47 protein-coding genes, 1 tRNA gene and 1 pseudogene are annotated in these 49,570 nt (G+C 41.4%); 20 read left to right on the forward strand and 29 right to left on the reverse strand.

Translation table 11 applies throughout. From position 1 onward, the window contains the following. The first annotated feature begins 296 nt into the window (after positions 1 to 296). Both PR675_RS16745 and PR675_RS16750 read left to right on the forward strand, forming a co-directional pair. Positions 297 to 761, forward strand: a complete 465-nt coding sequence (locus PR675_RS16745; protein ID WP_272582809.1) for a hypothetical protein — start codon at positions 297 to 299, stop codon at positions 759 to 761. Positions 762 to 776: 15 nt separating this feature from the next. Continuing rightward, positions 777 to 989 carry a hypothetical protein gene (locus PR675_RS16750; RefSeq protein WP_272582810.1) on the forward strand — a complete coding sequence of 71 codons (213 nt, stop codon included), beginning with the start codon at positions 777 to 779 and terminating at the stop codon, positions 987 to 989. 103 nt (positions 990 to 1,092) lie between these two features. Here PR675_RS16750 and PR675_RS16755 read toward each other — a convergent pair whose 3' ends face one another. The 8 genes from PR675_RS16755 to dicD form a co-directional block, all read right to left on the reverse strand. Further along, a complete protein-coding gene (locus tag PR675_RS16755) occupies positions 1,093 to 1,569 on the reverse strand; it encodes a hypothetical protein (protein ID WP_272582811.1) in 477 nt (158 codons plus the stop codon). A gap of 75 nt (positions 1,570 to 1,644) precedes the next feature. Continuing rightward, the gene (locus PR675_RS16760; protein WP_272582812.1) at positions 1,645 to 2,247 is read right to left on the reverse strand and encodes a hypothetical protein; all 603 of its coding nucleotides are present in this window, start codon (positions 2,245 to 2,247) and stop codon (positions 1,645 to 1,647) included. Positions 2,248 to 2,269: 22 nt separating this feature from the next. Then, the gene (locus PR675_RS16765; RefSeq protein WP_272582813.1) at positions 2,270 to 2,611 is read right to left on the reverse strand and encodes a hypothetical protein; all 342 of its coding nucleotides are present in this window, start codon (positions 2,609 to 2,611) and stop codon (positions 2,270 to 2,272) included. After that, positions 2,611 to 3,177: a recombinase family protein gene (locus tag PR675_RS16770; protein ID WP_272582814.1), complete on the reverse strand. Its 567-nt coding sequence runs from the start codon at positions 3,175 to 3,177 to the stop codon at positions 2,611 to 2,613. Before PR675_RS16770 ends, PR675_RS16765 begins: the two co-directional genes overlap by 1 nt. A gap of 699 nt (positions 3,178 to 3,876) precedes the next feature. After that, positions 3,877 to 4,932, reverse strand: coding sequence for a DUF559 domain-containing protein (locus PR675_RS16775; protein ID WP_272582815.1), 1,056 nt, complete (start codon positions 4,930 to 4,932; stop codon positions 3,877 to 3,879). A 63-nt stretch (positions 4,933 to 4,995) separates the two neighbouring features. Beyond that, complete coding sequence (locus tag PR675_RS16780) at positions 4,996 to 6,666, reverse strand: site-specific integrase (protein WP_272582816.1); 1,671 nt, start codon at positions 6,664 to 6,666, stop codon at positions 4,996 to 4,998. A gap of 130 nt (positions 6,667 to 6,796) precedes the next feature. Continuing rightward, positions 6,797 to 6,872: transfer RNA gene (locus tag PR675_RS16785), tRNA-Phe, on the reverse strand. 126 nt (positions 6,873 to 6,998) lie between these two features. Beyond that, the gene (gene dicD / locus PR675_RS16790) at positions 6,999 to 7,577 is read right to left on the reverse strand and encodes a division control transcriptional repressor DicD (protein ID WP_036942948.1); all 579 of its coding nucleotides are present in this window, start codon (positions 7,575 to 7,577) and stop codon (positions 6,999 to 7,001) included. Positions 7,578 to 7,780: 203 nt separating this feature from the next. On the opposite strand from dicD, the gene PR675_RS16795 reads away from it, so the two are divergent. Then, a complete protein-coding gene (locus PR675_RS16795) occupies positions 7,781 to 8,920 on the forward strand; it encodes a glycerate kinase (RefSeq protein ID WP_060560755.1) in 1,140 nt (379 codons plus the stop codon). A 253-nt stretch (positions 8,921 to 9,173) separates the two neighbouring features. Here PR675_RS16795 and PR675_RS16800 read toward each other — a convergent pair whose 3' ends face one another. Continuing rightward, a complete protein-coding gene (locus tag PR675_RS16800; protein WP_004925858.1) occupies positions 9,174 to 10,496 on the reverse strand; it encodes an anaerobic C4-dicarboxylate transporter in 1,323 nt (440 codons plus the stop codon). 145 nt (positions 10,497 to 10,641) lie between these two features. Further along, a complete protein-coding gene (gene aspA, locus PR675_RS16805) occupies positions 10,642 to 12,066 on the reverse strand; it encodes an aspartate ammonia-lyase (protein ID WP_060560754.1) in 1,425 nt (474 codons plus the stop codon). Between the two features lie 507 nt (positions 12,067 to 12,573). Between aspA and PR675_RS16810 the strand changes: the two genes are divergently transcribed. From PR675_RS16810 to PR675_RS16825, 4 genes are all read left to right on the forward strand, one after another. Then, positions 12,574 to 13,086: an FxsA family protein gene (locus PR675_RS16810; protein ID WP_004925855.1), complete on the forward strand. Its 513-nt coding sequence runs from the start codon at positions 12,574 to 12,576 to the stop codon at positions 13,084 to 13,086. A 164-nt stretch (positions 13,087 to 13,250) separates the two neighbouring features. After that, a complete protein-coding gene (locus PR675_RS16815) occupies positions 13,251 to 13,544 on the forward strand; it encodes a co-chaperone GroES (RefSeq protein WP_008914587.1) in 294 nt (97 codons plus the stop codon). A gap of 51 nt (positions 13,545 to 13,595) precedes the next feature. Further along, complete coding sequence (groL, locus tag PR675_RS16820) at positions 13,596 to 15,239, forward strand: chaperonin GroEL (RefSeq protein WP_004925846.1); 1,644 nt, start codon at positions 13,596 to 13,598, stop codon at positions 15,237 to 15,239. 638 nt (positions 15,240 to 15,877) lie between these two features. Further along, a complete protein-coding gene (locus PR675_RS16825) occupies positions 15,878 to 16,222 on the forward strand; it encodes a DUF4156 domain-containing protein (protein ID WP_014657509.1) in 345 nt (114 codons plus the stop codon). 47 nt (positions 16,223 to 16,269) lie between these two features. Here the strand turns inward: PR675_RS16825 and epmB are convergent, their stop codons facing one another. Next, positions 16,270 to 17,298 (reverse strand): EF-P beta-lysylation protein EpmB, encoded by a 1,029-nt coding sequence (gene epmB / locus PR675_RS16830; protein ID WP_004925842.1) that lies wholly within the window; start codon positions 17,296 to 17,298, stop codon positions 16,270 to 16,272. Between the two features lie 43 nt (positions 17,299 to 17,341). Between epmB and efp the strand changes: the two genes are divergently transcribed. Next, a complete protein-coding gene (gene efp / locus PR675_RS16835) occupies positions 17,342 to 17,908 on the forward strand; it encodes an elongation factor P (protein ID WP_004925840.1) in 567 nt (188 codons plus the stop codon). Positions 17,909 to 17,986: 78 nt separating this feature from the next. On the opposite strand, the gene PR675_RS16840 is transcribed toward efp, so the two are convergent. From PR675_RS16840 to PR675_RS16850, 3 genes are all read right to left on the reverse strand, one after another. Then, positions 17,987 to 18,184 carry a YbdD/YjiX family protein gene (locus PR675_RS16840; RefSeq protein WP_060560753.1) on the reverse strand — a complete coding sequence of 66 codons (198 nt, stop codon included), beginning with the start codon at positions 18,182 to 18,184 and terminating at the stop codon, positions 17,987 to 17,989. A 125-nt stretch (positions 18,185 to 18,309) separates the two neighbouring features. Beyond that, the gene (gene cstA / locus PR675_RS16845) at positions 18,310 to 20,403 is read right to left on the reverse strand and encodes a pyruvate/proton symporter CstA (RefSeq protein ID WP_014657510.1); all 2,094 of its coding nucleotides are present in this window, start codon (positions 20,401 to 20,403) and stop codon (positions 18,310 to 18,312) included. A 328-nt stretch (positions 20,404 to 20,731) separates the two neighbouring features. Then, on the reverse strand, positions 20,732 to 21,640 hold the full coding sequence (locus tag PR675_RS16850; RefSeq protein ID WP_053109823.1) for an EamA family transporter: 909 nt from the start codon (positions 21,638 to 21,640) through the stop codon (positions 20,732 to 20,734). A gap of 357 nt (positions 21,641 to 21,997) precedes the next feature. Here PR675_RS16850 and sugE point away from each other — a divergent pair, with 357 nt between their 5' ends. Next, a complete protein-coding gene (gene sugE / locus PR675_RS16855) occupies positions 21,998 to 22,312 on the forward strand; it encodes a quaternary ammonium compound efflux SMR transporter SugE (protein ID WP_014657512.1) in 315 nt (104 codons plus the stop codon). Positions 22,313 to 22,597: 285 nt separating this feature from the next. Here sugE and PR675_RS16860 read toward each other — a convergent pair whose 3' ends face one another. Continuing rightward, positions 22,598 to 23,329, reverse strand: coding sequence for a GntR family transcriptional regulator (locus tag PR675_RS16860; RefSeq protein ID WP_004925825.1), 732 nt, complete (start codon positions 23,327 to 23,329; stop codon positions 22,598 to 22,600). 241 nt (positions 23,330 to 23,570) lie between these two features. On the opposite strand from PR675_RS16860, the gene PR675_RS16865 reads away from it, so the two are divergent. The 3 genes from PR675_RS16865 (at position 23,571) to PR675_RS16875 (ending at position 26,457) form a co-directional block, all read left to right on the forward strand. Further along, entirely contained in the window at positions 23,571 to 24,731 is a 1,161-nt protein-coding gene (locus PR675_RS16865; protein ID WP_060560752.1) for a mandelate racemase/muconate lactonizing enzyme family protein, read from the forward strand. Between the two features lie 70 nt (positions 24,732 to 24,801). After that, complete coding sequence (locus PR675_RS16870) at positions 24,802 to 26,100, forward strand: MFS transporter (RefSeq protein ID WP_014657513.1); 1,299 nt, start codon at positions 24,802 to 24,804, stop codon at positions 26,098 to 26,100. Between the two features lie 30 nt (positions 26,101 to 26,130). After that, positions 26,131 to 26,457, forward strand: a complete 327-nt coding sequence (locus PR675_RS16875; RefSeq protein WP_060560751.1) for a cupin domain-containing protein — start codon at positions 26,131 to 26,133, stop codon at positions 26,455 to 26,457. Between the two features lie 790 nt (positions 26,458 to 27,247). On the opposite strand, the gene frdD is transcribed toward PR675_RS16875, so the two are convergent. The 4 genes from frdD to frdA are packed head-to-tail and all read right to left on the reverse strand — an operon-like array spanning position 27,248 to position 30,550. Next, positions 27,248 to 27,601 carry a fumarate reductase subunit FrdD gene (gene frdD / locus PR675_RS16880; RefSeq protein ID WP_004925804.1) on the reverse strand — a complete coding sequence of 118 codons (354 nt, stop codon included), beginning with the start codon at positions 27,599 to 27,601 and terminating at the stop codon, positions 27,248 to 27,250. Between the two features lie 15 nt (positions 27,602 to 27,616). Then, entirely contained in the window at positions 27,617 to 28,012 is a 396-nt protein-coding gene (gene frdC / locus PR675_RS16885; protein ID WP_004925800.1) for a fumarate reductase subunit FrdC, read from the reverse strand. Between the two features lie 14 nt (positions 28,013 to 28,026). Next, a complete protein-coding gene (locus PR675_RS16890) occupies positions 28,027 to 28,761 on the reverse strand; it encodes a succinate dehydrogenase/fumarate reductase iron-sulfur subunit (RefSeq protein ID WP_004925796.1) in 735 nt (244 codons plus the stop codon). Then, the gene (gene frdA, locus PR675_RS16895; RefSeq protein ID WP_004925792.1) at positions 28,754 to 30,550 is read right to left on the reverse strand and encodes a fumarate reductase (quinol) flavoprotein subunit; all 1,797 of its coding nucleotides are present in this window, start codon (positions 30,548 to 30,550) and stop codon (positions 28,754 to 28,756) included. Before frdA ends, PR675_RS16890 begins: the two co-directional genes overlap by 8 nt. An 802-nt stretch (positions 30,551 to 31,352) precedes the next feature. Here frdA and epmA point away from each other — a divergent pair. Beyond that, positions 31,353 to 32,330, forward strand: a complete 978-nt coding sequence (epmA, locus tag PR675_RS16900; protein WP_004925785.1) for an elongation factor P--(R)-beta-lysine ligase — start codon at positions 31,353 to 31,355, stop codon at positions 32,328 to 32,330. Positions 32,331 to 32,374: 44 nt separating this feature from the next. Here the strand turns inward: epmA and glpQ are convergent, their stop codons facing one another. Both glpQ and glpT read right to left on the reverse strand, forming a co-directional pair. Further along, positions 32,375 to 33,451, reverse strand: a complete 1,077-nt coding sequence (gene glpQ, locus PR675_RS16905) for a glycerophosphodiester phosphodiesterase (RefSeq protein WP_014657516.1) — start codon at positions 33,449 to 33,451, stop codon at positions 32,375 to 32,377. A 99-nt stretch (positions 33,452 to 33,550) separates the two neighbouring features. Next, on the reverse strand, positions 33,551 to 34,900 hold the full coding sequence (gene glpT / locus PR675_RS16910) for a glycerol-3-phosphate transporter (RefSeq protein ID WP_004925781.1): 1,350 nt from the start codon (positions 34,898 to 34,900) through the stop codon (positions 33,551 to 33,553). A gap of 428 nt (positions 34,901 to 35,328) precedes the next feature. Here glpT and glpA point away from each other — a divergent pair, with 428 nt between their 5' ends. The 4 genes from glpA (at position 35,329) to PR675_RS16930 (ending at position 40,111) form a co-directional block, all read left to right on the forward strand. Further along, positions 35,329 to 36,984: an anaerobic glycerol-3-phosphate dehydrogenase subunit A gene (gene glpA / locus PR675_RS16915; RefSeq protein WP_060560750.1), complete on the forward strand. Its 1,656-nt coding sequence runs from the start codon at positions 35,329 to 35,331 to the stop codon at positions 36,982 to 36,984. Then, positions 36,974 to 38,269, forward strand: a complete 1,296-nt coding sequence (gene glpB / locus PR675_RS16920) for a glycerol-3-phosphate dehydrogenase subunit GlpB (RefSeq protein ID WP_004925777.1) — start codon at positions 36,974 to 36,976, stop codon at positions 38,267 to 38,269. Before glpA ends, glpB begins: the two co-directional genes overlap by 11 nt. Then, positions 38,266 to 39,459: an anaerobic glycerol-3-phosphate dehydrogenase subunit GlpC gene (gene glpC, locus PR675_RS16925; RefSeq protein ID WP_014657520.1), complete on the forward strand. Its 1,194-nt coding sequence runs from the start codon at positions 38,266 to 38,268 to the stop codon at positions 39,457 to 39,459. Before glpB ends, glpC begins: the two co-directional genes overlap by 4 nt. 133 nt (positions 39,460 to 39,592) lie before the next feature. Then, positions 39,593 to 40,111 carry a GNAT family N-acetyltransferase gene (locus PR675_RS16930; RefSeq protein ID WP_040132468.1) on the forward strand — a complete coding sequence of 173 codons (519 nt, stop codon included), beginning with the start codon at positions 39,593 to 39,595 and terminating at the stop codon, positions 40,109 to 40,111. A 45-nt stretch (positions 40,112 to 40,156) separates the two neighbouring features. Here PR675_RS16930 and dhaL read toward each other — a convergent pair whose 3' ends face one another. The 3 genes from dhaL to PR675_RS16945 all read right to left on the reverse strand — a co-directional run bounded on the left by dhaL (position 40,157) and on the right by PR675_RS16945 (position 42,798). Beyond that, positions 40,157 to 40,777 (reverse strand): dihydroxyacetone kinase subunit DhaL, encoded by a 621-nt coding sequence (gene dhaL, locus PR675_RS16935; RefSeq protein WP_060560749.1) that lies wholly within the window; start codon positions 40,775 to 40,777, stop codon positions 40,157 to 40,159. Between the two features lie 63 nt (positions 40,778 to 40,840). After that, entirely contained in the window at positions 40,841 to 41,911 is a 1,071-nt protein-coding gene (dhaK, locus tag PR675_RS16940; protein WP_004925762.1) for a dihydroxyacetone kinase subunit DhaK, read from the reverse strand. Between the two features lie 218 nt (positions 41,912 to 42,129). Next, positions 42,130 to 42,798 (reverse strand): 7-cyano-7-deazaguanine/7-aminomethyl-7-deazaguanine transporter, encoded by a 669-nt coding sequence (locus PR675_RS16945; RefSeq protein ID WP_004925758.1) that lies wholly within the window; start codon positions 42,796 to 42,798, stop codon positions 42,130 to 42,132. Between the two features lie 168 nt (positions 42,799 to 42,966). Between PR675_RS16945 and tusA the strand changes: the two genes are divergently transcribed. Then, on the forward strand, positions 42,967 to 43,221 hold the full coding sequence (gene tusA / locus PR675_RS16950) for a sulfurtransferase TusA (protein WP_004925753.1): 255 nt from the start codon (positions 42,967 to 42,969) through the stop codon (positions 43,219 to 43,221). 68 nt (positions 43,222 to 43,289) lie between these two features. Here the strand turns inward: tusA and PR675_RS16955 are convergent, their stop codons facing one another. From PR675_RS16955 to PR675_RS16965, 3 genes are all read right to left on the reverse strand, one after another. Next, positions 43,290 to 44,255, reverse strand: a complete 966-nt coding sequence (locus tag PR675_RS16955) for an Rpn family recombination-promoting nuclease/putative transposase (RefSeq protein WP_014657525.1) — start codon at positions 44,253 to 44,255, stop codon at positions 43,290 to 43,292. Positions 44,256 to 44,519: 264 nt separating this feature from the next. Then, on the reverse strand, positions 44,520 to 46,919 hold the full coding sequence (locus PR675_RS16960) for a zinc/cadmium/mercury/lead-transporting ATPase (RefSeq protein ID WP_060560748.1): 2,400 nt from the start codon (positions 46,917 to 46,919) through the stop codon (positions 44,520 to 44,522). A 142-nt stretch (positions 46,920 to 47,061) separates the two neighbouring features. Continuing rightward, positions 47,062 to 47,691 carry a lysoplasmalogenase gene (locus PR675_RS16965; RefSeq protein ID WP_004925743.1) on the reverse strand — a complete coding sequence of 210 codons (630 nt, stop codon included), beginning with the start codon at positions 47,689 to 47,691 and terminating at the stop codon, positions 47,062 to 47,064. 106 nt (positions 47,692 to 47,797) lie between these two features. Between PR675_RS16965 and PR675_RS16970 the strand changes: the two genes are divergently transcribed. Beyond that, the gene (locus tag PR675_RS16970) at positions 47,798 to 48,151 is read left to right on the forward strand and encodes a DUF2500 domain-containing protein (protein WP_169342329.1); all 354 of its coding nucleotides are present in this window, start codon (positions 47,798 to 47,800) and stop codon (positions 48,149 to 48,151) included. A 5-nt stretch (positions 48,152 to 48,156) separates the two neighbouring features. Here the strand turns inward: PR675_RS16970 and PR675_RS16975 are convergent, their stop codons facing one another. Beyond that, a complete protein-coding gene (locus tag PR675_RS16975; RefSeq protein WP_004925735.1) occupies positions 48,157 to 48,441 on the reverse strand; it encodes a DUF1145 family protein in 285 nt (94 codons plus the stop codon). Then, on the reverse strand, positions 48,431 to 49,033 hold the full coding sequence (gene rsmD, locus PR675_RS16980) for a 16S rRNA (guanine(966)-N(2))-methyltransferase (protein ID WP_169342330.1): 603 nt from the start codon (positions 49,031 to 49,033) through the stop codon (positions 48,431 to 48,433). Before rsmD ends, PR675_RS16975 begins: the two co-directional genes overlap by 11 nt. A 217-nt stretch (positions 49,034 to 49,250) precedes the next feature. Here rsmD and PR675_RS16985 point away from each other — a divergent pair. Next, positions 49,251 to 49,570 (forward strand): annotated as a pseudogene (locus tag PR675_RS16985) (signal recognition particle-docking protein FtsY); the annotation flags it as partial.

Here is a 49,570-nt window from a genome sequence, read left to right on the forward strand (position 1 = left end):
TACGCGTTCTATACCAACTTTTTATTGATTAACAGTCGGTTACGTTTTCGCTTCGAGGAGCAATGTACCACTGTTTTGTACCGTTTTTCAAGCTTTTTATGACCAGCTAGACATTATAATCTAGCTGGTGAATGAACACTAATCTGATAGGTAGCTTAAAGCCATAAAACTGGTGTGGCATCCCTCCATTTTTGCAAGCTTGAATAAATATTCTCTAAATGCCTAGCCAAACCAAATAATTTAGTATAAGGTTAATCTTGGTTTGCTGGTTCGTTATTTGCAAACTGGAGAAAGTGATGAATAAATATTTTATTGAAGTTGAATGTGGAGTCTATGTGGCAACGAGTGAGTTACAAGACTATCTAAAAGACGAAAAATTGCGTCTTAACTTGACATGGAAAGCGTTTAGTGAACGTATTGGGGGTATTTCCCCTGAATTTTTAGGCTCTATTGCTAGGGGAACCAGTAGTAACCGTTTTAGTGAAGAAACTAAAGCATCTTTGGTTTCTTACATTAACTCTTCTAGAGAGCGAAATGAAGTTATACCTAATTTGTCGGCTATTCCGACAGAAGCTTTGATTACGGAAATAAAACAGCGTTTGACGTCGAAAAATACTATCAAGTTGCCACATCGATGTCCTCGTTGTGGTCGAATAGCTTCGTCTTTTGAGGAGATTGATGATGTATTCGGCTTCAGAAATAGTCAGGGGCTTTTTTCTAGCCAGTCATGGTGCCGAGATTGTAGGCGCATTCAAAAATAATTTAATGGAGTCAGTATGGCGATAACATCTTCAGGTTCAATTACATTACCTCATACATGCCCTTGTACTCTCTATAATTGTAATGCAACAGCCGAAACTTATAAAGAGCTTGATTCTCGTTTTGGTTTTAGAACGATTAAAGGACCTAATGGAAAAATAATCCGTTCTCAAAGTTGGTGCCGTGTTTGTAGAAGCAGGGCTAGTAAAGAAAATAAGAAGATGGATTAATTAACTCTATTTCTTGAGTTTGATTTGTTCTTTTTTCATAAAAAACGCAGATTGTCAGGCTTCATTTTTTATCTTCGAAGCCTGACAATCTGAGTCAATACAACTAAATTACCTTTTTGATATTGGTGATATCATCATCGGTCAGTATTCCCTTTTGCTTTAATGGTGCTAACTCAGCTAGAAACTCTAGCGAGTCCATTTTCAGCGTGGTAAGTGAGATTTCATAGATTAGTTCTTTCTTTTTGCTGTCCAGCTCTTCTTGAGTAATCATATCGGCATCAAATAATGCCGATAGCTTTTTAAACTGGCTGACTACGATTGAAACGTCAACAGTATTTTTGCTATTTTCAGTCTCAATAAATTGCTGATTAAGCAGTTTGGCTGTATTGAAAGCGTCAAAGATAGAGAATATCCATGGAATAAACGCTAATGGGAAGAATATGAAAATGCAGATCACTGCTGCTATAAATAAGCCTAAACCTTTTGCAATCTCGCCATTATATAGTTGTCCTGCCCCGGTAATTATAAATGAAAATACACCAGCTAATGCCGGATCATGTGATGTTGTTGTTTTTTCCATGTAATACTCTCTTTAATTAACAGTTGAATTTTCTAAAGTCACTTTGTTTGTGCTATTTTGTATAGTCCAAATGAGCTAATTAGAATTCAGCTTATGATGTCTTTTTATTGAATGATATGAAGATGCTACGGAACCAGCTATAGAGGCTATAATTACAATGAAGCCAGCGTGTTTATTATATACGAACATATAGCCATCTATTCTGGCTTCTGTAATGAATTGATAGCCAAGCATCAATGAGATTAAGAGTAACAAAAAGACACTAAACCCATTACCAATAGCTTTTATTTCGGTTAAGATTGGCGTTAAGCCTAGGTTTAAGAGAATTGGCGTTATACATGAGGCCAACAACAAATAGTAGGTATCATTGTTGTATGCCATATAGTAGGTTGGTACAAGCAAGGCGATTATAATCAGTAATAGTTGCAATAGTAGTGAATTGTGTTTTTTGATTGCCTCAAATAGAGCGATGAAGGCACTGTAAGAGAGAACGAATACACCAATAAACAAGATAGTTCTTACAATTATCACTGTTTCAATATCTATCCCCCCTCTTGTATAGAAGTATGTAGCGGTAATCTTTACTTGTATCCTCCAAACATCTATAACAAGCCACATAAAGCCAGTAGAAAGAAATAGTCCTAGGATTACGAATAATTTTGATAGATGATTTTTCATGTTAGTATTTAAACCTATGAGCTTACAGTGTGGTAACTTTAGTTGATGTGCAGGGAATCCAGCTATCATTGAAAAGTAAAAACATTTCTGACCTTCCTTTTTGGTCATAAATTTTTATTAATGTTTTGATGTAGTATTGTTTGTTTGAAAATATGGCAATTGGGTTATCGGTTGTTCCTTCATAATGGCTGAATGGTAGAAAAGGGGTGCCTTCCATCGAAAGAGACGATTGTTTAGGGTTATCCGGCACGATCATATCTAACCGAATACCATTTGTGCATACTAGCTTTATATTGACAGTGCTGGCATAGCCAGCAGAGGTATACAATAAAGCCAGTGCTAGGATAATTTTTAAGTACTTCATTACTTTTTTTCCAGTAAGTCAGGGCGGTTTTCCCTGATGATTCGATAAATGCTAGTAATGCCAATGCCGAGTTGACGCGATATGTCCGGCTTACTGAGTCCATGCTCAACCAATTTAATGATTTCTTGTGATTTCTCCCTCGCTGTTGCTTTGCGGCCTATGTATTTACCTTGCTGCTTAGCCAAGGCGATACCCTCAGCTTGACGCTCTAGCATGATTTCACGTTCAAACGTGGCGATGGCTCCAATCATGGTGAGCATTAGCTTGCCCGTAGGCGTGCCTGTATCAATGCCGATGTTCATAATGAGCAGTCGGACTTGTTTTGCTTCTAAGTGGTCTGAAATCTCCAGCAGATGCTTTGTGTTGCGTGCTAGGCGGTCGAGCTTGGTGACTTTCACCGTGTCGCCTTCACGAACGTAATCAAGCAATGCCATGAGTTCGGGGCGGTTGTCTTTTGCACCGCTGATGATCTCCTTGAACACTTTGTCGCAGTCTTGTAATGCATTGAGTTGTGCATCTAAGCTTTGGCCTCGTGTGGATACACGGGCGTAGCCAACAATAGCCATTATTTCCTCCAGACCCTGCCAATAGAGCATGCTAAGATGTGTAAACATGCCAAAACCGCAAACAAGGGTTTTGGCAGGCCTGTAAGCCTTGTTACACTGTTCATTCGGTGGAGTGCCGTTGAGGCATGCTTATTGGTAGGGCAACAATATTTGAGTTAAGACTAAGCGTATCTCTTCGATACGAGAGCGAGAATATTTATAGTTAAGGTGATTAAGCCTTTGAGCAGTGTTGCTATCAGTAATTTTTTCATAGGGGATTGCCTTTTTGTTGATACGGGCTGTATCTCTATGCTTATACCTGGTCTCAGGGCTATAGTTGAATTCGTGATGTAAAGGTACTAAGTGAGGGGGTGCCGTTAGAACTACTTATGTGGAATTCATCGCTAGCATCTATGAAATGTATTGTTATCTCTCTTGGAAGAAGGGGGTTTTTATTAAGATGCATGTTCTAGGAAATACTAGGCTATGACTGAACAAATAAAGAAAAAATCCCCCTTAAAAGGAGGAATTGATATAGATATATATAGATAGCAATTTCTATATAGTGTGTATATTTATGGACGATAAAAATGTATTTACGTTAACCTAATGATTTCAAATGCTTTATTCCTTTTTGGGACGTTAGGGCACGTTAAAGGTGTAATTATCTATAACCCGTTGATAACAGCTCATAAATAGCCATTAAAAAACGATAAGGTACTACTGGTAGTTGCATCGACTGTTTAATGTACTTCTGGACAGAACTATATAATCGCCTTTTTGTGGCTGTTTATATGGAATTTTTAGCCTGTCATCGAGTAATTGCCTAACGCTTTTTAAGGGTTGTCCTTTGAGTTTTAGTAGTAAGGCCAAATGAGGCTCCCGTTCTATCGCTTCTTTTAGTGAACTCGCAGTGACTTTTACCTTTCCATGTTGATTAGCTATATTGGCAGATAAAAGTAATGATTTCACAAATTGCTCATAACTTTGGAGTGTCTTGGTTTGGCTAATGAGATCTAACCAGATATCTTGCTCATCTTTGCGTACTCGGATGAGCGTATACTGAGGCTGTGAGCGAAAAAAGGCATTGCGTTTTCTATCATTTACTCTATAGGATGCTTTTTGTTGATGTGCTTCTTCATCAAACTCAATAACGGCTGTTTTTTCCTTGAGTTTAACAACAAAATCCACTCGAAAATTTCCTATCCTTCGTTGAGTCTCTAGCTTGATGTTAGTAGAGAAATGCAGTTGTAATACCTTTTTGAGTTTTGCTCCGAACACTGGTTCATGCCTTGATTTCCTCCTATCAGCATGAGTAGGAAGGGGAGTATTAGGTATCATTGAACGAATTTCATCAATAACTCCTTGATATAGTTCACGATGTGGGTGGCTAGATAAAAGCAGTATTGCATTACTAGGGGTCAAGAAAATACGCTTTGACCACTGATGTTTTTCAATGCCTAAATTTCGCAGTTGCTCTCCGGATAAATGCTTTCTGGCAATATTTAACCAGCTATTGATTTCATCAGGCTCAATATCAATCATTTTACAGATGCTTAGAAGGCTGATTGTTAGAGTAGGGTATTCAACAATAAGGCCGCCATAAGTTACTCGATAGCTTCTAGCCAATTTAGGGCTTTTTAAAGCGTAACCATCTAGATTTAAGGAGCTAGCTGGTACTCTTGGCCTTATACGACTCAGCATAAATTCTGGCGAATCATATTTACCCAATTTAAATGCAGTTTGTCCGGGTTTAAAAAGTTGAGTGTATTCCATGATGTTTGCCTCATCATTTTATTCGGTGATGATGTAAGGGATCACTTGTGTTCTATACCTTACTTAACTTTCTGAATTCCAAAGATTTAGCACGGGAAGTTCTAACCGAGGTATCGTTTGAATCAGCTCTTTCTTGGCTTCAATAGGGTATGAGCCATACCCACCGCTAACGTCTTCTTGAGCATGACCTGTAATGTCATTTTGGATATCTTTTCTGGCGTTGATGCTTCGGCAATGTGTGATAAATGTATGCCTAAAGCTATGAGTCGGTTTGATCTCTTTACGGGTGATGCCGTGGCTTCGGATGTACCCGCCCCACCAGCGAAGGAAATTATAAGACGATTTTCCCGAGGGGTTTTTTCGTTCAGTAAATAGATAGTGCCCACGGCTTTTAACGTATTCAAGGAAGCCTAAATCAATGATGTGGCTGTGAAGCGGTACAACACGAGATAACCCTGTTTTCGTTGATTGTTCGTCAGTCGATTCGATTTGAATGCAATAAATGCCGCTATCCCTGATGATATTTTCAGTATAGAGCTGAGTAATTTCTTCCACTCTGGCACCTGTATAATACAGAATGATTGGCACCCAGTAGGCCATTGCACCATGAGGCGTTTCTTCACCGTGGAAGAGTGGAGTATTAAAGATAAGGGCGATTTCATCACGAGTGAAATCAAGTTCTTTAGCAGTTTGGCGTTGCCGTTTGCGTTTAGGCATTAAGCTAACAGGATTTTCTGAGATAAGCTCATCCTCGGTGGCTAAGCGAAAAATAGACGACAAGGCCATGAGTTGGTTTCTGACCGTTTGAGGGCTGATTTTTTCGCCGCTGAGTTCTGCTTGCTCTTTTAACGGTAGCTTTTTAACGGCTTTAGAAGGGCGGCATGGCAGCCGTTCAAGGAGTTGCCTAAAATCAGCCATATCTTGCTTTGTAATCGCTTCTATTGGTTTACTACCAATAAATTCCACAAAGCGAGTGACGGCTGTCTCGTAGGCTTTAATTCGCTTTTCTGCTTCACGAGGCTCTGCATAGCGGACATGCTCTTTATAGCGTTCAAACATTAGGCTAAAGCTGATTGTGGGCTTAGTGGCTTTTTCTTGGGCGGTGGCAGAATATCTAGGCAAAATGTCAAGTATGTGCATTTCAGCAGCTTGCATTCTATAGTCAGCTAAACGCCATGCTAACGTTACTTTCCATGTTGGCGTAAGTTCAACAGGCGTTAGTTCAAGTGACTCCTTTAATTCATGCCTGAGCAATTGGAGCAGCTCGATATCACGTTGCTGATAATCATCAGGGACGTTGATAGCTGGAGAATTAAATAAATCATCGGCTGGCATAGCAGAGTAGTTAGGGTAATCGTCATTTTTTTCGAGATAACAATGAATTATCCTACTTTCAGGCGACAGGTCTAAACCATAGAGGGAATCGACTAAATAGCGTTCTTTAATAAGTTCAGGTTGTGGAAGAATAAAAGTTAACCAGCTTGAGGCTATGCGTTCAATATCATCTTTGGTAATAGCTTGCTCAGCGTGCAGAGTTCTTCTTGCCGCGTCAATTTCAGCTTGCATTAAGGCAATGACGGCTGGAGCTTTACGTTTTGCTTCTGCGAGGTCTTTAGTTTGCAGTGAACGTTTAAGCTCACCTTTTCCGAGGGTGTTTTTAAGGTCGGCAGGCACTGCCATTCTGAGGTTATAAACCCCGTGTTTGTTCTTAGTTGGCTGTATCATCGTGCTCATGAATGTACCACCATTCTGTACCACCGTGAAGCAGATTCGGTGATGAGTGAAAGATGAAATTCACTGATAAACCAATAAGTTAATGATATAGAAAGCAAAAACCCCCGCCGAAGCGAGGGTTATAAATGCGTGGTGCCCGGACTCGGAATCGAACCAAGGACACGGGGATTTTCAATCCCCTGCTCTACCGACTGAGCTATCCGGGCAACGGGGCGCATTAAACCGTATTAGGTGGTTGGCGTCAACGAATTTTTGCTAAAAAAACGCAGTTTTTAACTGAGTGTTTTCTTTTTCAGCAAAAATTGTTGGTTTAACGCGCGATTACTGTTTTATTAACTTAAAGCTCCTTTTTTACGGCATAACGCAATAGTTAAAATATCCTCTGAGAGATGCTGAGCAATTTCGACATCTTTAATATCTCTTTGAATCAGTAAACGATTCAAACAGCCCTCTAAAACTAATTCCATTTGATTTGCCACGAGCACGGGGTCTTCAATATCTAATTCATCTAATAACTCTTTGGTATATAGAAAAGAGTTATCTTTTTGTATTCGGCTTAGTTGGTGGATAGGGTGCTGTGGATCAGGATAGTGATTACAGGCTGAGACAAATAAACATCCAGGGAAACGCCCTTCGCTAACACGTTGGTACAGCTGTTGGTAGCGTGCGGAAAGTTTTTGTTGGGGGCTTAACGACTCATCTAACCGTGTTTGACGTTGCCAAATTTCAATCTGTTGCCCATGATAACGCAGGCAATCGTACACTAAGGCCTCATCATCAGGCCAAAATTGGCGGATCATGTTGAAATCAGGGGCTATCTCATGGAGAAGATGCTCGGTAGAGGCAGAGAGGCCTTGTTTTTCTAACTGGTTTAGAGCATGGCTTAAAATTTGTTCGCGCTGTACTGACATTGTTAGCTCCATCACAATATTGTTCTCATCTTCCCATCATAACAATGATCATTATTGATTTATAGCAGTTTGCTTTGTGAGCAATATTGTTGATGACAAAAATAGGTAAGGTGTGATCAGGGTAACTGTCAGACAATTTGCAGTATGAGAGCTATCAACATGATACGATTAAATAATTATCGTGTTTTTCATAGGTACTCATCATGAAAATTATTATAGCTCCAGATTCATTCAAAGAGAGCATGAGTGCAGAATCTGCTGCCGATGCCGTGAAACAAGGCTTCCAAGCGGTATTTCCTGATGCAACGTTTTTAAGTCTACCCATAGCAGATGGTGGGGAAGGTACGGTTGATGCGCTGATTGCCGCTGCGAGCGGAGAAAGAGTATCTGTTGAGGTATTTGATCCACTCAATAAACCTATAACAGCAGCTTATGGTTTGCTTCATCAAGGAACGACAGCAGCGATTGAAATGGCTGCTGCAAGTGGATTGATGTTAGTTCCGCCAAAAGAGCGTAACCCGATGCTAACCAGCAGTTATGGCACAGGTCAATTAATTAAAAATGCCTTAGATAAAGGCGTACAGCAGATTATTTTAGGTATTGGTGGCAGTGCAACGGTTGATGGTGGCGTTGGTATGCTGCAAGCCTTAGGGGCTGTTTTTTATGATGAGCAGCAACAACGGCTAGGCCAAGGGGGGGAAGTACTCAATAAGATCGCCAGTATTGATATTTCAGGTCTCGACCCTCGTTTAAAAGATTGTGACATTGATGTGGCGTGTGATGTGGACAACCCTCTTGTTGGTGAGCGTGGTGCCGCTACAGTATTTGGTCCTCAAAAAGGGGCAACACCTGAAATGGTTGCCATGTTAGAACGTGGGCTGAATCAACTGGCAAATGTAATAAAAAGCACAACAGGTATAGATTACCGTCACTTAGCAGGAGGTGGTGCGGCTGGAGGAATATCTGTCGCCGCAGCCGCCTTTTTGGGAGCACAACTAAAACCGGGCATCGATATTGTGATTCAAGCGGTCGATTTAGAAAAAGAGATGATGGATGCTGATTTAGTGATCGTTGGTGAAGGGAGTATGGACGAGCAAACCGCAGGGGGGAAAGCACCGATTGGTGTTGCCAAAGTGGCGGCAAAATACCATGTTCCAGTGATAGCATTAAGTGGTGTGTTAGGGAAAGGTGTGGACGCTTTACATCAAGAAGGCATTGATGCTTTCTTTAGCATATTGCCTCGCTTGTGCGCGCTCGACGAAGCATTAAATGAAGGCGCCATTAATTTACAGCAGACTGCTTATAATGTGGCGAAGGTGTTAAAAATAGGGCAGAAGCTTTAATCGCGCGACGATAGGTTAATTCATCACGGATAGCTGTTTTGATGACTTAATTGCTTTTATGAGGTGAATGATAGCGGTTTATGGCTTGATGACTGCACATTCAAATCTAAACATGCCCTGCTATCTGTGCAATGGCGTATGAATAAATCTGCTAGTAGGATACGGTCTGGGTTATCCGTGCAACGCTATTTAGTTTTTTAAAAGAAAACCCGCAAAATATTGCGGGTTTTTGTATGGGTAGAATATCCAATAACTACAGGATCATACCGCCGAATAGGAAACCGAAGGTAACAGCTAAGATCACGGCAATAGTGCCCGGAATAAAGAATGGATGGTTAAAGACAAAACGGCCAATGCGTGTGGTTCCGGTATCATCCATTTGTACAGCAGCAACCAGTGTTGGGTATGTTGGTAGAATAAACAGACCAGATACTGCTGAGAATGATGCGATAGCTGTCAGTGGGCTAACATGAAGCGCGAGTGCCATAGGCATCAACGCTTTTGCTGTTGCAGCTTGTGAGTACAGTAGAGCTGAACAGAAGAAGAAGATCACGGCTAGCATCCATGAATGTTCATGGATCAGGTCACCCGCTGTTGCTTTAATCCAATCAATATTATGTTGTACGAATGTATCACCTAACCATGCAACACCTAAAATACAGATACATGCGCTCATACCGGCTTTAAAGGTACTTGAGTTAAGGATCGCGTCTGTATTGACTCGGCATAAAATAGTGATGAGGGTCGCTACACTCAGCATAATGATTAAGATAGCATTAGTGGTGTTCATCAATGGTGTTTTGACTATTTCTAAGCTTGGGCTGTTGATAATAGCGTAGACAACAACACCGACAACGCCTAGCAAGAACAAAAATACAGATGATTTTGCACCAGGTTTGATAGCTTTAACTTGGCTACCACGCAGTTCAACTAAGCCTTCTGCTAAACGTTTTTGGTAAACAGGATCATCAGACAGTTTCGAGTTAAACGTCCAAGAGATGATGAATGACATCAAAATGATAGCAAGGAAAGTGGATGGCAGTAAAATAGCGAGCAACGTAATATAGCTAACAGTGTTACCTGCACCGACCATGGCGGAGTTTTCCATCACAGAGGCCATATACACAACTGCCGCTGAGATTGGGGACGCTGTAATACCAATTTGAGCCGCAACAACCGCAGTTGAAAGTGGGCGGCAAGGTTTGACGCCTTGTTCTTTTGCCACTTCTGCAATGACGGGTAAAGTTGCTAAAGAGATATTCCCTGTACCAGCAAATAAGGTTAGGAAATAGGTCACGATTGGTGCAAGGATGGTGATGTATTTAGGATTACGACGCAGTAGTTTTTCTGTCTGATCGACTAAGTAATCAAGTCCACCTGCAATTTGCATTGCAGAAATGGCAGCGATCACAGCCATAATAATAGAGATAACGTCAAATGGTATAGTACCTGGTTTTACGCCAATAGCAGCGAGTACCAGTACACCTAGGCCACCGGCAAAGCCGATACCTATCCCACCGAGACGGGCCCCCAAAAATATGGCCAGCAGAACAATGATAAATTCTACGGCTAACATAGTGTTTACTCCTCGACAAATTTAAAATTAAAAATATGAAACTGTAGTGTTAATTTTTTGTGTGTGCATAAAACTAAAAAGGCACGCTTTCCGAAGGAGAGGCGTGCCTTGATTTTTAAGAGTTATTTATGGTTAGCATAAACGATTAGTCATCAAATCTTTTCGCTTTATAAGCTGGGTGTTTTAGGTTCTCAACAGAGAAAATATCATCCAGCTGCTCTTCGGTCAGTAGGCCGCGCTCCAGAACGACTTCACGGACACTCTTGCCTGTTTCAGCACAGATCTTACCTACGATATCACCATTATGGTGACCAATGAATGGGTTCAGGTAAGTAACAATACCGATAGAGTTAAAAACAAACGCTTCACAGATTTCTTTGTTCACTGTGATACCGTTAATGCATTTTTCAACTAAGTTACGGCACGCATTGTTCATCAGAGAAATGGATTCAAACATCGCTTGACCGATAGCTGGCTCCATTACGTTCAACTGTAGCTGACCCGCTTCAGCTGCCATTGTAACACAAACATCGTTACCGATAACTTTGAAACAAGCTTGGTTAACCACTTCAGGAATAACTGGGTTAACTTTTGCTGGCATAATTGAAGAACCTGCTTGTAATTCAGGCAGATTGATCTCTTTGAGGCCTGCACGTGGGCCAGAAGACAGTAAGCGCAAGTCATTACAAATTTTAGATAGCTTAACGGCAAGGCGTTTTAGGCCAGCGTGAACGGTGATGTATGCACCACAGTCAGATGTCGCTTCAATCAGGTCTTCTGCCGGTACACAAGGTAAGCCAGTCACTTCTGCTAATTTCTCAACAGCCAATTTTTGGTAGCCCGGCGCAGTATTCAAACCTGTACCGATTGCCGTTGCACCTAAGTTCACTTCTAACAGTAATTCAATACTACGTTTTAGGTTTTTCTCTTCTTCTTTTAAGAGCGTTGCAAAGGCATGGAATTCTTGACCAACGGTCATTGGTACAGCATCCTGCAATTGGGTACGGCCCATTTTCAGAATGTCTTTGTATTCTTCTGCTTTTTTCTCAAAACCTTTTTTCAGGTATTCAACAGATTCAATCAGTTTTACAACGGAGTTGTATACGGCGATACGGAAACCTGTCGGATAGGCATCGTTGGTTGACTGACTTTTATTTAAGTGGTCATTAGGATTTAGGTATTCATATTCACCTTTTTTATGACCCATCAGTTCAAGACCAATGTTTGCAAGGACTTCGTTGGTATTCATGTTTAGTGATGTACCTGCACCACCTTGGAATACGTCAACAGGGAACTGGTCCATGCATTTACCGGTATCCAGTACAACATCACATGCTTTGATAATGGTATCTGCAATGTTACGTGGAATAGTGTGAAGTTCTTTGTTCGCCATTGCTGCCGCTTTTTTAACCATTACCATGCCGCGAATAAATTCGGGCACGTCGTTAATGGTGCGGTCGCTGATATAAAAGTTTTCAATCGCACGCAGAGTATGAACACCGTAATAGGCATCAGATGGGACTTTTTTCTGACCTAACAGGTCTTCTTCGATACGAGTATTGTTTGACATGAGAACCTTCTTAATTAGATTACAGTTACTGTCTATTATGCGCTTTTAAAAAATATATACCGTAAAACAAAACATTCTAGGTGTTAAACACCTGTTACTCCATTATCAGCATGATGATCTACTGATTTATGAGTAGATGATATGCGGTTCTTTAATCATTACCTTGAACCTAGATCACTATATAGTTTGATTTATGAAACAGATTTCAAAATATGTGAACATACTCACAGATGAAACCAAAAAAATTAGAAATCTCCATGAGTTGAAAAGCGTTATAGTGACCTCCATCATTATGTCTATACTATGTGAAAAAGCGAATGTTGTTGTTTGTCTCTTAGATACAGTTCACAAAGGTTTTCCAAGAGGCGAGAACTAACCTATATCCAACGAACTTCTGGGTGTGAATAGGTGGCAAACTCTCTGAGAACATGACTCGAATAGAGAGTGGTCGATACTTGAGCAATAAGAAGAACGAAGGAGATAGCTGATTGAAATAAAGGAGAACTTGTGCGCTGGTTACCGCTAATATTGATATGCCTTCTCATTTATATTGAGTCCGTCATATTCGTTCGTGTTGCTTCAGAAATTGGGGTATTGGCAACACTCATACTGGTTGTGTTGACATCTTGTTTGGGAATTTCTCTGGTCAAAAATCAGGGAATGAAAAATGTCATGCAGATCCAGCAAAAAATGGCAGCAGGTGAAAGCCCCGCAGCAGAAATGATTAAAAGCGTTGCGTTGGTACTTGCTGGCTTCTTATTAATCCTGCCAGGGTTCTTTACTGACTTTATTGGTTTGCTGTTATTGTTACCTCCTGTGCAAAAATTGTTCGTCATGCGTTTGATTCCACATATCCGTTTTTCCCAAACTGGAAATGGTTTTAGTGCAGGGCGTAACAATCCATTTCAACAAGGGGATACATTTGAAGGGGAATTCCAACGTAAACAGGATGATCCATCATATAAACTCGATAAATCCGATGATTCTAACGAATCAGAAAAAGATAACCGCTATAAGTAAGAGCCCCCATTAAAATAGGGAAGGTAAAAACAAAAAAATTTTATCTTCCCCCCTTGAAGTCACTCCAATTAGCCCCAATCTGCTGAAACATGGTACTGGTTTATTTAGGCATACTGGTATCGTCCTTTTACCTAGTGTGGACTTTATTTATAGGAGAACTATTAATGAAAATTCGTCCATTGCATGACCGTGTTATCGTCAAGCGTAAAGAAGTTGAATCAAAATCTGCAGGCGGTATCGTTCTGACTGGCACTGCAGCAGGTAAATCTACGCGTGGTGAGGTCCTCGCCGTTGGTAATGGTCGCATCCTTGAAAATGGTGAAATCAAAGCGTTGGATGTGAAAGTCGGCGACATCGTTATTTTTAACGACGGTTATGGCGTGAAAGCTGAAAAAATCGACAACGAAGAAGTGCTGATCATGTCAGAAAGTGACATCCTCGCGATTGTTGAAGCGTAATTTTCACTTAGATCTTCTCAACTAACGAAAAGAATTTAAAGGAAAGAAATAATGGCAGCTAAAGACGTTAAATTTGGTAATGACGCACGCGTAAAAATGCTTCGTGGTGTGAATATTCTAGCAGATGCAGTTAAAGTAACTTTGGGCCCTAAAGGCCGTAATGTGGTTCTTGATAAATCATTTGGTTCACCAGTTATCACTAAAGATGGTGTTTCTGTTGCACGTGAAATCGAATTAGAAGATAAATTCGAGAACATGGGCGCACAGATGGTGAAAGAAGTTGCTTCTAAAGCTAACGATGCAGCGGGTGATGGTACAACAACTGCAACAGTTCTGGCGCAAGCTATTGTTACTGAAGGTCTGAAAGCCGTTGCAGCGGGTATGAACCCGATGGATCTGAAACGTGGTATCGATAAAGCAGTAGTTGCAGCTGTAGAAGAGCTGAAAGCACTGTCTGTTCCATGTTCAGACTCTAAATCTATCGCACAGGTTGGTACAATTTCTGCAAACTCTGACGAAACCGTTGGTAAGTTAATTGCAGAAGCAATGGATAAAGTCGGCAAAGAAGGCGTTATCACTGTTGAAGAAGGTACTGGTCTGGAAGACGAACTGGATGTTGTTGAAGGTATGCAGTTCGATCGTGGTTACCTGTCTCCTTATTTCATTAACAAGCCAGAAACGGGTGTTGTTGAACTGGAAAACCCATTCATCCTGTTAGTTGATAAAAAAGTATCTAACATCCGTGAACTGCTGCCAGTATTAGAAGGCGTTGCTAAAGCGAGCAAACCACTTCTGATTATCGCTGAAGATGTTGAAGGCGAAGCACTTGCGACACTGGTTGTTAACACCATGCGTGGTATCGTGAAAGTTGCTGCGGTTAAAGCACCTGGTTTCGGTGATCGCCGTAAAGCAATGCTGCAAGATATCGCTATCCTGACTAACGGTACTGTTATCTCTGAAGAGATCGGTATGGAGCTTGAAAAAGCGACATTAGAAGATCTGGGGCAAGCAAAACGTATCGTCATCAACAAAGACACAACAACTATCATTGATGGTGTTGGTGAAGAGTCTGCTATCGCAGGTCGTGTTGCACAAATTCGTCAACAAATCGAAGAATCAACTTCTGATTATGACCGTGAAAAACTGCAAGAGCGCGTTGCTAAATTAGCTGGCGGTGTTGCTGTAATTAAAGTTGGTGCGGCAACTGAAGTTGAAATGAAAGAAAAACGTGCTCGCGTCGACGATGCGCTGCACGCAACTCGCGCAGCGGTTGAAGAAGGTGTTGTTGCTGGTGGTGGTACTGCACTGGTACGTGTTGCCGCTAAACTGGCTTCACTGAAAGGCGATAATGAAGAGCAAAACGTGGGTATCCGCGTTGCACTGCGTGCGATGGAAGCACCAATGCGTCAAATCGTCACTAACGCAGGTGAAGAAGCTTCTGTTGTTGTTAACAAAGTTAAAGCAGTTCAAGGCAACGAAGGCTACAACGCAGCAACTGACACTTATGGTGATATGATCGAGATGGGTATCTTGGATCCAACTAAAGTAACTCGTTCTGCATTGCAATTCGCTGCATCTATCGCTGGTCTGATGATCACAACTGAAGCGATGATTACTGAAATGCCTAAAGATGAAGGCCCTGATTTAGGTGCTGCAGGCATGGGCGGTATGGGTGGAATGGGCGGTATGATGTAAGCCAATTGGCCGCATCACGCTCACACAGTCAATAAGAACTGTTAAGCCTTCTAACCGGTATTGTTGGTATTAACCGACAATACCGGTTTTTTATATGAATAAATATGTTTGAGTTGATTGATGGTAGGCCGACCGAATGTCTAAAGTGGAGAATATCGATAATCTAAAATGACGCGAAAGATTTCGATACGCTTATTTTGAGTAAAAGCCCTTGAATTTGCTAATTGTATAATTGTGCATTTATTTTTGCGCAAAGACCGTGCGGCAGGTTATATTTGGAGTAAGGCAAAAGGTGGTTTGGTGAGTAACCAAAGGTGAAAGCGTTATAGGCTCTTTATATTTCATGTGATGTTTCGAATTATTTAGAGTATACGCGTTTTATGGTAAGCTTTGTTTGCTGACGAGGGTGGGCAAATTTTATGGTCATGCCTTTGTTGATACTTTGAACCGTTATCCATATCTCTCAATATAGATCTGGCGAATTTTGGCTGTAAATAGGCGCTCGAGTGACTATAATTTAGTAGCGCTAATGAAGATCAATTCAATGATGCCGTTAATAGCAACGGTATATTGAACAAAGAAGGGAATGAGTGGTTCTCAAACCAGCTGCAAAAACACTATGATAAATGAGGGAAAACATGCGTATTAAAGTATTGCTTGGTGCTGCTGCATTACTACTTTTAGCAGGTTGTTCGACAACAACTAATTTAACTGCGGCGGGCTCACAAGTTCGTTTTGTTGAAAACCAACCTGGAAGTGATTGCCAGCTTCTTGGTCAAGTCACAGGAACTCAAAGCAACTGGTTGAGCGGTGTCAATAGTGAATCAAGCTCTATGCGCGGCGCGGCAAATGATCTGCGTAATAAAGCAGGCGCAATGGGCGGAAATGTGATTTTTGGTGCGACTAGCCCAAGTGAAACTATCCTCTCTAGTTTTATCCCAGTTGATAGTAAAATGGTCGGCCAAGTTTATAAGTGCCCCTAAAATGAATATCTGACGCCCGATCGTATAGACGATGCGGGCGTTTTATTTCAGCACTGTCTTAGGTTTAGGTCGAGTAACGTCTTACTCGGCTCTCCGCCAATCTCCCGTGCTAATTTTGGCACCAAATAGCCAGAAACCTTCCCAAGCAATTGTTGTATTAGCAACCTAGCTTCTTGGTCGCTCACTAAGAAATGCGCAGCCCCTTGCACCTTATCTAAAACATGCAAGTAATACGGCAGGATACCCGCATCAAATAGCGCATTACTTAAATTCGCCAATGTATCTGCATCATTGTTCACCCCACGTAACAGTACGCTTTGATTGAGTAAGGTCACGCCGGCATTTTTTAATTTTTGCATCGCGGCTTTAAAGTGATCATCTATCTCATTAGCATGGTTGAGATGCGTTACCATGATCACTTGAAGACGTGAGTGAGCAAGTCGCTGACACAGGTTAGTGGTAATGCGTTCGGGGATCACTACAGGTAAACGAGAGTGGATCCTCAGCCGCTTAATGTGGGGGATCGCTTCGAGTTGCCCAATTAACCAATCCAGTTCACTGTCTTTTGCCATCAAGGGATCACCCCCTGAAAAGATGATTTCATTGAGTTCAGTGTGGTTTTTTATATAATCCACAGCTATCAACCAATTATTTTTGTTTCCCTTATTATCTTCATAAGGAAAATGTCGGCGGAAGCAGTAACGGCAGTTTACTGCACAGCCCCCTTTCACCAACATCAATGCTCGGTTGTGATATTTGTGGAGTAAACTGGGGATCGCATTATTTTGTTCATCTAATGGATCTGTAGAAAACCCCGGATAGGTATCAAATTCTGCTTTTGCAGTTAATACTTGCAATAGCAGAGGGTCTTGTGGATCGCCTTTTTTCATGCGCGAAATAAACGGCCTTGGTACACGTAATGGAAATAATTTACGTGCGTCGTTGCCATCTTTCGATGCTTGATGGCTTTCTAGCCCCAGTATTTGAAGCAATTCATCAGGATTAGTGATTGCTTCAGCAAGTTGTTGTATCCAGACTTCTCTGGATGAGGTATTTTGAGTTACAATATCGACCATTTTTTGGCTATGCCATTTTTAGTGTATAAATTAGAGGATCTCCATGGCTACTTATAGTACCAATGAATTCCGCTCAGGTCTTAAAATCATGTTAGATGGCGAACCTTGTGCAATTCTTGATAGTGAATTCGTTAAACCGGGTAAAGGTCAAGCGTTTGCACGTGTTCGTATTCGTAAACTGATTTCTAACAAACTGTTGGAAAAAACATTTAAGTCTACTGATTCTGTCGAAGCCGCAGATGTCATGGATATGAACTTAACTTACCTTTATAACGACGGTGAGTTTTGGCATTTCATGAACAACGAAACTTTCGAACAGCTTGCAGCGGACGAAAAAGCGGTTGGTGATAACGCTAAATGGCTGATCGACCAAGCTGATTGTATCTTGACTCTGTGGAATGGCCGCCCAATCGCGGTGACTCCACCTAACTTTGTTGAGTTAGAAGTCACAGATACTGACCCAGGTCTGAAAGGTGATACAGCGGGTACTGGCGGTAAGCCAGCGACTTTAAGCACGGGTGCAGTGGTTAAAGTTCCTCTGTTCGTTCAGATTGGTGAAGTGATCAAAGTTGATACTCGTTCAGGCGAATACGTTTCACGCGTGAAATAATACCTGTTTGCTTGAAGCTAAAAAACCGTAATGTTGTAAGACATTACGGTTTTTTTTACCCAAAAAGAGAAGCTGAATTTAACAGCACTTAAACCCGCCTTTTCCACCATAGCGAGCATCTTGGCGCTCTTTAAAGAACTCTTCATATGTCATTGGTGCTTGATCTGGATGATTAAGTCGCATATGAGCAACGTAATTGTCATAATCAGGCACACCAATCATCATTTTGGCTGCTTGCCCAAGGTAACGAGCCGCATTGCCGAGTGAACCAAACATCTTAATCTCCTTACTTCGCTTCTAACTTTAGAGCGCTTGAGCGTTATTTGAAAACTCGAGCCACAAATAGGATGAGGTGGCTCGTTTTCGTTGAATCTAAGCGTATCTTGTCCATACACGATGAATTAGTGATGGCGTGTATTCGCAACAATTTCCTGATAGTTAGCTGGCATTGGTTCATATGGAACTTCATTCGCTGTTGGCTCAGAAGATTTCAATGCTTTTAATGCTGTACGGATTGAGAATATCGCGAGTAGCACGACAACGATCATAAAGAAAATTGTTAACCCAGCATCTAAACGGTTATTAAAAATCAACTGTGTTAGTTGCGACTCAGTATATTGCGATGGGATATTTCCACTATCAATCATTGCTTGGAACTTATTGGCTACAGCGAGGAAACCAACGCGCGCATCTTCACTGAATGTTTTTTCCCATCCTGCGGTCATTGTACAAATAAGCAACCATGCAGTAGGCACCAAAGCAACCCATGCGTAGCGTTGACGCTTCATTTTGAACAGGACTACAGCACAGAGCATTAAGGCCATACCTGCTAGCATTTGGTTTGCGATACCAAAAAGTGGCCAGAGTGTATTGATACCACCGAGTGGGTCAACAACACCTTGATGAAGGAAATACCCCCATGCAAGTACACATAATGCTGTTGCAATTAGGTTTGCAGGAAGTGAGTCGGTTCGTTTCAAAGAAGGTGAGATCACGCCTAATAAATCTTGTAGCATAAAGCGTGCCGCACGGGTTCCCGCATCGACAGCCGTTAAAATAAACAGCGCTTCAAACAAGATAGCGAAGTGATACCAAAACGACACATTCATTAAACCGCCGAGGGCGCCGTGTAAGATATAGGCCATGCCTACCGCCAGTGTTGGAGCTCCACCTGCTCGAGAAATAATGCTGTTTTCACCGACCTCATTGGCGATATTTGTTAGCTGCTCAGGTGTTATTTGGAAGCCCCAGCTACTGACAACTTGTGCAGCCGAAGCGACGACATCTTCAGTACCTGCAGGTGCTAACATCGCCATAGGGCTGTTCATGGCAAAATAGACACCGGGATCAATCACACAAGCGGCAACCAATGCCATAATCGCGACAAACGATTCCATTAACATGCCGCCATAGCCGATAAAGCAAGCTTGGTTCTCATTCGCAAGCATTTTGGGGGTTGTTCCTGATGAAATTAAAGCATGGAAACCAGAAACAGCACCACAAGCAATAGTAATAAATAAAAACGGGAACAGATCACCTGCCCAGACAGGGCCTGTGCCATCAATATATTTGGTCAGCGCTGGCATTTCTAAATTGGGGTTTAAAATAAGAATACCAATGGCTAACCCGATGATGGTACCAATCTTTAAAAAGGTAGAAAGGTAATCGCGAGGTGCCAGCAGTAGCCAAACAGGCAGAACTGCGGCAACAAACCCATATCCAACAAGCATCCATGTCAGTTGCACACCGGTATAGTCAAAATACGGTGCCCATGTTTCACTTTCGGCAACCCAGCCACCTGAAATAATTGCAAATACAAGGAATACCAGACCAATAATAGACACTTCACCAATACGACCAGGGCGAATATAACGGGTATATATTCCCATGAATATCGCAAGAGGAATGGTAAAGGCGACTGTATAGGTGCCCCATGGGCTGTGTGTAAGGGCTTTGACGACGATCATCGCAAGCACTGCAAGGATAATCACCATAATCATAAAGCAAGCGATAAGGGCTAAGATGCCCGCAGTATTCCCCATCTCTTCTTTGACCAATTCACCCAGTGAGCGGCCATCTCGACGAGTCGACACAAATAGCACCATAAAATCTTGAACCGCACCCGCTAATACGACCCCTGCTAGCAGCCATAACATGCCTGGCAGATACCCCATTTGAGCGGCTAATACCGGGCCTACCAGTGGTCCTGCTCCTGCAATTGCTGCAAAATGGTGACCGAAGAGAATTTTTTTATCTGTCGGAACGTAATCTAAGCCATCGTTATGACGGATAGAGGGTGTCATTCGTGTTGAATCGACTTGTAGTACCTTTTTAGCAATAAACAGTCCGTAATAACGATATGCGATTAAATAGACACAAACCGCTGCAACGACGATCCATAGCGCATTAATTTGCTCGCCTCGATTTAATGCGATATAACCGAGAGCAAAAGCGCCTAATATCGCTAGCACAATCCAAATTAATTGTTTACCCATAGCCATCCCATCCGTTTTATTATTAAGCCGTTTGCATTTTTGTATTTGCAGATTACTGACACATATAGCTAGAGTTAACGGAAAGGCAAGATAGCTAAAACGTGAAACCTAACAGTGAGTAAAAATAAATTTCATAACTGTTATTAATATCACTAAATAATAGCAGTTAACTGGATTTTATTTCGATTTCAGCTAGAGGGAAAGCGATTGATTTGTGAGAAATGCTATTTATTTTCTTTATATTGCTATTATACGCTGGTGTAGTTGGTGCATATAAAGAGCGAAATCATAGGCAGAGCTTGAAAGTCTATACCCTGCCTAGTTTGGCTTAATGGCTTCTGATCCGTTGGATGAGCTTTTTACCAAATAAGGTAATAATCAGCCCAAACATGATGAGTATCAACCCAGCAAATTGTATGCTATTTATATGCTCATCAAGGAATAATGCACTGCTGCTTAGGCCGAATACGGGCACCAACAGAGAAAAAGGAGCAACCCGCCAAGCTTCATAGCGACCTAATAGAACACCCCACAAACCATAACCCACAAAAGTAGATAGATAAGCAAGGTAAATGATGGTGCCAAATACTGGCCAATTAAAATCAGATAGGCCTTGTACAATGGCCTCTTCACCTTCAAATAGCCATGAGCTTATTAAGAAAGGGATAATAGGGATGAGAGCACTCCAACTGACCAAGGAGAGTGCACTGCATTTTTCCTCTTGCTGATTGTGCATAATCATCCTATTGGTGATATTACCACATGCCCATGAAAGCCCTGCGATTAGCGTAAAAGTTAATCCTAATAATGGAATATCATCCAAGCCACCGGCTGTTGCACCTTTAGCCAATATTGTTAGCCCAACGACGGCAATTAGCATTCCTATGAAATGGGTGGCTTGTAGAGATTCTTTTAAGATGACGGCACCTAAGAGTAAGGTGAAAAAGGCTTGGGATTGTAAAATAACGGATGTGACCCCAGCGGGCATACCGACACGAATGGCACAAAAGAGGAAAGCAAATTGACCAAAGCTAATCGTTAACCCATATAAGAGTAATAATTTGAAGGGGATCTTTGGGCGTTTAAAGAAAAAAATAGCGGGAAATGCCACGAATATAAAACGCAATGCCCCTAATAATAATGGTGGAAGCGCGGTAACGCCGAGCTTAATGATCACGAAGTTAACACCCCAAATGATAACCACACACAGGGCGAGTAATATATCTTTGAAGCTCATGCTACTCTCAATGGCTGTCGTAAGTGAAGCTTTCTACTCTACCTCTGGTTGTATAATTTCGCGATAGAAATTTTAATACAGTACAAATATGTAAATTTCTATTGTTGATTGCAGCTAATTTGTTATTTTTTATTACTTGAGTTGGGGAAATCGAGGATTTATAATGGTATTTCACTTCACGTTTTCAGGACGACCTGAATATGTACTCTAAACTGTTTGAAGTGCAGTAGAACGACAATAGAAGCATATAAACCGATACAATCGGGTTTAGTCGACAATACTGTAAGCCAAATATGGATGAGTGCACACGTTAATTAAATAATGGGGACGACCCCGGTTACATTCGGGAGAAAAGCAATGGCTTGGATCATCCTCTTATTTGCCGGTTTATTAGAAGTTGTTTGGGCCGTTGGCCTAAAATACACTCACGGTTTTACACGTCTTACCCCAAGTATTATTACAATCGTCGCGATTATTGCGAGTATGGGGCTATTAGCTTACGCAATGCGTGATTTGCCAGCAGGAACCGCTTATGCGATATGGACAGGTATTGGCGCTGTTGGTACGGCCATTGTCGGGATTATTTTCTTGGGTGAATCAGCCAATATATTCCGCTTACTTAGCCTTGGGTTAATTATTATTGGTTTAATTGGCTTAAAAGTTTCAAGCTAAAATAAATATGCTCGTCAATACGGGGGCAAATAGGCGCCCGTATTGACGGGAGATGATAAAGTTTCAATCAGTGAAAATGTGCCGAAAAATATAGACTAGATGTTTGTGTTCTTTAGTACGTTGAAGATCCCAAATTCGCCGTTATATTTCCAAATCCTGTAGAAATAATTTCCCTGAGACATTTATTCATTAGTCAACATGCTCTTTTTCGGGTTAGGTGCTAGGTGTTTTCACTTGTGTGCTCATTAACACTGCCTCTTTATCAGGAAGCTATGCTAGGTTTACTTACTTGGGTTCTCTTTTTTTATCAATAGCTTGATTGAAGTTAATCTCTTTATTTTGATTGCGAATATGCTCTTTGATTTCAATTTCTAGAATATTGAGATCCCCTGAGCGTATTTTATCTAATAGCACTTTGTGCTCATCAATAATTTCTTCCATAGGCTTGGTAAAGGTTGATATCCCAATGATAATGGTCAACTGCTTAGAGACGTTTTCCCATAATGCGGTTAGGGTATTGTTACCGCTTAATTGGCATAATGTTCGGTGGAAATTCACGTCACAAAGCGAGAATTCATAGCTATCCGCTAATTTTGCTGCTCGCGCCATTTGCACAATACACTGGTTTAACTGTTCGATAGATTGTGGATCTAAATGCTTATTTTTGGCGATAAAGGTTTTAATAGCCTGTCGTTCTAATAGAATTCTGACTTCGATCAGTTCATCCAGCCTCTCTTCTGAAACAGGGGCCATTCGAATGCCTTTAAATGGCTCATTAATCACGATCCCTTGGCTTTCTAATACTCTTAAGGCTTCTCTAACAGGAACACGGCTGACATTCATTTTTTCTGCAATTTCTTTTTCAACAATACGATCCCCTGGCAGGATAAATCCACGGGTTGCCGCCTCAACAATTTTATCTACCACATCATCAGTGAGTGTCCTTGCTTTGATTGGCTTCCAGTAATCTTCTTGCGAGGTGATTTTCTGCGATTGTTGCCCTTTTCCAACTGTCATGATGTTTAGCCTATTAAATTTGTTACTAATCAAAGAATTAATTGGTAGTTTATTGCGCCTTTAATGCATCAAAATTATCACATTGGCCAGCAATAAACCAATAAAAAACCCACTATTGCGATATTTTTTCGAGGGGGAGATAAACCCAGAATGGATCACATATTCAACAATTGAATATTGTATACAATCTTACAATGTTGTTAAATGCTTCAAATTCAGTTAAGCAAGAGAAGGAAAAGACATGAACAACATGCTTGAAGATATAAAAATTACTGAAATTGTTGCCGTGCCTTTATTTGGGGAGAGCCCAAAAGGGGGATGGTCCAATGAAATCAAACCAGAAGATTCGATCCACGCCATTATTGCGGTGCACACTGATGCTGGCATCACGGGGTACGGCAGCGTATTCACTGATGGTCGCTTAGTTGAAGCCGCCATCCCTGTACTAGCATCTTTATGTATTGGTGAAAGTGCATTACAGCCAGAAAGAGTGTCTGAAAAACTTAGACAAAATACATTTTGGATGGGGCGCGGGGGAACGTTAACACATACGATTAGCGGCATTGATATTGCATTGTGGGACATTTTAGGTAAAGCAACAGGACTCCCCGTAAGTACGTTACTTGGCGGTAATTATCGTTCCAAAGTACAGCCGTATTGCTCTTTACTCATGGAAGAACCAGAGACGATGTTTAACGTGATCTCTGATTATAAAAAGCTTGGTTTTAAAGCATTTAAAATTGGTTGGGGCCCATTTGGACGTAACAATGATGCCAAATTAGATAGAGCAATTGTTGAGGCAGCAAGGGATGCGGCAGGTTACGAATCACACTTGTTAGTTGATGCGGGCGCAAGTGATGCATATTGGCCAAATGGCTTGAAATGGGCAATCCAAACATCGCATATGTTAGCGGAATATCAAGTTGGTTGGTTTGAAGAAGCGTTACGTCCGGATGACCTTGAGGACTTTAAAGTGCTGCGTAAAGAAAGCCCAGTGTCGATTGCGGGTGGTGAAGTGTTAACCCGTCGTCAATCTTTCTTACCATGGCTCTCTCAGGGGGCATTCGATATTGTTCAACCTGACGTGACGAAAGTGGGCGGCATTTCAGAGCAACGCCGAATCGCATGGCTGGCTGATGAGTTTGGTGTTAAGTATGTTGGACACGGTTGGAATACCGCAATGGGGCTGGCGGCCGACTTACAAATGGCTGCAGCCTTCCCACAAGTGGATTTTGTCGAGTTTATCGGTGGTAGCCAATATATTGATGGCATTGTTAAAACACCATTTAAAGTGGATGAGCAAGGGTATTTAACGATCCCAAAATTACCGGGGCTTGGTATTGAGCTAGACATCGATAAATTAGCGAAATTCACAGTTAATCCAGAGCGTTTGTTTAAGTAACTTCATATACATAAGCCAGATAGTGACAACACTATCTGGTTTCCTCTCCTTATTAAAAGGTATGGTTACGATGAAAAATAAGAACAAAGGTACAAAAATAAGGTTTTCGATAGCGATATTAATGACGCTTGCGATTGTTATTAATTACTTAGATAGAACTGTTATGTCTGCAGCAGCACCGACTATCTCAGAAGAACTGCAAATTTCGCCAGAGATGATGGGATGGATAATGTCGGCGTTTTTCTTGAGTTATGCATTATGCCAAATACCAGCGGGTTTTATTGCGGATAAATATGGTCAAAGAAAAACGTTGGCAGGGTCTGTGTTGTGGTGGTCATTAGCAACGGCTGCCACAGCATTAGCCAAAACACCACTGAGTTTTATTTCCACGCGAATTCTAATGGGAATGGGGGAAGCGGGGGCATATCCATGTAATAGTGGTATTGCGGCAAAATGGTTTCCAGATCGTGAACGCGGCAGAATAACGGCATTATTTGATAGTGGTTCTAAGTTTGGAACAGCGTTCGCAATGCCATTAGTGGTGTGGATCATTGCAAAATGGGGCTGGGAATCAGCATTTATTATTTGCGGCGCATTAGGGGTTCTCTGGGTTTTTGCATGGTTAAAGGTATATCACGATCCTGAACAACACCCAAAAATTAGTGCTGAAGAACTTGCTTATATTCGTGATGGGCAAATTAAAAAAGATGGTATTGATAATATCCAGCCGATGAAGTGGTATCAGTTGATCCGTTATCGCAATGTACAAGCTATGTGTATCGGCTTCTTTATGTTGGACTACGCCATTTATTTCTTTATTACTTGGTTCCCTGCTTATTTAATGATGGAACGAGGCATGAGTTTAGAAGAAATGGGATTTGCTGCCATGTTACCACCACTATGTGGGATCGCAGGTCAATGGCTGGGTGGTTGGACGACAGATTATCTGTATATTAAATATAATAATATCAACCTTGCTCGTAAATTACCGATTGTGGGCGGCATGCTGATTGCAACCAGTATCGCATTTTCGGGGTTAGTTGAATCTGTTACTTTAATGATGTTTTTACTGTGCTTATCTTATGCGGCACTCGCATTTGCAGCCTCAGCAATATGGTCTTTACCAGGAGATGTTGCACCACGAAATATGACGTCGGTCTTAGGTGGAATGCAAAGCGCTGTTTCTAACTGTGGCGGTATTTTAGGACCTATTGTGACTGGATATATTATTGCAGCAACCGGTTCGTTTATTTGGGCATTAATTGTATCTGGTATTGCTTGTGCAATAGGGGCATTGGTTTATTTAGTGATGTTAAGAAATATTAAGCCGATTACGCCTGATAATGAATCGTTAGAAAAATCAAATTAAACAGCTATATTATTTAAAGTTAAGGTCATAATGTTTATTTTCGATAAGGAAATAGAGGCAAAAAACATTGCCTCAGGTACGCGACGTAAGTTGTTCCCTGGCAGTGAAAATATGATGATAGCAAGATTATCTTTCACAACCGGTACATCAGGTGACTTACACGCTCATCCACATGAACAAATGAGTTATATACTCAAAGGGAAATTTAGATATCAAGTGGGGCATGTGACTAAAGAAGTTGGAGAAGGCGATGTTGTTTATATTCCTTCAAATGAGAAACATCGCTGTGAATGTTTATCTAATGGTGAAATTTTAGATATATTCGTACCAATGAGAAAAGACTTTTTAGATAATTAAATCATTTTGCTAAATGATTAAAAATCTATTGATAAAATAGAGGGGATCTCGATGTCTAAAATTGGGATCTCCTCTCTATTTTTTAATAATTAAAATTGATCCATTAATTACATGATAAAAAACACAACCAGTAATAATCAAAGCAGTTTTATCATTGAGGGAAATACACTAACGTGATATCTCAGATATGTTATTTTTCTTTTTTATTGATTTTTCGCTGATTCAAGACAACAAGTCAAACATAAAAAAGTAAGCATAAAAATGGGGATAATCATAAACGGTGAATAAGGTGAATATTGTCTGGTAATCTTGCCGATAATAGATGTAGCAATTAACTTAACAGGAATGCGGCACCTTATTAATTAAATCTCTCAGTAGGTTGAGAAGGCTGTTACATCTGTTATCAATGAGACTCTGTAACAGGGAGCAAAAGAATAGGATGATGCTCTTATTTATTGGGCCATTTCCCGAGAATTGGTGAGAAAAATAATAGCCCAAGATGTTGAGTGCCAATAGGACACCCTAGTGTTGGGTTAAGCCGTTGCGTCGAACATATTGATTTACGCAATAGTGGATAATACAGGTATCGCCAAATCTAGTTCGGATAGCACCATGTAGGGTAATCATTCATGCCATAGCAGATTTATTGAAATCGCTAGTTTTGATAAAGAAACGGTCATTACAGTAACCAGAGAGCGGCTTAATAACGTGGAAATAGAAAGGGAGATGAGAGGCAGTATAATGAAAAATCCCTCATAGCGGTGAGGCATATGAGGGATCAGTAAAGCTGTTACAGAGCAATGACACCAATAATAGCGATCACGCTAATAATCGCCGCACCACCATAAAATACCCATTTTGATGCTGGGACATGCACTTTAAAGTCGTGCAGTGTGTGGTGAATACGGTGCATAGCGCACCATACTGGTAGAATTATCATGAGCAGTAAGAAAATACGCCCGATAAAACTTTGGCAGAATGCGACAATACGCTCATAGCTTAGCATTTCAGGTGCAACACCTAATGGGATTAATATTCCCAAGAGAATGATGATAGCAGGTCCAACAATGGCACTCCACATACCACCGGCACCAAATAATCCCCAGAAAACCGGTTCATCGGAACGTTTAGGCGTTAGATTCATCAGATCCTCCGTTGATTAAAATAGCAGTGCGATCGCTAAAATCGCTGCCGTAACTAAGATCGTTAATGCCCAAAAACCTTTAACAATTGGCTCTTGTGACATTTTTTTATCACCAACGATAATACTGACGGCTTTTGGAGCTAGATTAAACCATGTTGTGGTATGAAGTAGCGTCGCAGCCAGTGTAATAATGTTGATAATAATGACGATTGGATTACTTAAAAATCCAACAAAGCTTGCCCAAGATTCTGGACCACCTTTTAATGCGAATACGCCGAATAACACTAAAAGGCTAAACCATAGCTGAAGAACGGAGGTACTTTCACGTACGATGTAAAAGCGGTAGAAACCTAACTTTTGCCACCAGTCGCCCTTCATTTCCCTTACATAGGGTTTACGTTTTGTAGTCATGACTTCAATTCTCCTTATCGTGGCTTCAGCATGGCGATAATAAAGTCTTGCGCGCTGGCTGCTTTCGCTTGCTGGATTGCAGCTGCTGGGTCAACATGCTTAGGACAGACTTCAGAGCAGTAGCCTACAAATGTACAGCTCCAGACACCATCATCACCGTTCAATAATGGCATGCGTTCTTTTGCTCCGTGGTCACGGTTATCTAAGTTGTAGCGCTCAGCCAAGGTAATTGCAGCAGGACCAACAAATTCAGGATTCAAACCAAACTGTGGGCATGCGGCATAGCACAAGCCACAGTTAATGCATCCAGAGAACTGATGGTATTTTGCCATCTGTGCCGGAGTCTGCTTATTCGGACCTTCTGAAGGCTTACGATCGTTACCAATGATATAAGGCTTGATAGCTTCTAAGCGCTCAATAAAGTGAGTCATATCAACCACCAGATCACGCTCGATCGGGAAGTTGCCTAGCGGTTCTACCTTCAACCCTTCAGGGTAGTCACGTAGGAAAGTTTTGCACGCTAGTTTGGGAACATTATCAACCATCATGCCGCAAGAACCACAAATCGCCATACGGCAAGACCAGCGATAAGACAGATCAGGCGCAAGGTTATCTTTGATATAACCTAAAGCATCCAGCAATGAGGTTTGCTCATCATAAGGGACATCATATGCCACTAAATGGGGCTCATTATCCGTTTCAGGATTGTAGCGCATGATCTCCATTTTTAAGTGTTTCATATCATCCATTAGCTTGCTCCTTGTTTGCCTTCTCTTGAGCTTCAGCTTCTGCACCATAAACACGTTTTGCTGGCTGAGATTTAGTAATCTTCACATCACTGTATTCAAGACGAGGTGCGCCTTCTGGGTTATAGAATGCCAATGTGTGTTTTAAGAAATTCACATCATCACGTTCAGTGCAGCCTTCGTCGAGACGTTGGTGTGCACCACGAGACTCTTTTCGATTGAGTGCGGAGTGTGCCATACATTCGGCAACATCTAAGCCAAATCCAAGCTCAATGGTATACAACAGATCGGTATTGAAAACGCTGCTATGGTCGGTAATTTCAACGTGTTTAAAGCGCTCTTTCAACTCTGCAATCTTATCAATGGTTTTTTGCATTAATTCAGGGGTACGGTAAATACCGCAGCCTTCTTCCATTGACATACCCATTTCATCACGGATTTTCGCCCAACTTTCTTTACCTTTTTGGTTGAGAAGTTTGTTCAGATTATCTTCGATATCACGAGTACGTGCTTCAATAGCATTTGCATTCGCTGGGGTTGCTTCTGCTGCATGTTTTGCGGCTTGCTCACCCGCTAAGCGACCGAATACAACAAGCTCAGCTAATGAGTTAGAGCCTAAACGGTTTGCACCGTGGAGACCGACAGAAGAACATTCGCCAACAGCAAATAAGCCTTTGATGCGAGTTTCACAGTTTTGATCTGTTTCGATCCCCCCCATCGTATAGTGAGCGGTCGGACGAACAGGAATTGGATCAGTGACTGGGTCAACACCGACATAAGCTTTTGCTAGTTCGCAAATGAAAGGTAGGCGTTCATGTAGTTTTTCTGCACCAAGATGACGTAAATCTAGATAGACAACATCACCACGATGGGTACTAATTGTGCGGCCAGCACGCCATTCATGCCAGAACGCTTGTGAAACTTTGTCACGAGGACCGAGTTCCATATATTTGTTTTCAGGTTTACCGAGTGGCGTTTCGGGGCCCATTCCGTAATCCTGTAGATAGCGATAGCCATCTTTATTGACAAGAATACCGCCTTCGCCGCGGCAACCTTCTGTCATTAAGATACCAGAACCAGGTAGGCCAGTTGGGTGATATTGAACAAACTCCATATCACGCAGTGGTACGCCATGTCGGAAAGCCATGCCCATACCATCACCAGTTACAATACCACCATTAGTATTATAGCGGTAAACACGTCCAGCACCGCCAGTTGCCATGACGATAGAATTGGCACGGATTTGAACCTTTGTGCCTTCCATCATGTTGAGTGCGACAAGACCGCGAACTTGGCCTTCATCGACGATGATATCTAGGACAAAATGTTCGTCAAAGCGTTGAATTTGAGGATATTTTAATGAGGTTTGGAAGAGGGTATGGAGCATATGGAAGCCAGTTTTATCGGCTGCAAACCATGTACGTTCAATTTTCATACCGCCAAAACGACGGACGTTAACTGAACCATCTGGTTTACGGCTCCATGGACAGCCCCATAGTTCCAGTTGAGTCATTTCTGTTGGGCAGTGTTCGACGAAATATTCGACGACATCTTGCTCACACAGCCAGTCTCCACCAGCAACCGTATCATTAAAATGATAGTCATAGGAGTCATGGGCCTGAGTTACTGCGGCTGATCCCCCCTCGGCAGCCACGGTATGGCTACGCATAGGGTAAACTTTTGAGATCAGAGCAATCTTGATGTTGGGATTTGCTTCTGCGGCAGCAATCGCTGCACGTAAGCCTGCGCCCCCGGCCCCGATAATCGCTAGATCGGCATTGAAGGTTTGCACTGCGCTTCTCCATTGTTCAAGTGTAAATTGATAAATTCTTTTAAATACTTTTGATACTTAGCTATCTGCTTGTCAGTGCCACGTAATGTGATACTGCAAAAACTCTCTTTTTTAATAGTAAATAATATAATAGCTAATAATGACTTATCATGCTTTGAATTATAGCGAATAGTCCTCATGATAAATTTGATATAGAGGGGGGTTTTAGGTGATTTAGCCTATAAAATGTGATCTATGCCAAGTTTTTATTAATTGTTTTTTCATACGTGGCATTTTAAGTATGGTGATGAGTAAAAAAAACATAAATTCAAATAATTACCATCATCTTTAGCAAAATGGATGGAGGGGAAATCTATTTGTACGATTGGGAATCGACTGGCCTAAAGAGAATAATAACAAAAATGTTGTTAGCTTGTATTTTTTGTCCTAAAGATTTACACAAAAATTAAATACAGTATGTTTGTGCTGTTATTTCTGACGTTTCCTTTCACGAAATAATAACCTATTTGTTTATTAATAATGAATGTCATTTATAACATCAGGTTAACATCATATTAGAAATAATCATGATTGCTTTCTCAAGTTGACTTAAGGATTAATGGTATAAAAACGTTTTTTTGCTTAATCGATTGAAGCCGAGGATAATCACGCATTATTTCGCTCACCTTGCTATATTTTTGTTTGTCTACAGCGATTATTACGGCAGCTTATACATCAATTACATTTGATTAGTGCGAATGGATTGTTTGTCAGGCAAGAGGTGAGTAAACTGCACGACTGTGTTTATTTTGGAGTTATATTAATGAGTGAAGTAGCGGACTGGCAGCCAAGCGCACCCATCGCTAACCTACTACAGCGAGCAAAAATCATCGCTGAAATTAGACGTTTTTTTACAGAGCGCTGTGTGCTTGAGGTTGAAACTCCTGCCATGAGTCAGGCGACCATCACAGATATTCACCTTGTACCTTTTAATACCCGCTTTGTGGGGCCCGGTGCAGCACAAGGGATCGATCTCTATTTGATGACCAGCCCCGAATACCACATGAAACGTTTATTGGCAGCGGGCAGTGGACCAATCTACCAACTCTGTCGTAGTTTTCGTAATGAGGAAGCAGGGAGACACCACAACCCTGAGTTCACGATGCTTGAATGGTATCGTCCACATTATGATATGTACCGTTTAATTAATGAAGTGGATGACTTGCTTCAACAGGTGCTGGATTGTGAAAGTGCTGAATTACTTTCTTATCAACAAGCCTTTTTACGTCATTTAGATATCGACCCTCTCTCGGCAGAAAAAAGCGAGTTAAAAGAAGTCGCTGCTCGGTTGGATTTGAGTAATGTCGCTGAGCACGAAGAAGATAAAGATACACTGTTGCAACTGTTATTTACGATGGGCGTAGAGCCTCATATCGGTAAAGAAAAACCAGTTGTGGTGTATCATTTTCCTGCAACTCAAGCATCTTTAGCAGAAATTAGTACTGAAGATCATCGTGTTGCAGAACGTTTTGAAGTTTATTTTAAAGGTATGGAATTGGCGAATGGCTTTCGTGAATTAACCGACGCGAAAGAGCAACGCCAGCGTTTTGAGCAAGATAACCGTCGACGTGCAGCCTTGGGGTTGCCTGTTCATCCAATTGATGAGCATTTGCTTGCTGCGCTAACCCATGGCTTACCTGAGTGCTCTGGTGTGGCTCTTGGCGTCGATCGTTTGATTATGATAGCGTTAAAGGCTGAAAAGATCAGTGATGTGATTGCTTTCCCTGTCACAATTGCTTAACAGTGTAGATTGCAGCCAAAGGGCTGCAATCTGCTTTTTAGTGATTATGGATGCTGTTTCTGTTTTTGGAGAAACTGTACACCTAAGTCAGGGAAATCAGTGAATGCACCATCTACGTCAGCTTGATTGTAGATAATATCAAAGAGTTGTTGTCCATCCTTAGCGTATTTTGGCAATTTATCGACCCGGATAGTATAAGGGTGTACCGCCATATTATTGGCATGGGCATCTTTTACCATACCCGTTAGCTTAATATTGTTAGGTGTTGAATCTTCACTAACCAACATATGGTAGTCAGGACCAATACCATCTGCATATTTAGCGACTTCCTTCATTGAGCCGGGTTTAAACATCCAATCATAACTATAGTTAACCCAAGTTCCATCTGGTTTCTGTTCTTGTGTTTCGTTCCAGTCAGTGTAGGCAATCAGCTGGATAAGTTTTAAATTCATCCCCATTTCAGGCATTAAGGTGTTCTTAATACGCTTGAGTTCATTTGCATCAAAGCATTGAAGGTAAACATTCGAGTTTTTATCGGTATAACCATACTGTTTCAAGACTTCGAGTGTTTTTTTCGTAATATCTTTGCCTTCTTGCTGGTGGAACCAAGGGGCTTTAATTTCAGGGTAGATACCAATATTTTTCCCTGTCGATTTATTCAGACCTTGAACAAATTCGATTTCTTCTTGGAAGGTATGGATCCGAAAATCAGATTTGCCCATGGGGAAGCGGTTAGGATAGCTCTGAACCTTCTTGCCATCGACAATATTAAACCCTTCAGTGAACTTTAATGATTTGATTTCATCAAGAGTAAAGTCGATAGCATAATAGCGGCCGTCTTGACGTGCTCGATTAGGAAAACGCTCAGCGACGTCTGTCACGCGATCAAGGTAATGGTCATGAAGTACCACTAACTCATTGTCTTTAGTCATGACTAAATCTTGTTCAAGAAAGTCAGCGCCTTGCGCATAAGCCATCGCTTTTGCTGGTAATGTATGTTCTGGTAGATAACCACTGGCACCACGGTGTGCGATCACGACTTTCTCGGCGGCTTGTGCCACCGCTGAAGCTGACATCACTAAAACCATACTTGCCACCAATGTTTTTAATGGGAAGTGCATGATTGTATCTCCTTGTCACTTTTTTGGTAAAAAAAGGGCTATATCGTTTTTTGATATAGCCCAGAGCTTAGTGCGTTAACGTGAATCTTTAATGAAGTGTTAGTTCATTTTCGCTAATTCACGTTTGTGTTTAGATTCGCTAATCATCACAATAAAGAGTAAAACTACAGCGAGTGCAGAGCCACCGATCATGACGGCAAAGCCACCATCCCAACCGAAGTAGTCAACGGTATAACCAACGATAGCACTTGCCGCAACGGAGCCACCAAGGTAGCCAAATAGACCCGTAAAGCCAGCAGCAGTCCCCGCTGCTTTTTTCGGTGCAAGTTCAAGGGCATGTAGACCAATCAACATAACAGGGCCGTAGATTAAGAAGCCGATGATTAGCATACAAGCCATATCAACATTTGGGTTACCAGCAGGGTTCAGCCAGAATACAATCGTAGCAATTGTAACTAAGAGCATGAAGAAGACGCCTGTTGCTCCGCGGTTACCACGGAACACTTTGTCCGACATCCAACCACAGATCAACGTACCCGGAATACCTGCATATTCGTATAGGAAATAGGCCCAAGAGGATTTATCCATTGCAAAGTGTTTCACTTCACGTAGATAGGTAGGTGACCAATCAAGCACACCGTAACGTAATAGGTAAACAAAGACGTTAGCAATTGCGATCATCCATAACAGTTTGTTCGGGAACACATACTTCATGAAGATCTCTTTTGCCGTTAACTCTTTTTCATCTGACTCTTTGTAGTCAGGTGGATAGTCATTTTTATACTCTTCGATTGGTGGTAAACCACATGATTGCGGCGTATCACGCATGAGAGCAAAAGCAATCATTGCAACAAGGATTGCTGCGAATGCTGGCATATACAGAGCCGCTTTCCAATCGTTGAACCATGCCATACCTAGCATAAATAGTAGAGGAGGAATACCACCCCCTACGTTATGAGCACAGTTCCAAACAGAAACAATACCTCCACGTTCTTTTTGTGACCACCAGTGAACCATGGTACGACCACAAGGAGGCCAGCCCATACCTTGGAACCAACCACATAGGAACAGCAACGCGAACATGACCATGATGCTAGAGGTTGCCCATGGTACAAAGCCCATGATGAGCATGACGACTGCGGCAAGGATTAGGCCTGCCGGTAAGAATACCCGTGGGTTAGAGCGGTCTGATACAGACCCCATAATAAATTTAGAAAAACCGTACGCGATAGAGATCCCTGATAATGCAAAGCCCAGATCGCCTTTGGAAAAGCCTTGTTCAACAAGGTAAGGCATCGCTAAGGCGAAGTTTTTTCTTACCAAATAATAGGCTGCATAACCAAAGAAAATTCCCATGAAGATTTGCCAGCGTAGTCGGCGATAGACTGGATCTATCTTTTCTGCTGGCAACCTCGATATATGAGGTGCTGGCTTAAAAATGCTTAACATATAGCCTCCGATGGCTTATTAATCGTTATTTACTCTTATCTCTTATATTTCTATATAAAAGACTGTGAGTGTTTATTCTTGATAGAGTGATAAAAACGAAAGTATTCGAATTTAATTTCGAGCAATTTCTTTCATAAGTGCTCTTATGATAGTCATAAAAAAACATTCTATCTGTAATCTACTGCACAAATATCTGTTTTATTTATGGGAGGCATAGTTAAAGTCATTTAAGGAGGAAAAGAAACCATAACAGATGAAATTATTGTGATTAACATCACGAATTTTGTCTTTTTATCGCTAATTTTGGTTTGATTGCTTTCGTTTTTGTTCCTTATCAAACATCAAGCACGTTTCTTGTCTATATTTAGTTATAGATTATAAAAATAGACCATACTAAAAGTAATGTTGATTAATGTGAGGAATGCGACATGAATGGCTCATCTGTGACTGAAACGGATGTCATCATTATCGGTGGTGGCGCAACAGGTGCAGGTGTTGCTCGTGATTGCGCCCGCCGAGGATTGAAAGCAGTTTTACTCGAAAGGCATGATATTGCAACAGGCGCAACAGGACGCAACCACGGCTTGCTACATAGTGGTGCTCGCTATGCTGTCACGGACGGGGAATCAGCAAGAGAGTGTATTGAAGAAAACAAGATACTAAAACGTATTGCACATCATTGTATTGAGAAAACTGACGGTTTATTTATTACGTTACCTGAAGATTCTCTCGAATACCAACAGCAATTTATTCAAGCTTGCCAAGCGGCAGGTATTGATGCTCATGCTCTCGACCCCGCAGAAGCGATCCGCCTTGAGCCGTCAGTCAATCCCCAATTGATCGGTGCTGTGAGAGTGCCTGATGGTACTGTTGATCCTTTTCGTTTAACCGCAGCTAATATGCTGGATGCTCGCGAACATGGTGCGAAAGTGCTCACTTATCATGAAGTCATCGGACTAATTCGAGAAGGTGATAAAGTACGCGGTGTAACAGTTTACGATCATCAAGCTAAACAACAATATGATATTTATGCTGAAATTGTGGTTAATGCTGGGGGGATTTGGGGACAAAAAATCGCAGAATACGCAGATCTGAAAATCAAAATGTTCCCTGCAAAAGGTGCGCTTCTGATCTTAGGCCACCGATTAAATAACATGGTTATTAACCGCTGCCGCAAGCCTGCTGATGCGGATATTTTGGTACCTGGAGATACGATTTCACTGATCGGCACAACATCGACACACATCGAATATGATCAAATTGATAATATGTATGTGACACCGGAAGAGGTCGATATTTTGATCCGCGAAGGTTCAATGCTCTCACCCGCATTAGCGAAAACACGCATATTGCGCGCTTATGCGGGGGTTAGGCCACTAGTTGCCAGCGATGATGATCCTTCTGGTCGTAATGTGAGTCGCGGTATTGTGTTGTTGGACCATGCGAAACGCGATGGCCTTGAAAACTTTATCACAATTACTGGTGGTAAATTAATGACTTATCGCCTCATGGCAGAATGGGCAACAGATAAAGTGTGTGAAAAATTAGGGCATACCGCCAAATGCACTACAGCAGATGCCCCTTTATCAGGGTCGCAACATAGTGCTGAAGAGGCACTGCGTAACGTTATTTCAATTCCTGCCCCCATTCGTGGTTCTGCAGTCTATCGTCATGGTGACCGTGCTACCGCGATATTAACGACCGATAGACTAGATAAGAGCCTTGTTTGTGAATGTGAAGCGGTTACCGCAGGTGAAGTACGTTATGCTGTTAACTCATTAACAGTTAATAACTTACTTGATTTACGGCGTCGGACTCGCGTTGGCATGGGAACATGCCAAGGTGAGTTATGTGCTTGCCGAGCCGCTGGGTTATTAAACCGTTTTAATGTGACAACACCACATGAAACCGAACAGCAGCTAGGACATTTTTTGAATGAGCGTTGGAAAGGCGTAAGACCTATCGCTTGGGGGGATGCATTGCGAGAAAGTGAATTTACTAGTTGGGTTTACCATGGCTTATGTGGCATGAATGAAAGTACCTTAGATAAGGTTTCTAACGAGGAGGCTGACCATGAAATATGATGCAGTCGTGATGGGCGGGGGGCTCGCTGGGCTTATCTGTGGTATTCGCTTAACTCAATCAGGTTTATCTTGTGCCATTGTGAGCGCAGGGCAAAATGCGTTGCACTTTTCATCTGGATCTTTGGATTTATTAACGCATTTACCCGATGGCCAAAGCGTAGAAAAACCATTAGATGCCCTAGATAAACTGAGTGAGCAGGCGCCAGAACACCCGTATAGCCGGCTTGGTAAACTTTCGGTGATTAAACTCACTCATCTTGCAGAGACACTATTACAGCAAAGTGGCGTAAAACTTAAAGGTTCTAGCGATGAAAATCATTATCGCATAACGCCATTGGGTCATAAGCGCCTAACATGGTTGAGTCCTGAGTTTGTGCCTACAGTTAACCTCCATAAAAAAATGGATATGGGAAAAATAGCGGTTGTTGGTATTGAAGGTTTTTTAGATTTTCAGCCGCAAATGGTGTCTGATGAGTTGCAAAGAGAGGGAGTCAGTGCGAGTGCTTATTATGTTCATTTGCCGCTCCTTGATAGACTTAGAGAAAACCCCAGCGAATTTAGAGCTATCAATGTGGCACGTTGGTTAGATAGGCCTGAAAACATGGCGCAAATAGTGGCTGAAATAGCACCACTAGTCGTTGATTCTGATACTATTTTTATGCCAGCGTGTATCGGATTAGATAGTGAAGAGCCTTTGCTTGAGCTACAAAAGCAGCTTGGTAAACCCATCTACTTGTTGCCTACATTACCCCCTTCATTGCTGGGGATCCGATTGCATGAGATGCTGTTACGTCAATTTCGCCGTCAAGGTGGGATCATCATGCCGGGTGATAAGGTGACTTCAGTGAATTGTATTGGGTCACGCATAGAATCAGTGAATACACGTAATCATGGTGATATTTCACTCAAGGCTTCTCAGTTTGTCTTAGCCACCGGCAGTTTTTTTAATAATGGGCTTGTTGCTGAGTTCGATCGTATTTATGAGCCATTAATGAACCTTGATTTATGCCATATTCCTCAGCGTGCACAGTGGACCAATAAAGCATTTTTTGCTTCACAGCCATATATGACGTTTGGTGTTCAAACAGATGAGCATCTACGGGCACAAAAAGAGGGGCAAACTGTCGAAAATCTTTATGTGGCAGGCGCGGTTTTAGGCGGTTTTGACCCTTTAACTGAAGGTTGTGGTGCGGGAGTTTCATTGATAAGTGGCTTACATGCAGCAAATGAAATTGTGGGCTATTTTGAACGACAAAGAGCCATGCAGGCGGAGGTGGCGCAATGAGTATTCAGGATGCAAGCTTTGAAAGTTGTATTAAATGTACTGTTTGTACGACCTATTGCCCTGTAGCGAAAGTTAATCCGTTATATCCTGGGCCAAAACAAGCGGGTCCTGATGGTGAGCGTTTACGTTTAAAAGATCCAATGTTATATGATGAGGCATTGAAATATTGCACTAACTGTAAACGTTGTGAAGTTGCATGCCCATCGGATGTTAAAATAGGCGATATTATTGCTCGTGCTCGTAATACATACAGCCAACAAAAGCCGAAATTACGTGATGCAATACTCAGTCATACCGATTTAATGGGATCACTATCGACACCTTTTGCTCCAGTGGTAAATACCATCACGGGGCTAAAACCAGTTCGTCAAATTCTCGATAAAGCTTTAAAAATTGACCATCGTCGGGAGTTGCCTAAATATTCCTTTGGAACATTTAGACGTTGGTATGCAAAACAAGCGGCGGAACAACAAAAATTTGCAGAGCAAGTTGCCTTTTTCCATGGTTGCTATGTCAATTATAACCATCCACAGCTCGGTAAAGACTTAATTAAAGTGTTTAATGGAATGGGAATTGGCGTTCAACTATTAAAACGCGAAAAATGTTGTGGTGTGGCGTTAATTGCGAATGGCTTTATGAAACAAGCTAAGCGGCAAGCAAATGTTAATTTAGAATCGCTACAAGAAACCATCCTTGAGAAACATATTCCGGTTGTTGCAACGTCATCGACGTGTACTTTTACACTCCGTGATGAGTATACACATGTTTTAGATGTCGATACCTCACAAATGCGCGATAACATTGAATTAGCAACACGTTATATCTATCGCTTATTAGAGCAAGGCAGAGAGCTTAAACTCAAGCATACACCTCTGAAAGTGGCTTATCATACGCCTTGTCATATGGAAAAAATGGGTTGGACATCATACACATTGGAGTTGATTAAGCGTGTACCTGGCGTTGAATTGATCGTACTCGATTCTCAATGTTGTGGTATTGCAGGAACATACGGCTTTAAAAAAGAAAACTATGAAGTTTCTCAAGGGATTGGCGCAGGGTTATTTCGCCAAATTGAAGACAGTGGGGTTGATATGGTGATTACAGATTGCGAAACCTGTAAATGGCAGATAGAGATGTCGACCAGTAAAAAATGTGAACATCCGATAAGCCTGTTAGCCAAAGCATTATAATAAAAATAATGAGCTGTTTAGTTAACCCGTTAGGGAGAAAGGAGCCCACCTTTCTCCCTTTTTTGTAATAGTACTGCCATATTCTATCATGCCGTAGTAACCTTATGATTTAATGCATAATGATAGGTTTGACATGTTAGACACGGATCCCTCCTTTAGACTTAGAAAATTGACGCGAGAAGATAAGGACTTCTTTTTTCAACTGTATACGAACCTCGATGTTTTACGTTTTATTTCTAACCCAAAAACGGAAAAAGAAATTCTTGCCGCGTTTGAAAGTCGATTAATCGAATGGAATTTACATTCTGAACATTGGCTATGTTTAGTGATTGAAGATATTGAAACTCACCGGCCTATGGGATTGATTGGCTTTTGTTTATCATTAGTAAATCAACAGCGAGTTGGTGAAATTGGTTATTTGATTGACCCTACTTTTTCAGGTAAGGGCATTGCGACGTCGGCTCTGAAAATGCTGTTATCATCCCCTGATTATGCACAAATTCGCACATTTATAGCAGTAGTGACCGAAGGTAATATTGCTTCTGAAAAAGTGTTGGTTAAAAACGGATTTTCTATACAAAAAGTGATTACTGCAAACTATGAGATTAATGGTTTTGTGTATGATGATATTTGTTATGAATTAAATCGATAAAACATCACGCTGGTGGTGAATAAACAACACCAGCGTGATGGAGAGTTAAAGTGATTTCTGTAAAGTTTCCAGCAGTAGCAACACTGATGTTCCACCAGGATCTGCATGGCCTATACTGCGTTCACCTAAATAACTGGCTCGGCCTTTTCGTGCTTGCATAGAGATTGTTGATGCCACACCTTGTTTTGCAGCTTCTACAGCCGCACTTATTGCTTCATTTAAGGTTTGTGAAGTCGCTTTTTCAAGTGATTCACAAACAGGCCACCAAACATCGCACATGGTTTTATCATTAGGTTCGGCTTTGCCTCGTGATACAACACCTTCCGTTCCTGCTTTGAATAGCTCAGCTAAATCAGCAATGCTTAAATTTTCTTTACCAGCAGCACTTTGCGAAGCTTTAATAAAAAATGTGCCGAAGAGTGGACCACTTGCGCCACCGACACTAGATAAGAGTGTCATTCCGGTGGTTTTCAGTAAGGTAGCAATATCTTTGTCTTCAACAGAAGGTAATTTTTCGGCTACTTTCTGAAAACCACGATGCATGTTGAGTCCATGGTCGCCATCACCAATAGCGGTGTCTAGCTCGGTAAGCCGATCTTGTTCATCAGCAAAAGTTTGTGAACACTGTATCAACCAATGATAAATTTGCGGTTGTGTTAAGTTCATGATGTTTTGGCTCCATTTTTACTGCTTAATTTATTGGTTATTGGGAGTAGAAGCTTTGTGTTATCAACACTTCCAACGTAAAGCCGGGGTATTGACTGGTTCATCCCATAACATTAAGTCTTCATCATCCACTTTTAATAGCGTAATTGAGATGCCTTGCATATCAAGTGCGGTGCAATAGGAGCCGACAAGGCTACGTTCAATAGTCAAACCAAAATCGTGACAACAAGTTTGTAGTCGGTGGTACACAGCGTACAACTCAGATAATGGTGTGGCGCCAAGGTTATTAACTAATGCAATTACGCGATCGCCTTTTTTCAGAGGGTGTTTAGTGTGTTTATGCTCTTGCCAGCAGCCATTTTCACGATCCCATTGGCGGATTATGCGTTCGTAGTGACCGTTTTCGAGCAAAGTTTCAAACATTTGATCGACAGTATCGTCTAAATTAGTAAATTTGCGCCGTTCAATGCCGGGCTCTCCGTGGATCCCCACGCCAAATTCCATTTCGTTATCTGGAAGTTCAAATGAGCGTTTTCCTGCCGCGGGTACGGTACAGGCTTGTAAGGCAACACCTAAACTATAACCATGATTATTGATCTTGTGGCCTAGTTCCACTAATTGCTCAAGAGAATATCCTTTGGTCGCTGCCGCGCCGAGTATTTTTTCCATCAAAACGGTATTAGCGACACCTCGGCGTCCTGCTGTGTATAAACTATCTTTTACTGCAACATCATCATCAACTAATACGGTAGCGATTTTGATCCCTGCATCGTGTAAGAGTTCAGCGGCCGTTTCAAAATTTAGGACGTCACCAGTGTAGTTTTTTATGATCATTAATACACCTTCGCCGCTATCGATGGCCATTGCACATTCCATCATTTGGTCTGGTGTCGGGGATGTAAACATCTCTCCTGGGCATGCTCCATCTAACATTCCTTGACCAATATATCCGCTATGCATCGGCTCATGACCGCTACCCCCACCGGAAAGTAGGCCAACTTTGCCTTTGATAGGTGTATTACTATGAACGAGGTAGGTTGGGTCAACATTCAAACGTAATTCAGGATGAGCAGCAATAAGCCCTTGATTGACTTCACTTATAATATCTTCAACACGGTTAATCAGTTTTTTCATCTTATAAACTCCAAAAGATAGAGAGTGATGGTTATTTCTGTTCGTTTGTGTTCTTTTTTGGTTGAATTAAAACGGAATTGGCGCGGATCGTTTCGATTGTGCAACCAGACTATCACGGCTGTGAGATTATTGATGAATAAAACCAATAAAATGAGAGTTAGATCGGTAATTTTTCAGAGGTGAGCGAAGGGGAGTGCTATTTCCCCCTCGCAGTTGCACTAATGTTGATTGGCGAGTTTTTGCTCGGCAGTTTTGGCAAAAAATGTCTTCAAAATAAAATTGAGTAAAACACCATAAGCAGGTAAGAAAAATAGCATACAAATAAATAGCTTAAAGGTATAGTCAACTAAGGCAATCTCTACCCAATTCGCAGCCATAAAAGGATCACTGCTTTGATAAAATGCAATAAAGAAAAAGGCAATGGTATCAATTAAATTACCGAAGAACATGGCGCAGGCGGGGGCAACGTACCAACGTTTATTTTGACGTAATCGGTTGAACACACTGACGTCCATTATTTGCCCAAGGACATAAGCCATAAAGCTAGCAGCGGCAATTCGAGCCACAAATAAGTTAAATGTATTTAATGCTGCTACTCCTTGCCATTCACCTTGAAAAAATAGAGCTGATATAACATAGGAAATGAGTAGAGCAGGCAACATGACCGCAGTGATGATCCGACGTGCAAGTGGTGCACCATAAATACGTACAGTAAGATCAGTTGCTAAGAAAATAAATGGAAAGGTAAACGCTCCCCATGTAGTGTGAAAACCGAAAATATTAATCGGCAACTGTACAAGGTAGTTACTAGAGGTAATAATTAAAATATGAAATAAAGACAGCCAAATTAATGCACTGGCTTTTTGCTGTGCTGTGAATGAAAACATATTGTACCTTTTTAAGTAGCAATGGGGTGAGGGAACCCATAAAAAACTTTCCCGACATTGGGAAGTGCGCATAATACGCTTGTTGCGCAACAAAAGCAAAACTGTTACGTCAGAGAGGATAATTTTATTATATAATTAGAGCATCTTTTATTTTTTAGAAGCGTAGTTATGTCTGATTTATTTTTAAATGCCACTAAAACTCTTGATACACTTGGTTTGCGTTGCCCTGAGCCAGTTATGCTAGTTCGTAAAACTGTTCGAGGAATGAATGCTGGCGATACTTTACTCATCATTGCAGATGATCCTGCAACTACACGTGATATCCCCGGTTTTTGCCGTTTTATGGAGCATGAATTGCTGGCAGTTGAAACGGAACAAACCCCATACCGTTATTTGTTACGTAAAAAAACGGAAGGCCTGTAAGCCTTTTTTAGTTAAATAGGCTGCTTGCGTGCGGTGAGCTTAAAGGCTATCGCACGAATATGGCATTATTACTGGTAAGTGCCCTTATCCTCTTGAATGATAAGTTGTAACTCCTCATAGCTAAAATTTAGGCTCTTCATCACAAGTTCGAAGCTTGCACCATTTTTTAGGAGTGAAAGTGCATTTTCATGCCTGGCTTTTTGCATGCCTTCTATCTTGCCTTCTATCTTACCTTCTATCTTACCTTCAATCTTACCTTCTAGTTTGGCTTTATCTTTTAAACGTTGAGCGATATTCATAGCAACACCTTGATGGTTTTCGATTTGTTCAATTAACTGTTGAATTATTTGTTCAAAATACTGAGATGAATCTAACGTAGTGAGCAGATAATTAATAATAATGCTGGTATCTTGCTCACTATTATAGTGCCTATTTAATGCTTGGGCGAGCAGACTAGTCACTTGCTGATATTCGTCACGTAGATTTTTATGCTTCAATGCAAGTTCCATTACTGCAATCTTTCGATGATTAACTAACTCATTGTCATCAATAACAGTGATATCCACTAATGGAAATGGATTAAAGTACAGTTCATCAGCGAGTTCGGGCCAAGAAAAACAGTGAGTCCATGTTTTCAAATAGGGATAGGGGGAGCTATCTCCATGGTAAAATAAAATAGGTACTACGAGTGGTAAACTTTTATGGCCTTGCTGAAGGTGTTGATTCATTGCCAAAAATGAATAATGCATTAAGCGCCAACTCATTAATTTATCAGGTGTTGATTGATGTTCAATAAGGAGGTAAAGATAGCCATCACCAACTTCTGTTTGTACAGTATAAAGAACATCAGATAATCGAGAGCGCAGTTTTTTATCGATAAAAGAAGAGTTAGTAAGTGCTAATGTATTAAAGTCACATAAAGACCGAATATGTTCTGGCAAATGAATGTCGAAAAAATCGCGAGCATTATCTATTTGGGTTAAAAAACCTTTAAAAGCGGCATCATGTGGTGTTGTAGGGGCTTTTTGTATCATACTCGCCTTCATCAATGTCCTTATGTTACGAAGATATTAGCGAATATAGAGATAAAATAGAAAAAAGTTACTCCTAATTTAACGTGAAAAAATAATTTATTTTTTATAAGCGACATCTCATTACTTGTTGTATTTAAAGTTTTTATTACTATTTAATAAAAATTAAAATGTAAGAAATGATAGTTTACTAGATAATAATGATTAAACGTTCTATTTATAACAAAGAAGCGCCGTTATGGCGCTTCTTTAATAATACAATAAATATTATTTTTTAATTTGTGGTAGTTTTACTTTTAGTAAACGTACCGCATTTGCTGTCACTAAAGCTGTTGCTCCTGAGTCAGCAAGAACAGCGACCCAAAGCCCTGTTATTCCCAGTAGGCTGGTAACTAGGAAGATTGCCTTTAACCCTAAGGCTATTGTGATATTTTCACGAATAATCTTACGAGTGGACTGTGATAAAGCAATCACTTCAGGTAATCCAGTTAAACGGTTATGAGTCAAGGCAGCATCGGCAGTTTCCAAAGCAACATCCGTTCCACTACCCATTGCTACACCAATACTTGATGCTTTCATGGCTGGGGCATCGTTAATACCATCGCCGACCATCATAGTGCTATGGTTACGGTTTAATTCCATCACAGCAGTGACTTTATCTTCAGGCAGTAAACCTGCACGGTATTCCATACCTAGTTGACCAGCTATAGCTGCGGCTGCGCGAGGATTGTCGCCTGTTAGCATCACCGCATTAACATTCAAAGCCCTTAACATACTCATGGCATCTATCGCATCGCTTCGTAATGTATCTTGCAGCGCGATTAAGCCGATGACTCGGTTATTTTCCAGTGTGATAACGACTGTTTTGCCTTCCGCCTCTAGTGATTCAACTCGATTTTGCCAAATCCTATCAAGTGGGCTATCCAAACGGCTTGGGGCGCTCACTAACACATGTTTACCATTAAGATAACCTTCAACCCCTTTCCCTGCGAGAGCCTTACGATTTTCGGCTTCAACGACGTTAATTGATAAGGCTTCTGCCTTATTTATAACGGCTTTTGCTAAAGGATGATGAGAGCCTGCCTCAACAGATGCAGTGATTTGTACTAGTTCATTTTCAGTTATACCGTCGACAGGAACCAAATCAGTAACATGAGGTTTACCTTCCGTCAACGTTCCTGTTTTATCTAGTGCAATAGTGGTGACTGAACCTAACTGTTCGAGCGCTGCACCGCCTTTAATTAATGCACCACGACGTGTGGCGGCTGCTAACGCAGAGGTGATTGCCGCAGGTGTAGAAATCACTAAAGCACATGGACAACCAATCAGCAGCAAGGTTAAACCTCTGTAGATCCACGTTTCCCATGGTGCGCCAAAGAATACGGGAGGGATCACCACGACTAATGCTGAAAATAGCATGATCAGTGGAGTATAGATACGACTAAAGCGGTCGATAAAACGTTCAATTGGTGCTCGACGTTCTTCAGCTTCCTCAATCAATTGCAAAATACGGTCAATCGCGTTTTGCCCTTGCTCTGAAACCACTTTCATCTGTACTGCGCGATCGACAGATAAGCAGCCTGCCGCTACTTTTTCGCCAACATTACGTTCGACGGGAACAGATTCACCCGTGAGTGAGCTTTCATCAAAGCTGGCGAAGCCGGAGATCAATTCCGCGTCAGTTGGTAAGCGACCACCGGGTGCAATTTCAATGATATCACCTGGACGTAGCTGTGAGACTGGAACTGTGGTTTTCTGACCATTTTTAATTAATAAAGCTTCTTCTGGTACAAGTGCCATAAGAGCACTGACACCGCGTCGTGCTCGACCAGCAGAGTAAGACTCCAGCATTTCCCCCAACATAAATAGTAAGATAACCATCGCGGCTTCTTCTGTTGCCTGAATAAAGATGGCACCGATAGCGGCGACAGTCATCAGGGTCTCGATCGCAAAAGGTGTACCAGTACGGATCAAACGTAATGATTTACGCGCAATGGGATAAAGGCCAAATAAAGTCGTTAGTGTAAAAGCAATGAGACCAATTTGAGGGTTAATGCGCTCCACCCCCCAGCTAATAGCCATTAAGATGGCTAAGATGATCACAGGCTTCGACTCGCTCAATAGGCTAGGCGGAGGTGTAATAGTAGCAGCACTATTGATACCAACATCTAATAGCTCATAGCCAGCCGCTTCTACGGTTGCGCGGACAGCGGAACTAATATCTTTATCGGCATCAACAACGAGTTTTTCTGTGGCAAATAGGACTTTAGCCTGTTTTACCTCAGTGATTTGTTTTACCGCATTTTCGATTTTTTGAGCGCAGCTAGGGCAATCCATACCGCGAATTATCCAATTGAAACGTTGCCCTGCGGCTTGTGCAGGTGCAACATCATTTTGCAGCTCACTTGAAGAACTGCAACATGCCGTATGCTGATGGCTATGCTCATGTTCTTGATGATCATGTGCTTGATGAGAGGTTGAACAGCAGCTCTGGTGCTGATGAGCCTCCTCATCATCGTCAGGATGTTTCTCGACAGTATCGTGTTCGTGAGTATGTGAGTCATTACTTACATTTTTACTGTTTTGAACCGCAGTTGAAGAGCAGCTGCTGCTCGAACAGCAAGCGCTATTATGTTGATGTGCTTCTTTATGGTTGTGTGAGTGCATATGCGCCCCCTTATCAAACAATGACCTTAATCAATATTGATAAGTCTATACTTTGGAGTCTACTCCAGAGTCAAATAGATTAGGGGATGCCAATTGATAAAAAATGCTATTTGAGAATTTTATCAATTGGCAGTGAAGAAAGTTATAAATAAACCGCGCGGATAATGAAGAATTGTCCGAGGAAATAGAGGGCCGCGACAATGGCTTTCGACGCTTTAAAAGGAAAGCGGAAACGAGCAATTAGCCAAATACAGTTAGAAATAAACAGCAAAAATGCCCCGACCATGATTGAGAAGTTGTAATCGCGACCTAGGCCAAAGAATTGGTCACCGGCTACCCAAGCCATAATCATACTCATGATTAATAATGCAAAGATCATTGCCTGTAACTCTTTGAGTTTTGTCCAAATTACACCTAAAGTGATAGCTGCAATAATCAGAGGTATTGGGAGCCAAGGGAGATATAGGCTGAAATCTAACTGCATACCAAAACTGATGGTATAAAGAAGATAACTTACAAACAGCAAGGTTACAGATGCAAGTAAGCGCTCACTTGAAAACATTCTCATCATATCGGCGAGTAATGAAACTGCCAATGCAGCAAGGATCAAATATCCTTGTGTGGTGAGAAAATCTGCATTCCAGCCCCAGAGCAATAACAGTATCAGTGTGACGGGACGAAATAACCAACGTTGCCACTCAGGGCCACGATATGCTGCATCAACATACAGCCAACCAGAAAAAAGTACTGCAAGGAATGGCCAACTAATCATAAACACATCCTTATAAATTCAATGAATGAAGCAACTAGGGTGGTGTTCCTTCTGTATGATTAAGATAAACTATACTGATGAACACTTTAAGCACAATGTTAACTTTATGAATAAACCTATCTTACTTATTATCGTATTGGCGGTTATTGCTGTCTTGGCAACAAAGCGCTTTTTTGACCAACGCAAGCAAAATGAGATCAATGATAATGCTGTGCCAGTCAGTTATTCGGTGGTTGTTGATAGTAAAAAAGATTACCCTTATCCCAATATGCGTTCCCGTGAACGGGATGTGGTTTCACCTGAAACCTTTCGTTATGAGGTCTATTTTAAACCACTAAATAATACGGCTGTGATTAAAGTGATCGTCAGTGAATCTCAATATCAAGCTATTGAACAGGGTCGCCAAGGAACGCTCCGTATGCAAGGAACCCGATTCTTAAGTTTTGAGCCTGACGAATAACCTAATTATTCTTTCTTATTATTCTCAAGCGCTTGTTTTTGCTTTTTTTGCATTGCTAACATTTCAAAGACACCGAAGAAAAAAATTCGGGTCTGTAACCAGCCGGATAATTTTTCTCCTTTAGCGAGTGTTGCTTTCAGGAGGACAGTTTGCAGTGCATGCATAACAATCATAAATATCATGGCAATATCCATAAAATATTTAAATGGCTTAGGAAAAGGCTGGATTAGATTAAATATCATAAACCCCCAAACGCAAATCATTAGCACTCGACCTGCATTAACTAGCATGGCTGTTTTCCTCAATTGAATGGCGAATAAATAAACGATAAGCCACTTGCCCCGCAATTTTCTCACGATGCAGTTGCCAATTAGTGGGGATGTCAGTAAGTGGTGACTCCGCCTCTGACTCAACATATATCCAGCTTTCATCTGCCAGCCATTGGTTTTTTTCTAACAACTGGATAGTGTCGCTTAAGAGTCCTTTACGAAAAGGAGGATCAATAAATACAACATCAAAAGGTGTACCATTTTGACCCAGTATTTCAAGGCTGTTACCGTTGATAATGTTAGCATTATCAGATTGCAGGCGCGCTTTATTTTCTGTTAGTAACTGGGCGTTTTGTTTATCCAATTCAATAAACGTCACACTATCGGCAAAGCGTGATAGTGCTTCAAATCCTAATGAACCACTACCAGCAAAGCAGTCAAGGCAACGAGCTTCACGTATGATAGGCATTAACCAGTTAAATAAAGTTTCTTTGATTCTATCTGTAGTGGGACGTAAGCCCTCACTATCACGAACAGGGAGCTTTCGCCCGCGCCATTTGCCACCGATAATGCGTATCTGACCTAAAGAGGCGCTTTGTGGTTTTTTTGCCATAATATCCATTGCTACTCAGTTTTGTTGAGCTTTATAAAATGCGTTGTCTTATTGTAACGCGCCATTTTCACAGTTTTAACTTAAAAAATCAGATTAAATTGTCATGATTTTTCTTTCAGATATGTGTTGCGGCGCGATGAAATGATAGACTGCATGTAATTTTATTGCGATTTAATTATGAAGCGCCATGTTTTTACCGCGAGGAGTGTAGTGGCTGATGGCTAAAGACAAGAAAAAAGGCTTTTTCTCATGGTTGGGTTTTGGTCGTAAAGACGAGAAAGAGGCTCAACAGCAAGAAGCAGAACAACAAAAAAAGATAGATGCAGACAAAGAGATAGAGCTGCAAAAACAAGACATTGATGCTGCAAAAATGGCAGAAGAAGCTGAACGTCAGTATCAAGAGAAAAAAGCAGAGGAGCAGGCTGCAATTAAAGCGGCTGAAGAAGCCGCAGAGCGTCAGTATCAAGCAGACCAAGCTGCTATTAAAAAGGCAGAGGAAGAGGCAGAGCGTCAGCGCCAAGCCGAGCTAGCCGCAAT

The sequence above is a fragment of the Providencia sp. PROV261 genome (assembly GCF_028477945.1).
Classification (GTDB): Bacteria; Pseudomonadota; Gammaproteobacteria; order Enterobacterales; family Enterobacteriaceae; genus Providencia; species Providencia stuartii.

Coding starts and splice junctions, on each gene's coding strand:
- PR675_RS16745 (WP_272582809.1), top strand. CDS start 297: ATGAATAAATATTTTATTGAAGTTGAATGTGGAGTCTATGTGGCAACG.
- PR675_RS16750 (WP_272582810.1), top strand. CDS start 777: ATGGCGATAACATCTTCAGGTTCAATTACATTACCTCATACATGCCCT.
- PR675_RS16755 (WP_272582811.1), bottom strand. CDS start 1,569: ATGGAAAAAACAACAACATCACATGATCCGGCATTAGCTGGTGTATTT.
- PR675_RS16760 (WP_272582812.1), bottom strand. CDS start 2,247: ATGAAAAATCATCTATCAAAATTATTCGTAATCCTAGGACTATTTCTT.
- PR675_RS16765 (WP_272582813.1), bottom strand. CDS start 2,611: ATGAAGTACTTAAAAATTATCCTAGCACTGGCTTTATTGTATACCTCT.
- PR675_RS16770 (WP_272582814.1), bottom strand. CDS start 3,177: ATGGCTATTGTTGGCTACGCCCGTGTATCCACACGAGGCCAAAGCTTA.
- PR675_RS16775 (WP_272582815.1), bottom strand. CDS start 4,932: ATGGAATACACTCAACTTTTTAAACCCGGACAAACTGCATTTAAATTG.
- PR675_RS16780 (WP_272582816.1), bottom strand. CDS start 6,666: ATGAGCACGATGATACAGCCAACTAAGAACAAACACGGGGTTTATAAC.
- dicD (WP_036942948.1), bottom strand. CDS start 7,577: ATGTCAGTACAGCGCGAACAAATTTTAAGCCATGCTCTAAACCAGTTA.
- PR675_RS16795 (WP_060560755.1), top strand. CDS start 7,781: ATGAAAATTATTATAGCTCCAGATTCATTCAAAGAGAGCATGAGTGCA.
- PR675_RS16800 (WP_004925858.1), bottom strand. CDS start 10,496: ATGTTAGCCGTAGAATTTATCATTGTTCTGCTGGCCATATTTTTGGGG.
- aspA (WP_060560754.1), bottom strand. CDS start 12,066: ATGTCAAACAATACTCGTATCGAAGAAGACCTGTTAGGTCAGAAAAAA.
- PR675_RS16815 (WP_008914587.1), top strand. CDS start 13,251: ATGAAAATTCGTCCATTGCATGACCGTGTTATCGTCAAGCGTAAAGAA.
- groL (WP_004925846.1), top strand. CDS start 13,596: ATGGCAGCTAAAGACGTTAAATTTGGTAATGACGCACGCGTAAAAATG.
- PR675_RS16825 (WP_014657509.1), top strand. CDS start 15,878: ATGCGTATTAAAGTATTGCTTGGTGCTGCTGCATTACTACTTTTAGCA.
- epmB (WP_004925842.1), bottom strand. CDS start 17,298: ATGGTCGATATTGTAACTCAAAATACCTCATCCAGAGAAGTCTGGATA.
- efp (WP_004925840.1), top strand. CDS start 17,342: ATGGCTACTTATAGTACCAATGAATTCCGCTCAGGTCTTAAAATCATG.
- PR675_RS16840 (WP_060560753.1), bottom strand. CDS start 18,184: ATGTTTGGTTCACTCGGCAATGCGGCTCGTTACCTTGGGCAAGCAGCC.
- cstA (WP_014657510.1), bottom strand. CDS start 20,403: ATGGGTAAACAATTAATTTGGATTGTGCTAGCGATATTAGGCGCTTTT.
- PR675_RS16850 (WP_053109823.1), bottom strand. CDS start 21,640: ATGAGCTTCAAAGATATATTACTCGCCCTGTGTGTGGTTATCATTTGG.
- sugE (WP_014657512.1), top strand. CDS start 21,998: ATGGCTTGGATCATCCTCTTATTTGCCGGTTTATTAGAAGTTGTTTGG.
- PR675_RS16860 (WP_004925825.1), bottom strand. CDS start 23,329: ATGACAGTTGGAAAAGGGCAACAATCGCAGAAAATCACCTCGCAAGAA.
- PR675_RS16865 (WP_060560752.1), top strand. CDS start 23,571: ATGAACAACATGCTTGAAGATATAAAAATTACTGAAATTGTTGCCGTG.
- PR675_RS16870 (WP_014657513.1), top strand. CDS start 24,802: ATGAAAAATAAGAACAAAGGTACAAAAATAAGGTTTTCGATAGCGATA.
- PR675_RS16875 (WP_060560751.1), top strand. CDS start 26,131: ATGTTTATTTTCGATAAGGAAATAGAGGCAAAAAACATTGCCTCAGGT.
- frdD (WP_004925804.1), bottom strand. CDS start 27,601: ATGAATCTAACGCCTAAACGTTCCGATGAACCGGTTTTCTGGGGATTA.
- frdC (WP_004925800.1), bottom strand. CDS start 28,012: ATGACTACAAAACGTAAACCCTATGTAAGGGAAATGAAGGGCGACTGG.
- PR675_RS16890 (WP_004925796.1), bottom strand. CDS start 28,761: ATGGATGATATGAAACACTTAAAAATGGAGATCATGCGCTACAATCCT.
- epmA (WP_004925785.1), top strand. CDS start 31,353: ATGAGTGAAGTAGCGGACTGGCAGCCAAGCGCACCCATCGCTAACCTA.
- glpQ (WP_014657516.1), bottom strand. CDS start 33,451: ATGCACTTCCCATTAAAAACATTGGTGGCAAGTATGGTTTTAGTGATG.
- glpT (WP_004925781.1), bottom strand. CDS start 34,900: ATGTTAAGCATTTTTAAGCCAGCACCTCATATATCGAGGTTGCCAGCA.
- glpA (WP_060560750.1), top strand. CDS start 35,329: ATGAATGGCTCATCTGTGACTGAAACGGATGTCATCATTATCGGTGGT.
- glpB (WP_004925777.1), top strand. CDS start 36,974: ATGAAATATGATGCAGTCGTGATGGGCGGGGGGCTCGCTGGGCTTATC.
- glpC (WP_014657520.1), top strand. CDS start 38,266: ATGAGTATTCAGGATGCAAGCTTTGAAAGTTGTATTAAATGTACTGTT.
- PR675_RS16930 (WP_040132468.1), top strand. CDS start 39,593: ATGTTAGACACGGATCCCTCCTTTAGACTTAGAAAATTGACGCGAGAA.
- dhaL (WP_060560749.1), bottom strand. CDS start 40,777: ATGAACTTAACACAACCGCAAATTTATCATTGGTTGATACAGTGTTCA.
- dhaK (WP_004925762.1), bottom strand. CDS start 41,911: ATGAAAAAACTGATTAACCGTGTTGAAGATATTATAAGTGAAGTCAAT.
- PR675_RS16945 (WP_004925758.1), bottom strand. CDS start 42,798: ATGTTTTCATTCACAGCACAGCAAAAAGCCAGTGCATTAATTTGGCTG.
- tusA (WP_004925753.1), top strand. CDS start 42,967: ATGTCTGATTTATTTTTAAATGCCACTAAAACTCTTGATACACTTGGT.
- PR675_RS16955 (WP_014657525.1), bottom strand. CDS start 44,255: ATGATACAAAAAGCCCCTACAACACCACATGATGCCGCTTTTAAAGGT.
- PR675_RS16960 (WP_060560748.1), bottom strand. CDS start 46,919: ATGCACTCACACAACCATAAAGAAGCACATCAACATAATAGCGCTTGC.
- PR675_RS16965 (WP_004925743.1), bottom strand. CDS start 47,691: ATGATTAGTTGGCCATTCCTTGCAGTACTTTTTTCTGGTTGGCTGTAT.
- PR675_RS16970 (WP_169342329.1), top strand. CDS start 47,798: ATGAATAAACCTATCTTACTTATTATCGTATTGGCGGTTATTGCTGTC.
- PR675_RS16975 (WP_004925735.1), bottom strand. CDS start 48,441: ATGCTAGTTAATGCAGGTCGAGTGCTAATGATTTGCGTTTGGGGGTTT.
- rsmD (WP_169342330.1), bottom strand. CDS start 49,033: ATGGCAAAAAAACCACAAAGCGCCTCTTTAGGTCAGATACGCATTATC.